Below are 57,671 nucleotides of genomic sequence, written 5' to 3'. Positions count from 1 at the left end.
ATTGAGTGACCACAAATGGCAAGATCCACTATCAGAAGTGATAGTCAAAACCCGTCAATGGCAATTTGCTGATGACGTTGTGATTTCATGTACTGAGGAAATCGAAATAGAGCAGGTTGACTGTGATAATCAATGCCCAGAACGTTGGATTATTTGGCAATTAGTACAAGAGAATGGTCTGAATGTTTGGCCAAAAAGAAAAGAATTTTTTAATATTTGCCAACAAAACTTTTGGTTGAAAATGCAAAAATAGCGTTCGCTCTAAAAACGACCTATTTTTTCACTAACTATTTTATATTTAGCATTTTCCCCTCCTACTCGGAAATGAGAAATAACACATATTCGTCTTCTATAACGCCGTTTCATATTGAAACTTACTAGTGTTTTAGTTAAGGCATTCTAATCTGATTGTTTTTTTACACCTATAAAGCGTACAGATAAATCTGAATTTAATTAACCATACAAACAATGGTTTCAGTTGTAATTAAATTTCATACAGATAGATAAGCTTACCTAATCAAAAAATGAATCTCATATCAATTTTTTATCATTTTATTAACAATATTTATTTCATTTTCTTCGATTGGCTATGTAAGCTTACTTAGTGGTTATTCTAATTAATTACCAATTAAATCATTATGTTATATATTGTCGTTATGAAAATTTAAGGTAATATCAGTTCTGTTTGAAATTCCCTTGGTTTTATTTATTCTTTTATGCCGCCGAGAGGCGGCTTTTTTTATCACTTTTGTGCTAGCCACATTCCGCTTTTCTTCATCGCAAAACCAAACAGTACACCAACCAGTAATGATTGAATAGTGACCAGCCACGCCCCTTGTGCAGCAAAAATGGTGCAGGTACCCACAAAGGTGCCGGGGATATATGACAACCACTGTTTTTTCGCTTGAATGCACATAAAAAAGGCCACAAAACCTGTGACAAAATAACCGATAAAACTCGGTAAATCTTGCAAATAGCTGCCGCTATGTAAGATAACTAACCCCCATACGACGCCGCTGCTAACAGTCAGTGCGGTAATACCTAGGCCTTTGAGGCCATCTTTCGGGTAGGCAAAGTATGCGGTACAGCCCAGAAAGCCAGCCCAGCCAATTAAGCCAAGTAAATCAGCGACCCACGCCCATAGGCCTGAGAGAATTGCGGTAGTTAATGAAAGGCAAAAAAGTAATTTCACAATAGCGACTTCAAATTAGAGTTAATCAATTCAGAGAACCTTCAGCTGCTGCTTACGGTTGCTCAGTGCTGCATTGTTATGCTTATTTAAAAATACATAATTTGTTGGCTCGATTCAGCTTTTGGCTAATTAAAATAGCTATAGCGCATTTCTTAACGAAATTTGCTTTAACATATTAATAAATCACGATTATTTTGGATTGCCAATAAAGGTGAGAGCAAACAAAGGCGAGCATTGTATCCAGCTGATCCTTATGTTGCAATTTGTATCTGCGGTTATTTATCTGAATTCACAACCTAGATCAACTGCAAACGTTTACCTGTGTTTTTTAAAGAAAAAGTACGAAAATGTATCTATTTAATGAATTGGAATTCTCGCTATGCATAGCTTATTTACCCAATATTCTATCTCCCTGAATATATTCATTTATGTAATAAATAGAAGAAGCCACTAAGCTAGCACAATCATATAACGCTAGGCATATTGCACCACGCATATTGTACAAGATAAGCAGCATCCTCTATTTTATTTAGCCGCGTAACGTGCTTTGAGACTTGGCAGAAGAAAGCACGGCGATTACACAGCGTTACCAGCCAACAGCGACGCCCGCTCCAATCACTGGGCTATTGGTATTATTCCACGCGATAGAGCTACGCAAGTTCACATTTTTTCTCACTTGGTACTGTGCCCCTGCGGCAAGTGCTTTGCCGTTTTTATAATGGCCAATACCAAGCCCTGCACTGAAGCGGCTATTTAAGGAATAGGGGATATTGCTCATGGCGGCGACAGAGGCGATGCCTGAATTGGCTTGTTTGGCGGATTTATTGATTTTATGTTTTAGCTGCGTAACTTGCTGCTCATAGCGGTTATCGAGCTGAACAATTTTTTCATCCAGCTGGTCGTTGATATTAATAATTTCCCCATAAACTTGATCACTGAGTTTATCCATTTTGTCGAAGCTTTGAAGGCGAAGGTTATCAACACTGAGGTTGGTGTAGTTTTGACTTCGGTTTGCTGCATCTTCCAATTTTAACTCAGCCATTTTATTGCTGTTTTTTAGCTGGTTTTCAATGTCTTTCTTATTATTAGCTTGGCCGGCAGTCAGGTTTTTGGTGATGTGGCTTATTTTTTTGATATTGTTGCGATTTATATCGGTAAGGGACTCAAAGTAATTCATTCGGTCATGGAAGTTTCGCTCATTACTCGATAGGCGGCCTAAATCATACTGGATTTTCTCAAGTTCCGGAGGGGATGGAGGAAGGGGGTTAGCTAGTGAGTAGCAAGACACAGTGACAAGCAGTATTGAAGCAAGCGAAATGGCGCGGTTATTTATTCTCATATTGAATTCCTTATCAATAATAAATTATTTATTCCATTTTTATTTGTCATCATTTTAATGACATCCTTATGCTAGGAGCTTTTGGCTAAAATGAAAAATCGCTTATACAAGGCGGTTTACTCGGGATATTCGTGGTGGGGTAGTTTCACGCCAGTGTTATTTAAATCAGTGATGGCAAGTGGCTACAAATAGATAATTGTGAAATGATTAATTTGCTAAATGACACTTTTTGCACATTTTAGGTGAAGTTTGTTAAATAACATGGTATTTTTCTGCCAAGCCGCATTGTACCTTGTTTTTACACGAAATTTTAAATTGCTTGGTCAGGCGTTATGGCGAAAAAACCGTCAAGTTGCGAGTAAGGTTAAATCACAATGTCATTTTTTGCCTATTTTTGGCAAATGAAAAAGTTGATAATGTTTTCCATACTTATTTATTAGGCTATTCATTAGAAAGAAAGGCTCGCAAGCCTATCCCCCCTTAACGTGTTTAACGCGCGGTGTTGAGGTGCTTGCTTATGCAACTTTGTTCGTTTAGATAATTTGGCTGAGCAATAGATTCAATTATTAAGAATAAAGACTGAATTCATAGGATTTAAATTATGGCAGTAAGAGAAATTATTGAAATTCCCGATGAAAGACTGCGCATTAAATGCAGCCCAGTGACGGATTTCGCCGCGGTACAAACGTTAATCGATGATTTAATCGATACCATGTACAGCACTGATAACGGCATTGGCCTTGCTGCTACGCAAATCGCAGAAACCAAATCCATTATGGTGATTGATATTTCGGAAAATCGTGATCAACCGATGGTATTTGTGAACCCTGAAATCGTCGAAAGCGAAGGGGAAACCAGCTACCAAGAAGGGTGCTTGTCAGTGCCTGAAATCTACGCGGATGTCGACCGTTTCTTACGTGTGAAAGTGAAAGCGTTTGATAGACACGGCAAGGCGTTTGAGGTGGATAGCGATGAGTTTTTAGCCATCGTGATGCAACATGAAATTGACCACTTACACGGCAAAGTGTTCCTCGACCACTTATCCACGTTAAAACGCAATATGCTGCTTAAAAAGCTGAAAAAACAGCAACGTTTAAAACAGCAGCAATAGTCGTTGGAAGAGGCGTGTCAGGTTTGTTGGCCTGACACACAAATTTTATTCCCTAGGGCGAATGACTAACGGGGCGTCGGGCTCATCAAATTGCCCATAGCTGTTATTGAGCACCCGTTTTTGGTCTAATTGCTTAATTTCTTTGCTTAAAAAATTTAAATGCTGTTGTAAATATTCTTTAGTCACACGTTCATTTTCAATAATTTTATGCAATAACTGAATAAATTCCTCAGTGATTGGCTGCTGTTCTTCGAACGCTTGCGTTAACGCGGTGAGGTTTTCCACCGCAAGGACATACTCCGTTTCGCGGGAGACCAGAGTCTCCCATTCCCCAGATTGCGCTAAGGCAACTAAATTTTCACTTAATACTAAGACATTACGGTATATTTCTTGTAAATCGATAGGATTTTTATTGTCCACCTGATTATCTTTCATCCACATTTGCACCGATTTGTTGCCATGCAGAGGCGATATCGGAGAGTAACTGGTAAACTTCTTGGACATAAGCCACGTTGTTTTCGAGGTTGGCACGGAGTAGCTGCATTGTCATATACTCATACAAACTTGCTAAATTTTCTGCAAGTTCGCCGCCAGCGTCATAATTTAACGACTGCTTTAACCCAGTGTCAATGATGTCGATAGCTTTTGAGATTTCTTTACCTTTTTCAGCCACCTTCCCTTGCTGCATAAAAATCTCCCCGCGTTTCAGGGCACTTAGCGCCCCTTTAAACAGGATTTGGATCAGCTGGTACGGGGTCGCGTTGGTGATTTCACTCTCCAAATCGACCTGCTGGTAGGCGTGTTTTGCGTGACGTTGATACATATTTTTTAACCTAAAAGTCGGCCTAATGAATTACTGGTGCTGTTGAGCGACGTCATCATTTTGTCCAAGTTTTGGAATTGACGGCGGTACATGTCCATGGTGTTTTCGATTTGCTTATTGGTCTGCTCAATTCGTTTATCTAAATTTCTTCTTTTCTTCTGCATTCCATCAGTAGCGTTATGTAGCGTGCCTTCTTTGCTGTCTAAGGTGTCTTTTAAAAAGTTAAAATTTTGCGTACCAAAACCGGTTTCTTTGCCGTCACCAGCAAAAAACACTTTGACGCTAGAAGGGTTTTCTTTAAGCGCTTTATCCAGCACTTTATTATCGATTTCTAATTCGCCATCCAGCTTTTGCTTAATACCCATCTTATTCAGTAAATTCACTTCACCACTATTTTGAGCGCTGCGTACTTGAACACGTAAAGTATTTTGAATTCCTCGTAAGGTTGAGTCACCCACTAATGGACCATTAGTTTTATCAGGCGCAGTACCACTCTGGGTTGGCGTGTATTTTGTCAATTCTTTGGCTAAGGTTTGGAATTCATTATAGGCATCCACCCACGCTTTAATTTTTTCTTTTGCAGGCTCAATATCTTCAGAAATGGTTAAATGGTCAGGTTTGCCATCTTCACTTTCTTTTTTTAGTGTTAAGGTTAAACCGGGAAATAGGTCTTTCGCTTCATTAGTTTGTGACTCTAGTTCAAAGCCATCAATAAGTAATTGGGCATTTTGTGGGGTAACTTTAGTATCCATTTCAGTATTTTGAATGGAGACAACTTCTTTACCATCAACAACGTTAACGACAGACTCGACATTCATTAACTTTGCAAGTTTATCATCCCCTTCAACATTAATATTAATACGGTTATCTATACCTTCTTTTTTGGATGTTACGACCAGATGATATTTATTACTGACGTCTTTAATTACTGATGCAGTGACACCTTTATCAGCTTTATTTATCGCATCTGCAATCTCAATCAAAGACGTATGGTTGTTATCTAATTTAATAACAATTTTATCTTTTTCTTCTTTTTGTGACGGCTGAGTGATGGTGATAGTTCTTTCTTTAGCATCACTACCAAGCATGGCTTTATTATCATCTTGCCCTTTTGTAGCAATAGTTTGCGCTTTGGCAAGTTGCTTAATTGTTACATCATGCACACCTGTAACGGCTTTACCATCAGTCTTCACATCAAAGGACTTATATTCACCAGTAACCTTGGTTGTGCTGATATCGCCGTATTTTTTTAAGTCTTCTGCGGCTTTTTTCAGTTTTTCTAAGGATGACTTCATTTTTCCGAAGGCGCTAATTTGTGCATCATAAACCGCTTTTTGTGCGGTTAAAGGCTCTAAGCGACGGCGTTCCATCCCTTCTAATTGGTCCATTTGTACGTTTAAATCTAAGTTTGACCCGATACCGAGTGTGGATATTCCTGCCATGTTTTCTCCTACGCTATTCTCGTCATCCTTCAAGTTGCAGGGGTGTTGACTTTGCTCAGCTAGCCGAATCACATACTTGTGTATGCTCATCGGCCTATCTTCACTTGTCGCTTACCTGCAACCCGAATGATTTAGAGTCTATGCCTGTGTCATTAACTCTGAAATAGAGTCTATTTAGAGTCTTATCGGCAAAACGGAGCAAAATTTTAGACTATTCTGAAAAAGAGTGATGGCGAGAGCTAGCAAGGGAAAGGTAGGTAATTATCTCTATTGGAATTAAATAATAAGAAAATGGATAAAAATAAACTAATTTCAAACAAAATAACAAAGTAAAAAGCGAGTGCCAGTGCAGCTTTTGCCACTATTGATGAAATTTTTATTCAAAAAGCCTAAAGGGGTTTTGGTTACAGCCGATAAACATATTGCTGACGAAAATCACTCAGTTAAGCACATAGGCTTAACTTATTAATTTGAATAACAAGGACATTACCATGGCACAAGTTATTAACACTAACATTCTATCTCTGACAACTCAGAATAACTTAAACCGTTCACAAGGCGTATTAGGTACGGCGATTGAGCGTTTATCTTCAGGTTCACGTATCAACAGCGCAAAAGACGATGCGGCAGGCCAAGCGATTGCTAACCGTTTTACGGCGAACGTTAAAGGTTTAACTCAAGCATCGCGTAATGCCAACGATGGTATCTCTATCGCGCAAACGACTGAAGGTGCATTAAATGAAATTAATGATAACTTACAACGTATTCGTGAATTAACAGTTCAGGCTAAAACTGGAACTAATTCAGGCTCTGATCTTAGCTCAATTAAAGAGGAAGTTACTCAGCGTTTAAATGAAATTAACCGTATTTCAGAGCAGACTAAGTTTAACGGTGTTGCTGTGTTAGAAGAGAACAAAAAGTTGGATATTCAAGTAGGTTCAAATGACGGTGAAACAATTTCTATTGAGTTAAAAAAAGTTGATTCAGTAACACTTAAATTAGGATCAGCTGCTGCTGATGATGCTGATGATGCTGCAAAAGACATAGCTTTAGTTGATAAGCTTTTTAAAGTTACTGCTGCAACAACTGATGACGCTGAAAAAGTAGAAGTTTTGGAGGGAGCTCTTGGTGTTTTAGATGAAGCAATTGCTTCCGTAGATGCTAACCGTTCACAATTAGGTGCGATCCAAAACCGTTTCCAGTCTACCATCAACAACCTGAACAACTCTGTTAACAACTTGAGTGCTGCACGTAGCCGTATCGAAGATGCTGACTTCGCAACTGAAGTTTCTAACATGAGCCGTGGTCAGATTCTGCAACAAGCAGGTACTGCTGTGTTGGCGCAAGCTAACCAAGTTCCACAAGGTGTTCTGAGCCTGTTACGTTAATTCGTGATTGGTGGATGATATTAAAGGCCAGCTTGCTGGCCTTTTTTATGCCCGTCATACTTCGCGCCGCAGCGTTGTTGGCTACACTAGATCCAGTATGCTCCTAGGGATAATCTAGTTTGCCGCCTAGCTGCAACACGAATTATTTAGGGCTCGCTTTAGCATTTTTTAGGTCAAAAACCAAACCAAACCAAACCAAACCAAACCAAACCAAACCAAACCAAACCAAACCAAACCCTAAAGATAATCTCTTTTAAATCAAAAATGGCTTCTCAAAAAAACAACCACTCCCACTTGTATTACCCGTAAAATCCCCTGAAAATTAAGTTAAAACAACCATTAACCTTGTGATTATTCAAATTTGACCTATTTAGGATAAGGGAAATAAAGCCACATTTATTGCCTTACTCTACGGATTGAAATCAAAACCAACACAGATAATGAATACCTTTTATAAAGCTTGAAGGGTGATTCAGGTTGTGAGCGATTTGTATACTGCCGAAGGTGTGATTAATAAAAATAGCCTATGGGAGCGTTATTACCCTCTAATACGCCATGAAGCCCTGAAACTGCAAGTTAGACTACCCGCCAGTGTTGATATCGACGACCTAATTCAAGCGGGGGGCATTGGTTTACTGCATGCATTGGAACGTTTCGATGTTACCCAAGGGGCATCGTTCGCCACCTATGCGGTGCAGCGTATTCGTGGCTCAATGCTTGATGAACTGCGCAGCCGTGATTGGGTGCCGCGCAGCGTGCGCCGCCAAGCAAGGGAAATGACCAAGGCCATAGGCGTGTTGGAACAATCACTTGGGCGCAGCGCGACGGAGCCAGAAATTGCTAAAGCACTGGATATCGAACTGTCTGAGTATCGCCAAGCGTTGCTGGATACCAATAACAGCCAGCTATTTTCCTACGATGAGTGGCATGAAGTTCACGGGGAAAGCTGTGAGCCGCAGATGGATGAGAGCGGCGGCGGTAACCCGCTGAGTTTGCTGATGGAGTCGAGCCTGAAGGCGCAAATTATGGCGGCGATAGACCAACTGCCAGAGCGCGAGAAAATGGTGCTGACGCTGTATTACCAAGAGGAGCTGAATCTGAAGGAGATTGGCGCAGTGCTGGAGGTGGGGGAGTCGAGGGTGAGTCAGTTGCATAGTCAGGCTATTAAGCGCTTGCGCGGCCGTCTCAAATAGATGCTCGTCATACTTCGCACCACAGCGTTGTTGGCTTCACGAGTTCACCCTAGTCACATACTTGTGTATGCTCCTAGGGCTAAACTCACTCGCCGCCTAGCTGTAGCACGAATTATTTAGAGCATCGCTACTGAGTTAAAAAGTATTTTCTTGAAATTATTCTTTAGGTCACCGCAGTGGCGTTAAAATAAATTTAAGTAAGGTTGACACTTGGCCAACCTATAAATTATTTCCTTGCCGTTAAATTGCATTAATCGCGATATTAATACCCATCCAAATCATTGTTACGATTTGGGCAAAGAAGAAAATAAACCGCCATGTGGCGACCTTATCTGTTTGTGTTAGGCAAATATGGATAAGGCTTTGTGCAATTCGGCTGATAAATACAATAATGGCTAACGTATTAAGCAGAGTGCTTTCAGTGTGAGTGAAGTTCATGGCGACGACAATCGCCGTGTAAACGGGTAAATTTTCAATACAATTACGATGGGCGGCAATAGCACGCTGGTACCAATCGCTCCCTTGTGGCTTATTGGCTTGCCACTCTCCAACCGTTGCTCGCCCGGTTAAAATGCGCGACCAGCGGTATACACCAACGGTGCCAAATAAAATTAACAGTGTCCAGCCTGCAAAGGCTAATAAAATCCAAGTTGGTGTATTCATTTCATGTTCCAATTAATCAGTGAGGGAAAAATTATTTCGTTTTAAAAGACAGCGGAATTTTTAAATATTGTGTGCCATTGGATTCTGGCTCAGGAAATTCCCCAGCTTGTATATTGACCTGAATAGACGGCAACAATAACTTAGGCGCCGCAAGGCCTGCATCACGCTGTTCGCGCATAGCGACAAACTGCGCTTCGGTAACACCGTCGTGCACATGAATATTTGAGGCGCGAGCCTCTGCGACTGTCGTTTCCCATGCATAGCTATCACGCCCCGGTGCTTTGTAGTCATGGCACATATACAGGGTGGTTTCTTTAGGAAGCGCAAATAATTTTTGAATCGATTGATACAAGGTTTTTGCATCACCGCCCGGAAAATCGGCCCTTGCAGTGCCGTAATCTGGCATAAACAGGGTATCACCAACAAAAACAGCATTTTCAATATGATATGAAACACACGCAGGCGTATGTCCTGGGGTATGGATCACTTTTATTGGGATATGCCCAAGCATGATTTCTTCGCCTTCGGTTAAAAGCTTATCAAATTCAATGCCTTGAGTTGAAATATGCGTTTGGTTGAATTTTTCAGCAAAAATCTTTTGCACATCTTTAATATGCTCACCAATGGCTATTTTTGCGCCCGTGAGTTTTTGTAGATGTACCGCTGCACTTAGGTGATCCGCATGTGCATGAGTCTCTAATATCCAAACAATTGCTAATTTCTGCTCCGATGCACTTTTTAATACCGCATCAGCAGAGGTGGTGCTCACGGTTCCACTGGCATGGTCATAATCCAGTACAGGGTCGATGACCGCGGCTTGCTTTGTTGCAGGATCGGAAACCAAATAAGTCACCGTGTGGCTTTCTTCATCAAAAAACGCTTGGATATCGACTGTTGTGTCCATGGTGTTCTCCTCTATATCGAAAACTCATTATATTAGTAAATGCTAAATTAGCAATATCTAATTTAATAATGACTAATTTAGTTAAATCTAAATTAATATTTGCTAATATTCAGGTTGTGCTTTACAGTGCACTGTTCTGAGAGGAAATGTGTTAACATCTCACGGTGCACAAAGGGGGCGGTATGGTGAATCAAGACGACTTTTTACGGGATGGAACAAAAAAAGCGGCACAATTATTGAAGGCAATAGGGAATGAGCATCGGTTGCTTATTTTATGTTTATTGCTGAAATATGATGAAATTGCGGTGGGAGAACTGCATAAATTAGTGTCGTTGAGCCAATCTGCGTTATCCCAGCATTTAGCAAAAATGCGTGAAGAAGGCCTTGTGACCTTTAGGCGTGATGCTCAGGTCATCTATTACCGCATTGATAATCCAGATGTTGCTAACGTTATTGGCACATTGCGGGATATTTATGCCCCTAAAGCTATCGACGTGAAAAATACGTAATAAAGCGAGCAAAAGGGAGGCGGTTATCCCCTTACCTTGGCTTCCCCCTGTACAATATCCCCGTTTCCGCTGTTTCTTCGGTGTAGAGATTTACCAAGTGAGTAGGTTTTTAATTAATATGATGATGTGCGTTAAAAAAACATCGTCATCGCTATTATTGTTATAAATAGGAAAAAAGTTATGCCAATTATTGATGTCGCAATGAAACGTTATGCAGCAAAGTCATTCGATTCAACTAAAACGATCCCAGAAGATGTTTTTGCAAAAATAAAACAGCTACTGAGATTCAGCCCTTCAAGCGTCAACATTCAATCATGGCATTTTATTGTTGCGAGAAGTGAAGAAGCTAAGCAACGAATGGCGAAATCAACGGAAACGGATTACGCATTTAACACGCCTAAAATCCTTGATGCATCATGTGTGGTGTTATTCTGCGCAAAAACAAATGTTGATACAGCGTATACCAATAAAATTCTTGAGCAAGAAGCCTTAGATGGCCGTTATGCGTTGGAAGAACACAAAGCGATGATGGCAGGCGCAAGGGATTTCTTTGTTAACTATCATGAGGATGCAGTAAAAGATTTACCTCAGTGGTTGAAAAACCAAACGTTTATCAACTTAGGTAACTTTTTATTAGGTGTTGCTGCATTAGGCCTTGATGCTGTCCCAATGGAAGGGATGGATTTCGCTATCCTTGATAATGAGTTTTCACTGGCAGAACAAGGGTTAGAGCCTATCGCAATGGTTGCTCTAGGATACCGCACAGAGGATGATTTTAATGCGGGATTAACGAAGTCCCGTTTACCTGAAGATGCGATCATCACTGAAATTTAAGTGAATACAGGTTTTCTTCAAATGAAAAGGTAAGTCGCTAATATGGCTTGCCTTTACCTCGCCTTGAGACGTTATCAACCTATATTATCAGGGCGAGTCCTTCACACCCTCAATATCAATCCCCATCGGTGGACTTGGCCAAATAATTCTCCGCGGTGGTGTGCCATGCACGGGGGGATTGAGTGAAGCCCAACTTCAGGTATTCGGTGAGGTTGCTGTCGGTGGAGAAAAATAGAATTTGGCAGTCGGGGGGAAGTTCTTCGGCGGCAATACGCATTAATTGTCGGTCGATGCCGTGTTTTTGATAATGTGCGTCAATGGCAAGTTCGCAAATATAGCAGCAAGAACTAAAATCCGTGACGGCGCGGACAAACCCTACTACCTGCTCGTCATCCCATGCACTAATCAATAAATCCGCGTTATTCAGCATTGCATCTAATTGAGTTAGGTTATCGGTTGAAACCGTGTCTTTAAACGGTGACTGAAGAATTAACCGAATAAAATCCTCAACTGAAATGGCGAAATTCACTTTAAAGTTCAGGCGGCTGGCAATAGCATCCATAGTGTTTCCCTTGCAATTAAATAGCTCTCCTATAGGTTTAGCCTGAAATGGTGAAAATTTCCTGTTTTTGTGGAATTTTATCAATTTGCATCGTCATTATTCGCAAATATATTTAATATTTATCATGGTTCTACTATTCCAATTACCATGTAAATGTCTTAAGTTAAATTCAAGGTAAGTCATTATGCTTAGCCCATGTAAAGAGTCAGGCAAAGCACCATAAGAATTCTATTCAACAGACAAGTGAACGAGATATGACTATGGAACTAAAGGATTATTACAGCATCATGGGTGTGCAACGCACCGATGATTTGAAGACCATTAAGACCGCGTATCGCCGTTTAGCGCGCAAATACCACCCCGATGTTAGCAAAGAACCCGATGCGGAAGCGCGTTTTAAAGAAGTTGCCGAAGCGTGGGCGGTACTGAGTGATAAAGACAAACGCGCAGAATACGATGAGATGTGGGAGCATCGAAACGACCCTTATTTTAACCAAGGGGCTCAAGGGCAGCAAAGCCATTCATACTCCCAACAAGGTTTTGATTCAGGGAATTTCGATGATATTTTCTCATCGATGTTTTCTCAACGTGCACGTAGTGGTAGCACAAGGCAGCCTCGCAGCCACCGCGGGCAAGACCTCGAAGTTGAATTAGCTATTTTCCTCGAAGAGAGCCAAGAATCACACAAACGCACCATAAGCTACAATTTGCCAGTTTATAATGCCTACGGTTTTATCGACAATGAAATCCCCAAAACATTAAATGTGACAATCCCTGCGGGGGTTATCGATGGGCAACGCATTCGCTTAAAAGGGCAAGGTACCGCAGGGGAGAATGGCGGTGAAAACGGTGATTTATGGATTACCATCCGCATTGCACCACACCCATTATTCGATATTAAAGGGCATGATTTGGAAATTGTGGTGCCTTTAGCCCCTTGGGAAGCGGCGCTGGGCACTAAAATCACCGTTCCAACCCTAAAAGACCCTATCGTTATTACGGTTCCTGCAAATAGCCAAGTGGGTCAAAAATTACGGATCAAAGGAAAAGGGCTGGCGCACAAGGGGCATGCCGGGGATTTATACGTGATTATAAAAGTGGTGATGCCAGATAGCAGTGATGCGCAATCTAACGCACTGTGGCAGAAGTTGGCGGAGGCACAACAGAGTTTTGACCCACGTAAGAATTGGGGAGGAAAATAATGGAACAGTTAACAACACTCACCGTTATTGATTTCTGTATTCATACAGGTATCGCCGAAGATGAATTACAGGAAATTGTCGGGCTGGGAATAATCCAACCGATTGAAACAACTCGCGAATGGTTATTTGATGACCAAGCCGTGGTTATTGTGAGAAGGGCGGTGCGCCTTTACCATGAGTTAGAGATTGATTGGCCGGGTATTGCAATGGCGATGAGTTTAATGGATCAAAATGACAGTCTGCGGCGTGAAAATGAGATGCTGCGGTTACAACTCAAACGCTTTATTGATGAGTAATATCAACCATTAACCAAGTTACAGCGTTTGGGGTTAGTGAATATTAAGCATAAAAAAGCCCTTATCATGGGGATAAGGGCGTAATGACGACAACGAGATTTTTTATTGTTAATTAAAGAGTCGCCGCTTCGGCAATGAGTTTACCGAGCGCTTGCCAGTCTTCTTTATCAATTAAGTCATTTGGTACCATCCACGAACCACCGCAGACCAATACTGATGGTAACGCCATGTATTCTTTAATGTTTTTCACACCGATACCGCCGGTTGGCATAAATTTCACTGGGTAAACGGCGCCAAGGGCTTTTAGCATCGCAACGCCGCCAGAGGCTTCGGCTGGGAAGAATTTTAATGTGGTCAGGTTAAATTCAAGAGCCTGTTCGACGAGGCTTGGGCTATTTACACCAGGAATAATAATCACCTTTTTTTGTTGGCAATAGGCAACGATTTTTGGGTTAAAGCCCGGGCTAACGATAAAGTCCACGCCGGCATCAATGGCTTGGTCAACTTGTTCAGTGGTTAACACGGTACCCGCCGCAATCAGTAATTCAGGGTAGGCGGCACGCATATTTTTAATGGCTTGTACGGCGGCAGGGGTACGGAATGTCACTTCCGCACACGGTAGGCCATTTTCCACCAAGGCTTTAGCAAGTGGTGCGCCGTGCTCTGCGTTATTAATGGTGATCACGGGAACAACGTTCAGTTTTTTAATTCTTTCAATCAGTTGATTCATGGCTAAAGCCCCTTAACATTTTCCTAAATCGGTGGTTGGCATGGCCTCGGCTGGAATAATCGCTCCCCGGTGTTGGATAACGGTTCCTGCCAGTAAGTGGCCAGTTTTTGCTGCGTCGCACGGTGTGCCGCCCAAAATACGGCAGGCAAGATAACCTGCACTGAATGAATCCCCTGCGGCGGTGGTATCAATGACGTGACTGACTTTATTGGCCGGTACTTCATAACGTTCATTATCGATGATCACGTAGCAGGCCTCTGCGCCACGTTTGATCACTATCTCATTTACACCATACAGTTGCGTGCGTGCAATAGCTTCGATTTCGTGGCAATCCCCATACAGGAGTTGCTCGTCATCAAACGTCAGAAATGCAATATCGGTTAATTTTAAGATGTGCTGGTAAGCCTGTTGTGCGGCTTCTTTTGATGGCCAAAGTGCAGGGCGATAGTTATTATCAAACACAATTTTCGCACCGTGCTGTTTGGCTTGTTGCAGTATTTCCATTAAAAGTTGGCGAGCTGCGTCAGGCAGAATCGCTAAGCTGATGCCACTTAAGTAAATAAATTGTTGTGAATTAAGAAGTTGCTGTGTGTGTGCTTTGCTGTTGTCATCCAACCAAAATTTGGCAGCAGCGTTATCGCGCCAATAAAAGAAACGGCGTTCGCCATCGGCGGAGGTTTCAATTAAGTACATACCCGGCAAATGTTTTTGTGAAATCGATACGGCTTCGGTGTTGATACCTTCTTGTTGCCAGCTATCAAGCATTTGTTGGCTGAATGGGTCTTCCCCTAAACCAGTGATATAACGCGTTGTAACACCGTGTTTTTGGGTTAAACGAGACAGATACAGCGCAGTGTTTAGCGTGTCCCCACCGAAGGCTTGCTTATATAGCCCCCCTGATTTTTGCAATTCAACCATGCACTCGCCAATGACGGCAACTTGCGGATGTGTACTCATATTTATCACCTGCACGATTACGACTGTGTTATCGATTACTGACTTGATGAGGCTATTAAAACGCATTTAGTGCAGAACTTCAATAAAAATGAAACGCTGTTTTAAAAATAATGAATCGCTGTTCTTGTTTTTGTGAGGCTCGACAATTATGCTATGCCGTATCACGTGGTTTTAATTGGCTTTATGATATTATCGCGGCCAATCTAATAGGATGAAGAAAACAACATGGATAAGACGACTCAAACTGATGCCGTATCCGCGGTGGTGAAAGTATTTAGTATTCTCAGTGCGTTAGGGGAGCAAAAAGAGATTGGTGTTTCCGAGCTATCTCAGCGCCTATTAATGTCAAAGGCCACCACCTTTCGTTTTTTGCAAACCATGAAACAATTGGGCTACGTGGAACAAGAAGGCGAGGCTGATAAGTACTCACTTACACTGAAGCTGTTTGAGCTCGGTGCAAAGTCCCTTGAATACGTGGATTTAATTGAAATCGCAGATAAGGAAATGCGCCATATTGGGCAAATGACCCATGAAGCGGTGCATTTAGGGGCATTAGATGACGATGCCATTATTTATATCCATAAAATTGACTCCAGTTATAACCTGCGTATGTATTCGCGGGTAGGGCGCCGTAACCCACTGTATTGCACTGCAATTGGTAAAATTTTATTGGCTTGGCAAGATGAAGAAACTATCCGCTTGGCCCTGAAAGATGAGTCTTTTACCAAAAAAACCGATACAACCATTTTAAGCGTTGATGATTTGCTGGTGGAGTTAGCCGCGGTGCGTGAGCACCATTATGCACAAGATAGAGAAGAGCAAGAGTTAGGCCTGCGTTGTATTGCGGTTCCTGTTTATGACCGTTTGGGTCATGTGGTGGCAGGGTTATCTATTTCGTTCCCAACCATTCGTTTTGATGAACAGCAACTTGATCATTATGTACAGTTATTAAAGGCATCAGGCCGCCGTATTTCAGAAAAAATGGGATATCATCACTATCCTGAATAATATTTGCAGGAGCAGGGGGATATTGGAATGTTATTCACGAGTTTCCACCTGCATTTGAAAAGCAGATTAATATTTCAAGAAATCGCCATTTGGCATATCCAGACTGTATCAATCAATTGATTTAATAATTTATGTTAATTATCTATTTGAATAATAAGGTTATCATAAATTAAATTTTAATTATTTCTATTCGGTACTACTGTTGTGCGTATAATGTAAACTTATCGACACAGTAGGATATCTTTATGTTTAAAAAGGCTATTTTTATTATCTTTCTTAGTTTCACTTCTTGCGGCTTTGCCAGCGACTTTACCTTTAAAGAGAAATCACCCGTTGATCGCCAGTTTGATAAAGACTACCAAGGGGTTAAAAAATTACAGGCAGAACAGAAGTTTGTCTTTGATCCCAAAAAGAAACTTTCGCCAGAAGAACAAAGTTATCAAGCTTTACTTGAGCAGCGTGACGCTGACGAAAATGCCTTGTTTAAGCATTTCAATGTCTGCGATGTCAACCCAACGGGAGCAGGGTGCCCAAATTCGACACCGTGGATGACCGATCGCCAACAAATGAAAAAAATGTTGGAACAAGCTCAGCGATATAATTAATGTTTTAATCATTGATAGTTTAATGATTGGGGTGAGTAAAGCCTCCCTTGGATGATTGAAAAGTTGATTATGTTTTCACTCAGTGACGCCCTTTTTGTTTTTTACATTTCATTTAATTCCCCAAGCGACGATGCATTAAGCATGTCGCTTTTTTATGCCTAAATAATTCGCAACGTAATAAACAATAGTGATATTGATGATAATGCAAATGATATTCATTATGATCTTGATCATTATTATCATTGGTGTATATTCCAAGTCCTGCTTGTATTCATAGGGGAAATAGGCTCGTAACCATTCAATAAATAAGGTTTTTATGTTGGCCTTGCTGAAGGCGTAACAGGTAAACCCACCATTACATTCACGAATTCCAGTATGGCAGCAGGGGTATTTATCAATCTGCCAGACGGGGTTTTATCGTCTTAATAAAATAATCATTAATTAATGAAGGCATTACTTAAATGATATTTCAAAATAAAAAAATAATTAGCTTACTTGTTATTTGTTCATCAAGTGCGGCATTTGCGGATGAAACTCAAACTACACCTCAAAAAGATAAGCTGCTGGTTACTGCCAGTAAAATAAAATCGAATGGCAAACAAATTGATACTAAAGATGTTTCAACTGTTCGGGGAACAACCAACTCAGACATATTTGCGAATGAAAGTTCATTACAGGTTAATAATGCTCGAAATGAAGCTGGGGCATTAGATATTGGTATTCGTGGTTTGCAAGGCAATGGGCGAGTACCGATTATTATTGATGGCAGTTTGCAATCAACCAATACGTGGCGCGGCTACCAAGGCAGTACGGATAGAACCTACATTGATATGGATTTGGTGGATACCATCAATATTGAAAAGGGGGCCTCAATGAGTAAATTCTCTGGTGGCGCTATCGGGGGAACGGTTAAATTAAAAACGCTATCCGCGAACAGTATTATTCCTCAAGGTGACCAATTTGGTTTTTTATTTAAAGGGAATATTTACAATAATAACCGCCGCCCATCAGTGGCATCAGACAATAAAAATGAATCGCAGTATCGTTTGTCGGATGGGGTTAAAAATTCACACTTTAATAATGGTTCAGTGACGGCAGGTATGGCGTATCGAAATGAAAAATTTGATGTGTTGATTGCCCATAGCGATAGAAAACAAGGGAACTTTTTTGCAGGGAAAAATGGCTATCATAAATACGCCTCTACCGATGCACCGATAAAACCAGGGCAAGAAGTGGTGAATACCAGCTATGAAAGCCAATCAACATTGTTAAAAACCAATATCTACCTTAACCCTTATTCAAGTATTGAATTAAATTATCGACGTCATGAACAAAAAGCAGGGGAAGTTTTAGCTGCTTATTGGTACCAATCTGATGGAAAAATGCCACAGTGGTCACTGGGAACGGCAGATATTGATACCGCATCATTGAATTATTCCTATAAACCAGACTCACTGTGGGTGGACATGAATTTGGGTTTATGGTGGACGAAAGGTAAATTTAAGCAACGTAATGGTACGACAGATGATGTCACTGCACATTATGGCAACCAATATCAGCACCGTTATACAGATGAACGGATGGGTTTTAACTTAGAAAACACCTCTGAATTGGCAAATTACCCTATCAATGTGACTTACGGCGTGGAATTTATGGAGCAAAAAACGAAGCCGTTAACCAAAACGTATCAACCAATATGGACACCAGAAGGGACAATTCAGGGGGACGAGTTGGACCCTGTAACGCGCAATGCCAAAGGTAAAAACACGTCTGCATTTACCAATATGGAGTATAAAGGCGAGTGGGTCAGTACATTAGCGGGTTGGCGTATTCACTCTTTTGATGTTGATGACCATGTATTAGGGAAAAGTATCAGTTATGGCCCGAAAAATGATTTTATGGGTGAAGTGCGTTTCCATGTGACTGATGAGTTAGATGTATACACTAAGTATTCAGACAGTTATCGCGAGCCAAGCCTATTTGAAACCACCGTTTCTGGGCAAACCTATTCTTATACGCCAGATGTGCCACTCAAACCTGAGCATGCTAAATCATTTGAGGTCGGAATAGATTTTGAAAAAAATAACCTTATTTTTGATGAGGATACCGCTCGATTGCGGGTAGGGTACTTTAATAATGATATCAAAGGGTATCTTTCCCAAGGTGTTAACCCAACGGGGGTCTATTCCCCTTATGTTGTGATGAAAAACTACGATAGCTTCAAGCTTTCAGGTTATGAAATTGAAGCGAAGTATGACTCTCATTATGCCTTTGGTTCTTTAGATGCCACCTTCTATAACAACTCAGAACTTTGTTCTCGTGATGAAATGGAATTAGGTAACTTACCATCAGCGTGTAATGCGGTCGGTTTTGCTTGGGGGCTATCTCCATCGCGCCTTCCGCCGAAAAAAGTCGTCTCGGGGATTGTCGGCGTGAAAATGTTTGATCAAAAATTACAAACAGGTTTGCGTGTACGTTATAACGCAGGTAAGGAGTACCCGCAAAAATGGTTAGCGGGAACGGCCGCTGCGCCTGTCACTAAATTACATGCCACCACGACTTTTGATTTACTCGGTAAATATTCAATTCAAAAAAACCTTCATGTGAATTTCAATATTGATAACTTAACCAACCGCTATGCGTTTGACCCAGGCACGGTTATTTATATGCCAATTCCAGGAAGGACGTTTAGACTTGGGCTAGAAGCAACTTTCTAAGTTGTTCAATTCTATTGCCTTAGATTGTGTAATCTAAGGCAATTTTATGTACGCCATTTATTTTGCAGAAAACTCTTTATATGCACTGAGGGTTTCAGCGGCATACATAGCGGATGGGCCGCCTCCCATGAAGATAGCGACACCGAGTGCTTCAGCCAACTCTTGTTCTGTTACGCCGAGCTCAACCAAGGTTTTGGTGTGAAAACCAATACAGCCATCACAGCGACTTGCAACCGCTATGCCAATAGCGATTAGCTCTTTGGTTTTTTTATCTAGGGCACCATTTTGAACGCCTGTACTGACAAGCCCCGAAAAGTGTTTCATAACATCAGGAATATGTTTACCTAATTCTGGAAGGTGTTTACTGATATGTTGGGTAACTTCATTGTATTTAGACATTGTTTTCTCTCATTTTTTATTTATCTGAAATCAATATATGAATTAATATAATTTATTTTTGTATAATGTCAATTACATAAAATGATAACTCATTGTTAGTTTAATGGTTTTTAAAATTGATTTAGTTTGGGTTTTTGTTTTGACAATGGGGAGGCGCAGGAAAAGGGGGCTAAAAATGGGCAAAAAAAACCTCCAAAAAAGATAAGGAGGGAAAATAAATATAAAGCGAGCCTATTTATATACCACTAATTTAATCTAAACCATACCCGACCAGATGAATTCTTTTGTAAATACACATCAGAGGTTGGTAATTTATATAAAAATTCTTTCTAATTCATTCGGATAGAATGTTATTTAACAGAGTTAATCAACCACTGTAAATAATTATCTTCGACGTGATTGGGGTCGAGCCTTATTAATTCAGGCGTTTCATAAGGATGTATTTTTTTTATTGCCTCGAAAATGCTGAGTTGGTTGGATTGCGTTGTCTTAATAAGTAGTAAAATTTCTTTGTCTTTTGTGATGTTGCCTTGCCAAAGGTATAAGGACATTATTTCTGGTAATAACGAAACGCAGGCAGCTAGCCGATTATCTAAAAGATGTTGTGAAATTTTAATCGCATTTTCTTGACTGTTGGTTGTGCATAATACGATGCAAGGTTGTTGAGCGTTGTCACTGTGCAGATTATTGGCGTTCATTTTATTTCCTCGGTAGTCACATTAAGAATGGTTGCTTAAAAAATAGTAGATTAAAGAAAAATACAAGGAATGAGTATAAATTCGAAAGGTGAGCTTTTTAAATACACAAAGATGGCTATCAATATTTCAATTAGCATCTATTTTTAGTTATTGCTCGATGCTCTAATAAATAAATTAATTTGGTAGAGCCCTAGATTGTAACTGATTAAATATTGCCCTCTTTGTTCTTTTTTTAGCCTTAAAGTATAGTTAAAATATTATTTTTATATATTCAAAAAATTAAAAAATTTATTCATTATGTGTTAACTCGATTCAGCCTACAAAAAATAAGGTTAAATTATAAAAAAAATTGAAATTTTAGTATATTAAAAGAATGAAGGTCGTTAATCGGAGTTTTTGTATTTCTAACGTAAAATACATTTTAAATGAGTGAACTGCTAATTTAGCGGGTAAATTTATTCTTGCGTTATTAAAAGCAAGTAGGGCTTTCTTTGAATTAAATAACGGACTGAATTTTATTAGCGAATTGGGTAACACGAATTATTACAAAAAAAACTACTTTTTTTATAAAACAAAGTAACTCACTGATAACGATCAATGTTTTTAGGTCTTACGTTGTTAACATAATGATGTAAATCAGAACAATTATCTAAATATACTCAGTACCTCCATCTTTAGGCATGTATGGATAACTTTATGAATAAACTTACACCTTTAAAACCTGTACCTACATTAATCGCGGTCGCAATTGCACTCATCATTTGGTTTTTAATTCCTGTCCCTGAGGGCGTTAATCCAAATGCTTGGCATCTTTTAGCATTATTTGTCGGCACAATCGCCGCTATTATTGGTAAAGCATTACCAATTGGTGGTGTATCCATTGTGGCTATTTCATTAGTTGCCGCAACAGGGGTAACCAACCCTGAATCTACAAAAGGCGCTATTGCAGATGCATTAAGTGGTTTCTCAAATGATTTAATTTGGTTGATTGGTATTTCAATCATGGTCTCTATGAGCTTGAATAAAACAGGTTTAGGGGCAAGGATTGGTTATTATGTTATTTCATTATTTGGTAAAAAAACGATTGGAATAGCGTATTCACTCGCCATCGCTGAAACAATTCTTGCACCTGTCACGCCAAGTAATACCGCGCGAGGCGGCGGGATCATTCACCCAATTATGCGCTCAATTTCTGACAGTTTTGGGTCAAAAGCAGAAGACGGAACGGCGGGTAAAATAGGGCGTTATCTTTCTTTAGTAAACTATAATATTAATCCGATTACATCGGCGATGTTTATTACAGCAACAGCACCAAACCCATTAATTGTCAGTTTAATTATCAGTGAAACCAGCCAAAGCAATGAATTGACTTGGGGAATGTGGGCGATTGCAGCATTTGTTCCTGCGATTGTCTCGCTTATTTTAATGCCTCTGGTTATCTACTTTATGTATAAACCTGAAATTACCTCGACGCCAGATGCCCCAAATTTTGCTAAAGAACGTTTGCAGCAATTAGGACCTGTATCGTTGCCTGAAAAGATAACGTTAGGGGTTTTTGGTTTGCTGTTATTAATGTGGGCGGGGGTGCCAGCGATGATCTTTGGGCCAGCTTACAGTATTAATGCCACAACCGCGGCCTTTATTGGACTGAGTATTTTATTAGCAACAGGCGTGATTAATTGGGATGACGTACTGAAAAATAAAGGGGCTTGGGACACCGTCGTTTGGTTCTCCGCTTTAGTTATGATGGCCAGCTTCTTAGGTAAATTAGGCCTAATTAAATGGATGTCATTAACCGTCGGAAGCACAATTGATAGTATGGGAATTAGCTGGGTATGGGGAATGCTCATTCTGGTTTTAATCTATGTTTATTCTCACTATTTCTTTGCAAGTACCACAGCGCATATTACCGCGATGTATGCCGCATTTTTCTCCGCTGGTTTAGCATTGGGCGCGCCTCCAATGTTACTAGCGCTGACACTGGCGTTCTCTTCATCGTTAATGATGTCGTTAACCCACTATGGAACAGGTACCGCGCCGATTATCTTCGGGTCGGGGTATGCAACGCTCGGTGAATGGTGGAAAACAGGCTTTGTGATGAGCGTTGTTAACCTCGCGATTTGGTTCTTCATTGGTAGTATTTGGTGGAAGTTCTTAGGCTACTGGTAATAATATCTTGTTAGAGTAACGAAAAATAAAAAGTCGGGTAATAATCACCCGACTTTTTTATGTCCGTTAAAGGCTAGACAACAGAGATAGTTGCGATAATTGCGCTGCCGATAATCGAAATTAGCATCATTTTTTTCCAGCTAATTATGGACTTGGAGTTGAGTGCATGTTGCCATAACAAACTGATTTCATCAGCATGAGCATATTTTCGTGTTTTAATAGCAAGTTTAACGTTTTTGATCATATCGTTGTCTTGCGAGACAGTATTTTTCATGATCATGGCAATTTACCTTTATTGTAATAAATAATAGCAATGAGTTGAGTTATATAAGAAACCGTTCCGATGAAATGATTATCGCAGATAAAAAGTGAATAAAAATTGTCGAGTTTTTTTGCCTATTTCCTCATTTAGACACAGACGTGTTTGTGTTTAGGATTTTTACTAACTAAAAGAATCGATAAAAATAAAAATAACGTCATTAAGAGGAAGTCAGGACAATTTAAAGGTCATATTTACATTTTTTGGCGTGATATCTTTAATTTGGAAGAGAAGAAAGAAAGGCCATAAATGTGATTGGTTTGATGGTAAAAGCCAGTATGATATATAGGCTTACCATCAAATTTTGCAGAGGAAAAAATGTATTCACAGAGGAAAGCTGAATTTTTTTTGGTATTGACTACGATGATTGCTGCTTGGGGATGGGTTTTTTCTCGAGAAGCAGTGCAAGGCATGCCAGTTTTTGCTTTTCTTGGAACACGTTTTTTACTTGCTGCAATTATCTTGCTCCCTTTTTGCAAAGGCAAAAAAAATAAAATTCCACTAAAACAACTACCTAAAATACTGATGACAGGTGGTTGGATGGCTCTCAATCTTGTTTTATGGATCCACGCAGTCGCGATTACTGATTCTATCGGGGAAGGGGCTTTTATTATGAGCCTCGCGATGCTATTCGTTCCTCTGGTTGCATGGGTGATATTAAAAAACAGGCCAACCCGATATTTCTGGGAAGCACTACCCGTGGCAATCATTGGGTTGGCTTGTTTGACGTTATTTAAGGCGCAGTTGGAATTTAAAGCGAGTCAGTTGTGGTTTTTAGGTGCGGCGATTGTTCAAGCAATTTATTTCTGTTATACCAGCTTATACACTCGAATGGTGCCCCTTTTACCCTTAACAACCATACAGTTAGCCACTACCGGAATTGTAGCAATAGTGCTTTCATTCTTTTTAGAAGAGTGGCCGACAAGTTTAACTACGCCAACAATGATGTGGCTGGCAGCCAGTGTCGTTATTGCCACCAGTTTACGATTCGTTTTACAGTTGATTGGCCAAAAAAATACCAACGCAGCGAATGCTGCTATTATTATGATCTTAGAGCCTGTAATGACGGTTTTTGTTGCGGCTATTTGGTATCACGAACGTATGCCTCTAATTCAAATAGTAGGCTGTGCATTAATTTTATTTTCTTTATTTTATTACCGCTGGCGCTGTTCAAACTCATTATCTAAATAAGACTGATAGATAAAAAAGCATTAATCATTGCGGATTTTTGAAAAGAAAACGACTATGCTTAGTAGCAAGATTTACTGATGGGGATATTAATCTTAATAAGAGGCTCTTATTTTGTGCATTAAGATTAATAGTGTTGAAAATAGAAAATAATTACCCACAATAGTGAAATACTGGGTGAGGGCATGCGTTGTCACTTGCTTAGGCATTAAACACTAATTGGGGAAATAGGCAAAAAATGAAAAAATTAGCATTAATATTGGGTATGGCGGGTGTGATGACAGTATTATCAGCATGCTCCGATGAAAAATCAGAAATTGCAGAATACAAAGAAAATTTTGTGAATACGTGTGTGGTGGCCTCAGGTAATCCTCAAGGTGAAACTGCAAAAGCAATTAGCGCTATTTGTGGTTGTGCATACGATAAAACGATTGAAAAATATGGTTTAAGTGAATTTAAACGTATGGATAGTGAGCTGGAGAAATCAGGAAATGCAGAACCTGAGTTCCAAAAAACAATGATTGAATTTGTTCAACAGTGTTCACAAAACGCACGTTAATGCGCTCTAACCCGCAGTGAGTGATTACACACTGCGGGTATTCGTTTTATTTAAATAAATTTTTAAACTGGTGAGGTGCACTGCGTAAGTATTGCGGCGCAACATCAATTTGTTCGTTCAATTCACTCGCTGCACGCCAAGGCCAGCGGGGTTCAAATAAAATCCCACGACCAATCGCCACAAAATCCGCCTGATGTGTTGCAATAATCGCTTCTGCTTGTAACGGCTCCGTTATTAATCCAACTGCAATAACAGGCATCATGCTATGTTCATGAATGGCTTGTGCGAGAGGGACTTGGTAATTTGGGCTAAGTGGTATTTGCTGTTCTGGTGAAAGACCACCAGAAGAAACGTGAATATAATCGCAGCCAAGCTCTTCTAATTGTTCACATAATTCGATAGATTCAGGAACGTCCCAGCCATTTTCTAACCAGTCAGTTGCTGAAATGCGCACACCAACGGCGATATTAGGGCTAACCGCTTCACGAACTTCATGGAAGACATTAATCAGTAAGCGGCTACGATTTTCGAAACTCCCACCGTAGTTGTCTTGACGTTGGTTGGAAGCGGGCGATAAAAATTCATGCAATAAATAACCATGGGCTGCGTGGATTTCAATAACATCAAACCCTGCTTTTTCGGCACGTTTTGCTGCATCAATAAATTGTTGCTTTATTTCGTTTATATCATCAACACTCAATTCTTTTGGGACGTGATTATTACCAAATGGAATTGGAGAAGGGGCAACAGTTTGCCAGCCATGGGTATCTGTTATACCAAGACTTTTTCCTCCTTGCCAAGGAAGATCACATGAGGCTTTTCGCCCAGCATGAGCAATTTGCACACCTAAGCGGGCACTCGAATATTGTCGAATATCCGTGAGCATGTGTTTCATTGCTATGGCTTGTTCGTCATTCCATAAGCCAAGGTCTTTATAAGTAATTCGACCCTCAGGCACGATAGCGCTTGCCTCAACAATCACTAACGCTGCACCCGATAAGGCGAGATTCATATAGTGGGCGCTGTGCCAAGCGGTAGGTAAGCCATCATTGGCAGAATACTGACACATTGGGGGAACAATAATTCTGTTGTTTAGTGAAACCTGACCCATTGTTGCACAAGAAAAAAGGCGACTCATTAGTGAATTCCTTATTCATGATCGTTGTAATCCCATTATTATACTCAAATCAATCATCGTTTTTTGTGAGATGGTGTGGTGCTGACTCTAAAATAGTGTTTTTTTAAATCAGGGATAAAGAAAAAAAAGCAAGTGCTTTAATTCATTTTTGAGTAAACCTGCAAAAAGTATATTTTTCTTCCACATACAGATAAAAAAAGTCAAATTTATTCAAAAAATAATATAAGAAATAAAATAAAGTCATAACAAATTATTTTAGATACAGAGAAATCCACAGGTTATAAATAAACTCGTTAATAACCAATCCATTATGGCACTAATGGTCGCTATGGTTTTAATGGTGCTAATAGTGGGTTTAGCTATTTTTTTATTTTAGACAGTTATTTCACGAAGTGTAAATGAGTTGTTATCAGCGCAAAAATATATATTTAGACTTGCAGATAGGGGGAAGGGTTTATATAAGCAATATACTGAAATGCATAATTTTATTTTTCGTTTCAACTAGTTTTTTAAATTAAAAAGCATTGAATTAATGAAGTGAAAGCTTATTCACCTGAAAAATATAATTCTAAGAAGGAAAGGAATGTGTTAACAATTATTGGTATTTTAATCATTGTTTCAATAGTCACCTTATTAATGATGGGAAAAGTCAGTCCCATTATAGCAATGTCATGTATTCCCTTTATTGGCGCGCTATTAGCGGGTTATTCAATCGCAGAAATATCTGTTTTTTTTGAAAGTGGCATTAATAAAGTGTCTAAAGTGGCTGCGATGTTCCTATTTGCCATTTTATTCTTTAGTTTGATGAAAGATTTGCATATTTTTGACCCTCTAATTCGGTTTATGGTCAAGATGACGCGCGGGAATATTATTGTTGTCTGTATTATGACTACGCTTATCGCGGGTGTAGTTCATTTAGATGGCTCAGGCGCTGCAACATTCCTAATTATAATTCCAGCGCTCTTACCCTTGTATCGCCAGCTTGGGATGAGCCCATACCTAATGTTGTTATTAATGTGCGCCAGCATGGGGGTTATGAATATGGTGCCGTGGGGTGGCCCATTAGGACGAGCTTCAGCCGTCACTGGAATTGATGCGTCTATCTTATGGCAGCATTTGATCCCTGTTCAATTAATCGGTATGGGGGGCGCTGTTGTATTTGCGGTCATTATGGGAATGCGTGAAAAGCGCCGTATTGCAGCAGCAAAGCTAAACGGTACAACGCCGTATGAAATGGATTCATTATTGCCTGTAAGTGATGATAGTGCAGATATGATAGACACTATTCATAAACCTAAAAAGCCGTTAATTAACGGTGGCTTGATTATTGCTTCAGTCATTTGTTTAGCATTCGGTTTACTCTCAGCACCGTATGTCTTTATGATAGCGCTTTCTCTTGCATTAATGGTTAACTTTCCAAACCCGAAAGACCAAATGAAAGTGCTTTCACTGCACGCACCACAAGCCCTTGGAATGGTTGCGATTATTTTAGCCGCAGGGGCGTTCTTAGGGATATTATCTGAAGGTGGAATGTTGAAATCGATAGCGATGGATTTGACCGCTATCTTGCCAACAGAATGGGTATCGAAAATTCATATTTTTGTTGGAATTATCGGTGTACCTATGGATATTTTCACCAGTACAGATGCCTACTATTTTGCTCTACTGCCGATAATTCAACAAATTGCAGCAACCGCTGGGGTCGACCCATCCGCGGTAGTCTATTCAATGGCCATCGGTAACAATGCAGGGACATTCGTCAGTCCATTCTCACCAGCAGCATGGTTAGCTATGGGATTAGCGGGTATCGATATGGGACGCCATCTGCGTTATTCGTTTGGCTGGATTTGGCTGTTTAGTTTCTTTTTACTTGCTGTTGGCGCCGTACTCGGCCTCTACTGATTATTCTTCATCTTTTGGCCTGTCGCGTAGTGGGCTTCAAAAGTAAACCCAAATTATTCTTCATCTTTTGGCCTGTCGCGTTGTTGGCCTCGAAAGTCAACCCGAGTCACATACTTATGTATGCTCCTCGGGATTGACTTTCTTTGCCGCCTAGCGACAGACGCAAAATCTATTGAATAATCCGAGTGTATTAACTAAAACGTAATCTTAATGCTATCGCGTTGTTGGCTTTCTTTGTCACCTAGCGATAGACACAAAATCGATTAAATAATCGTAATTTGAATTATCAGATAGTTACTATGTTGGAAAATTAGCGGGTGTGGCATCATTTATTGGTTAATTATATCAATAAGGTTTTGTTATGCGTCGGCCGCTTTCTTCATATCATCCTATTCTCTACTGGCTGCGTGTGACCCAAAAACGTCTAGCTCGACGATTACATTGGGCGTTTTCGTCTAAGTACTATTCGAAAGCGAAACCCAGTGAACGCCTTGAATACCGCTACAATAAACACACCTCTAAGCTTATCCGTAAACTGGGTGACTCTGATTTACGTCTGCAACATAACAAAGTGATTAACTTACGGATTGCCGCGCAAGCGATGAATGGCATCACCATTTACCCAGGGGAATACTTCTCTTTTTGCCGCTTGGTTGGAAAACCGACGGTTCGTCGTGGTTTTGTCGAAGGAATGGAGCTATCTTTTGGTGAAGCTCGCTCGGGAATTGGCGGAGGAATTTGCCAACTGAGCAACTTAATTCACTGGATGATCTTACATTCGCCACTGCAAGTGGTTGAAAGGGCAAACCACAGCTTTGACCCTTTTCCCGATGAGGGGCGCGTATTACCATTTGGTTCTGGCGCGGCTATTTTTTATAACTACATCGATTTGGTATTTTACAACCCAACCCAGAGTGCCTTTCAATTGGTGTTTAATATTGCGGAGCACCAACTAGAAGGGGAACTACTGTGCAGTGAACCCCGTGAAGTGAAATACCATATTTACGAAAAAGATCATAAATTTACCCGTGAAAACAACGTGGTTTATCGCCATAATGAAATTTGGCAGAAAGTCACAACTAAAGGCCAAGAACCTGTGACATTACAAGATAATTGCTTGTATCGTAATAAAGTCGTGGTGAAATATGCCCTTGAAGAGAGCCAAATAACGGCGTAATAATGCCAACTTAGGTTGATATTAGGAATATATTGATAGCCTTTATCTTGACTGTTGGACTAAAATCCCCCTGAATTTAATTCTAATTAGCTAATATTAATGATTAGCATCCAAAAAAATGAGGCCGTCACTCGGAATAGATATGTAATACCAACACTTGATTTCTCAACATTTAAAGACGCAAATCTGGCAAAGATTTGTGGTTATTTCTATTTCTTTAGAGAAAGCATGATGAATATGCAATCAAGAAAGTATGGTAGAACGTATCATTACCCGTTCTCACCCGGTACGACGAGCGACGATCGTATCAATAGTGATTGGTGGTCTCATATCCAAAATATTGACACGCTGATCCACACAGAAAAACTCGATGGCGAAAACAACTGTTTGAACCGCCATGGCGTTTTTGCGCGTTCTCATGGCGCACCAACACAATCCGCATGGAGCCAGCAAATTCGCCAGCGTTGGCAGCTGATTAAAGATGATTTGGGGAATATCGAGCTATTTGGTGAAAACCTCTATGCGGTGCATTCCATTGAATATCAACATATTGAAGATTATTTTTATGTGTTTGCGGTGCGCCAAGGCGAGTACTGGCTAAGTTGGGAAGAAGTGCAGTTTTATGCGGCACTGTTTGATTTTCCTACGGTGCCACAACTTGTGCTGTCCGTGAATAAACAGATGAGTGAGCAAGAGTATGCACGCTCATTAATTGCAGCGGCATCATTAGATAGTCAATTTATCGCTCATGACACTCATACAAGCCAAGCTTGTAGCATGGAAGGTATTGTTAGCCGTGATAGCCAAGGTTTTCATGTGGATGATTTTATGTCTCATGTATTTAAATATGTGCGTAAAAATCATGTGAAAACAGACATTCACTGGAAGCGAAACTGGCAAAGAGCCAAGTTGGCATTTGAGCGACAAGGAGAGCTGCCATGAGTTGGCAATTGACTAAAAGCCGCGATTGGGCACAACTTGAAGCTCAGTTTGATTTTGTACGCGATATGCAAAATGTCCCGCAAGATGCACTGCACCATGCTGAGGGTAATGTGGCGACCCACACCCAAATGGTGCTTGCTACACTGGAAAGTCTGCCAGAGTATCAGCAGCTTCCAGAACGTGAGCAAAATATTGTCTGGGCAGCAGCCTTATTGCACGATGTGGAAAAGCGCAGCACAACGCGGGAGGATGAAGAGGGGCGTATTCATTCACCGGGACATGCTAAAAAAGGCGAGCTATCCGCGCGAAATATTTTATTTCGCCAAGTCGATACCCCATTTGCAGTGCGTGAGAAAATTGCGGCTCTTGTACGCTTTCACGGTTTGCCTTTATGGTTGATGGAAAAGCCTGATCCAGAACGTACGCTCTTTGCTGCTTCGTTACGCGTAGAAATGTCCTTGTTATGTATGTTAGCAAAAGCGGATGCGATAGGTCGCACTTGCGAAGATAAGGCGGAATTATTAGCCCGAATTGAATTGTTTGAGCTATTTTGCCGCGAACAAGCGTGTTGGGACAAGCCAAAAGCATTTGCTTCATTGGCAGGGCGATTTCATTATTTTCATCACCAAAGGGGAACGCCAGACTACCAACCTTTTGAAGAAGAAGGCAGTGAAGTCATCATGTTGTGCGGCTTACCGGGGATGGGTAAAGACCATTTTGTGAAACAGTTTTACCCGCAAACCCAGATGGTGTGCCTCGATGAAATTCGCCGTGAGCACAAAATTAGCCCAGCGGACAGAAATGCACAAGGTTGGGTGGCGCAGCAAGGCAAAGAGCAAGCAAAGCAATTTTTGCGAACAAAAACGGACTTTATTTGGAATGCGACCTCCCTTAGTGCGTCTTTGCGTGAAAGCATGGTGAGCTTGTTTGCTCGCTATCAAGCAAAAGTGCACATTGTGTATTTAGAAGTACCAGCTAAGCAGTGGCGGCAACAAAATCAACAGCGGAAATTTGCGGTGCCAGAACAAGTGATGGAGCGAATGGCGGGTAAGTTAGAGTTACCTACCCCCGATGAGGCATACCGTGTGTCTTATTATATCAATGGGGAGTTTGTCGATTTACTTGATTGATAACATTGAATAACCTGCCCTAATTAATAGGGCAGGTCAACGCAATTACAGCACAAATACATCCCCTTCAAAGAGCTTACGTGCAGTGCGGATTATCGAGGCCTGTAACCCTTCAGGGGAATCTCCTGGTTGGTTCAGAGTAACGTCAAATTTGCCACTTAAATGCTCAATCGCAATGTTTTTCATATCTACAGATTGAACATAACGCTGCGCAATGTTATTTGGTAAAATGGTGCTGGTGGCGATAGCAATTGCCCCCGTCACCGCAAGTGCGCCGTGGCATTTTTGTGGCATAAAATAACGCACGTTAATGGTGCCACCTTGGGTAGCAGGCGAAACTAGAATCGGTTTCGGGATCACTTTTTTCGTGACATCGCCTAACCCCATCATGGCACCTGCTTTAATGCGAATCGACTCGAGTTGTTGCATAAACGCGTTATCGGATTCTAATTCTGCGGCACTTTCATAACCTGTTTTATTCAACTGTGGTGCATCGATTAAGACGATGGGAACCGCCATATCAATACAGCTTACCTCAATACCATCAATGGTATCGATGGCATTACCTGTTGGTAATAATTTACCCGTTTTGGCACCACTGGCATTTAAAAAGGTGAGGGCGATAGGAGCAGCACTGCCCGGGACACTAGCAATTTGGGTATTTCCTTCATACTGAACTTGGCCATTAGGGGTCTGTACGGTGGAATTGACAAAGGTTTCTGTGTTGACATTACGAACACGGACTGTAGTCACATTATCAGTGATAGGTACTAACCCTTTTTCGAGGGCAAAAGGGCCAACAGCACATAACATATTGCCACAATTTGGGGCAGTATCGACAATGCGCTCAGTAATCGCTACTTGGGCAAATAGATAATCGACATCCGCATCAGGATGTTCAGAACGGCTGATAATGGCAACCTTACTGGTTTGCGGGCTACCCCCGCCAATGCCATCAATCTGTAAAGGGTGACCCGAGCCCATAATATCTAAAATCAATTCATCACGTTGTTTGATATCGGTTGGTAATGAGTCAGCCAGTAGAAAAACGCCTTTTGATGTGCCGCCGCGCATTAGAGTGCATGGAATTTTTTTCATAAGCTTATATCCTCGTCATATTTCGGTCTGTAGCGGTGTTGGCTGCAATCGATAACCCAAGTCACATGTTATTCAAGCCGCAGCGTTGCTGACTACGCTTATTCGTATACTGGTGTGTGTTCCTTGGGATATTTAGAAAGCCTTCACTCTGTTTTACGCACCATCGTTAACGCGAAATAGTCATTGTCAGATTTAAAAAAAGGGCACAATTTGCATTGTACCCCATTGATGGTTTAGTGAATAACGATTACAGAGCGCATTAAATCAGGCCCATGCTAATCAAGATTTCCCACCAACCTAAACCGATAGTCATGTGGACGAATAAGCTAACGAATGCCACTAACCCACCGATGATCCACCAAGAACGAATATCGTTGTAGCCTGCACCGAAGACGATTGGCGCTGCGGCACCACCGTAGTGCGTTACGCTTCCGCCGTATGCGTTAGAGAACAGTAACCCTAACGCCAGTAACATAGGAGGCGCACCTGCGACCATACCAACAGTGGCAAATACAGGTACCATCGCGGCAACATAAGCACCACCTGAGGCGAACAGGTAACGAATTGCGACACTGATAAACATGATAACAAAGAAAGCTAACATGGCTTGGTCACCGAAAGACAGGTACTGACTCATTGTGTCTGCTAACCATTTAAAGAAGCCCGCTTTAGTCAGCACGCCAGACATACTGATGATACCACCGTACCAAATCAGGGTGTTCCAGCCACCTTTGTTTTTCAGAACATCATCCCACGTGACAACACCTAAAATTAAGGTTAATGCCATGACCGCAATAGCGACACTGGATGCGCTCACACCAATAAAGTCAGAGAAAATCCAGCCGCACAGCGCGATAACGAAGATGATTGCTAACAGTTTTTCACGCATGGTCATCGGGCCTAGGTCTGCTAAGCCTTTTGCTGCGATCTCTTTGTTATTCACCTTTTTGAGTTCAGGCGGATACAGTTTATAAATCATTAACGGTGTCAGAATCAGCATGATCAAGCCCGGAACGGATGCTGCAAGTGCCCATCCTCCCCAGCTTAAATGAATGCCCATAATGTCACTCATCATGGCTAATGCTAAAGCGTTTGGTGCCATCGCTGTTAAGAACATATAGCTGGTAGTTTTGGTCACCATATACACGTTCACTAATAGATAGTGGCCTGCTTTACGAGGGCTTTTTTCAGGATCAGATCCTAACGCCACCGCCACACTGTTAATGATTGGGAATACAATCCCACCCGCACGAGCTGTATTCGATGGCGTTGCTGGGGCAATAATTAAGTCAAGAATTGCAGTCACATAGCCAAGGCCTAATGTCGTACCGCCCAATTTACCAATCAAAATATAAGAAAGGCGTTTACCCAGACCCGTAATAACAAATGCAGCACTCAGCGTAAACGCCGCAAATACTAACCATGTTGTCCCTGATGCATAACCACTTAACACTTCACTGGCTTTCACATCTTTTGTTCCGGTCACGCCAATAATCACGGCGCTGGCGGCGATAGTGGCTAATAAAATAACCGGTTCTGAATAAGGTTTTAATACCAATCCAACAATAGCGGCGAGGTAGAGACCAAATAATAACCACGCGATATGCGGTAACCCTGCGGGGGTCGGTATTAAGGCGATAATGATTGGAATTGCTATCAGAAGTAGCAGTTTCCAGATTTTGTCTTTTGGCATAGGCTTAATCCTTAACGAAATTAAAACTTTAATATTATGAATTTGGTTTTTCGTCATATTGGAGGCGTAGCAGTACATCAATAGGAATAATGGATTTAATATTCATTGCCATTATTTAGCTATTTCCAATATGTTATAAATTCTTTAAATCAATAACGGTTGCTTAATTAAATATATTTTTATTTATCTTTATTAATTAAATTATTGAATGGGTTCCTGTGTTGGTGAATATATAAGTTGTTTTAATTTTTAATACTAAATACCGAAGCCTTGTCTAGGCAGACGGGCAAAAAACCACGTTAAAATGAGTAAATCTGCACTGCCACCTGGGCTTAAATTCTTTTGAATACAGTGTTGGTCAAATTGTTTTACTTTGACTAAATCATCAGGGTGATTAATACCGTCTTGCAATAATTCGGTTGCTTGCTGTTTTACCCAAATTAAACCGTCTAAGCCGCCACGATTTGCAATATTGGTATCATCATTAATTTTCATTAATAGTATTAACGTATTTATTAAAGCTATTTCAGCATCTTGTTGTGCTGCCAATTGCTGTAAATAAAACGGTAATGCATGGTTGATGACTAATGAGTAGCCGCCTTCGGCTTCTCCTCGTGCACCCGTAAAACCAAATTGTTGATATAAACGTTGGCCAGCTGTTGGCGTCTGCGTAGGTTGCATTAATTCAGCACAAATTCCTTGGCACATTCCAGCAACTAATTGGCTAATTGCAGATGGTGTTACGGTTTGCTGCAATGCCACTAAGCGGCCAATCGCGGTTAACACTAACCCTAATGAAAAAATGCTGCCTTTATGGGTATTTACCCCTTGGGTTGCTCGAAACATGGCAGTTTCACATTCGATTCCGATAGTTCTAATTTTGCTTAAAACTTGGTTAACCGGTAACGTTTTATACTGTGCGCCAGCGTGTATAAAAGACGGGAAAAATTTGGCGATGGCATTGGCACTTAAATGAAAATCCGTTAGCGCCATATCTTTATGCGCCCCCGTATTGTGCTTATCCACCAAACCCGGTTTTGGGGTCAAATTCACTTCGGCGAGCATGGCTTGCCAAGCTAACTGGCTGTAATAGTGAGTGAGTTGGTCACTTAGGGTTTGTGAATAACTAACAAGTTCCATGGGCTAACTCCTCAATGCGAAGAAGAATATCAGCCAACGGATGTGTGCGATGACGAGCACAAACTTTGGCTTCTTTTTCACAAATTAAACAACGCCTTACAGGTAAATTTAACTGACTCCGTGAATATTGCTTTCCTTGCGCATCAAAAACATCAAAATCCCATAAACGCCCCACAGGGGAGAATTCTTCAGCTTCAATTAACGCTTTTTTTACGTCAATGGCATCTGCATCTACGGCAACTAAACATTCAGGCCCTGTGCGTAATGCCCATGATTGTTGAGATAAAAGTACCCACTGCCTGCATAAAGCAACTTGTTTAAGCGCATTTAGACCCTGATTAAACACGTGTCTAACAAGGGAGTTGTCTTTGACGGCTCCCGGAAAAACGACAGTAAATGAAATCAAGGTTACCTGATGGAGACCAATCCATTGTTGCTGACGAGCCTGACGGGCATCACGGCTTGCTAGCAGCTCAGGTAAGAAAATTTCAAATTGCTCTTGAGTATCAGGCAGTGGGCAAAACATAGTTACTCCTTCACTTGATGAACAACATCAATCACAGAGCCATCACGGTAACGCACGACAGCAACCACTTTGTCTGTAAATTCAATCGGGTTAGGGGTTCCTGTGAGTAACTGGGCACGTTCCCTTAACCAGCCAATTGAAACTGTTTTGATGCCTTGGCTTTCTAATTGCTGTTTCAGTTCAGGGCGTGCAGGGTTAACGGCAATACCATGGTCGGTCACTAAAATATCGACGCTTGACCCCGGTGTAACGCAAGTCAGGACTTCATCAACTAATGTTGGGATACGACCTCGCACTAACGGCGCAACAATAATCGATAATTTAGCTGCGACAGCGGTATCACTGTGACCACCGGATGCGCCACGGATAACACCGTCAGAACCTGTTAACACGTTGACATTAAAGCGAGTATCAATTTCTAGTGCACTGAGTACGACGACATCTAACATGTCAACAGACGCGCCTTTGGAATCAAAACATGCGTACTGATTTGCACTGATTTCAATGTGGTTTGGATTACGCGCGAGTGACTCTGCCGCGGCTTTATCAAAGCTTTGTACATCTAATAATTTGCGAATTAAGCCTTTTTCATGCAAATCAACGATGGTTGATGTAATACCACCAAGGGCAAAGCCTGCGGTAATATTGTGGCGGCGCATTTTATCTTCTAGGAAGCGTGTAACCGCAAGGGATGCTCCACCTGTCCCCGTTTGTAATGAAAAGCCCTCTTTAAAAAAGCCAGATTTCTCAATGACATCAGCAGCAGTGCGAGCAATCAGCAGCTCTCTTGGGTTAGATGTCATTCGGGTGGCGTCAGCACCAATTTTATCGGCATCACCGACACGTTTAACTTTAACAATATAGTCGACTTCATCTTGCTTGATACTGGATGGATTGTGCGGATAATCCAGCAGTTCTTCTGTCAGCATCACGACTTTCTTCGCTGTTTCGGCATCAATTTTGGCATAACCTAATGAGCCGCAGCTGGCGGTGCCTGTATAGCCGTTGGCATTACCGTATTCGTCGCAAGATGGCACACCGATAAAGGCAACATCAATTCGCAGTTCACCACTGTGTACGAGGTTTGCGCGACCACCGTGTGAATGAATTTGCACTGGCTCTTCAAGCTCGCCACGGGAAATCGCTTCGGCTAGTGGGCCACGGATCCCCGAGGTATAAATCTTACGAATAACACCGTGACGAATATGTTCGACCAGTGGTGAATGGCATGCGCTGAGTGAGCTAGATGCTAATGTGAGATTACGAATGCCCATTTCAGCAATCACTTGCATGACCATATTGACAGTCAAATCGCCACCGCGAAACGCATGGTGAAACGAAATTGTCATGCCATCTTGCAAACCTGAGCGGCGAATAGCCACTTGTAAGTCATCGCACAGCTTGCGGTTTCTTGGTTTTTGAACCTGTTGTTGGACTTTACCAATATCTTTAAATTCACGTAATGCTTCATCGCTATTAGGTTGTAGGTAAGCACTTACGCGTGTTTGACGTTGAGTATTCGTTGTCATGTTCTTTGCCTCACTCTTCCCGAATTCCAGATAATGCCGCGCGAGATAACACTAAGCGGGCTCTGTCAATGACTGGGCCATCAACCATTTTTCCGTTCAATGACACCACGCCTTTACCTTCAAGGGCAGCGGCATCAGCGGCATCAACAACACGTTGAGCATGGTCGACTTCTTTTTGAGTTGGGGCATACAGATTATGGAGTAACTCAATTTGTCTTGGGTTAATTAATGATTTGCCATCAAAGCCGAGTTGTTTAATGTGAGCGGCTTCGCGCAGGAAACCCTCTTCATTATTTGCATCAGAATAAACGGTATCAAAAGCTTGGATACCCGCTGAGCGTGCGGCTTGTAAAATGGCGCACCGAGCATAGAGGAGTTCAACGCCGTCGGGAGACCGCTCGGTGCGCAAATTGCGGACATAGTCCTCGGCACCTAACGCGATGCCTATAAGTCGTGGTGATGAATGGGCGATATTCACTGCTTGTGTGATCCCCATTGGTGATTCAATCGCGGCCAGTAAGCCAGTGCTACCTTCTTCTCGACCGCAGCTTTTTTCAATGCGTAATATTTCGCTTTCGATATCTGTCACGTCTTGTGCTGTATCTGTTTTAGGTAAACGCACAATTTTTGCGCCACCGCGAACGACCGCTTCAAGGTCAGCAACACCAAATGCGGAATCTAACGCATTCACACGGACAATAGTTTCAATGTCAGCATATAAAGGGTGCTGTAATGCATGGTAAACCAAGCGACGTGCCGTATCTTTTTCGCGTAATGTGACAGAGTCTTCTAAGTCGAACATCAACGCATCTGCTTTATAAATGAAAGAGTTACTTAACATCGCTGCATTTGAGCCAGGGACGAAAAGCATACTTCTGCGTGTACGGGATTTTTGTTCGGGTGTCATTATTTATTCTCCCATGGCAAATAATCGATATCGCAAGCGCGTGCGAGTAACGCTTCCAAACGCGCTCTGAGTACACATTCCAAAGCACCTTTATCATCAACGATAATTTGAGCACCTTGGATATCATGCTGAGTTATCATTTCTTGCACGATACTGGCGATAGCATCGCCAAATTGCTTTTCAACACTGCTGGTTATTTGCACGGAAACTTCTTGGGTGTCTTCTAGTGGCTCTATTCGAACCATGACATCACTTGATTCAAGTGTGCCAGCGACGGCTGCGTGTTTAATCTTCATATTTCACCTATGGCTAATTCAGAACTTTCGATGCGGTTTGTTGTTGATGTTGCTTGATTGGCGAGCATCTCTTGTAAATATTGATATGTCGCGTCAGGCACTATCTCCTTAATAGCCGCAAGATCTTTTTTAGCGAGCAGTCTTCTAACTTGTGAGGCGGAAACCGCCGTTCCATTGATGACTGTTCGCGGAAATTCAACGAGTTCTATAGGTGGAAAATTCATCGCATCTGTTTCAAGCCAATAGCGCATGTCTTGGTTATATTGGTTGGTGACTTGGCAAAATGGCTCTGATCCGACGAACCTATGGGTTATCCCCAGTGCAGGGGCAATATATTGGCGAAAAATCTTAATATCGATTTCGGTATAACAGTTATTTGCGACAGTTTTATCTTTAATAAAGTAGCAAGGGAAAGTTGCCCGAGAAATAATGTATTCAGAACCACGGTGAATGGTTAAATTCTCAATACCTTTTGTACCTGCTTCAATTAAGTTCAGTCTGACCTTATAAGGGAAGCGTGAGGTATCCTCTTTAACAACAAATAAGTGGAGCCAATCACAGGCCTTAGCTGCCTGTTCGATTAGGTAACGATGCCCAAGTGTAAATGGATTGGCATTCATCACGATGGCACCAATTTTTTTACCTTCAACACGCTGGGCTTTTAAACTTTGAATATAACGTTTTAGATAGCAGCAACTGTTTTCCATTAGTACCATTACATCAGGTACAGTCGCAATGGTATGAAAACCACATTGCTGGAATAGGCTTTCATTTTGAAATTTGGTGTAAATAAATAAATGGGTTGTATTATTTTCGTAAGCAAGGTTAACAAGTTCTGTTGCGAGTTTTAATGCCAAACCTTCGCCACGAACATCGTCGCTAATTGCTACACATTTAATGACGTTTTTTGCTAATCCGCCACACGCGATTAATTTTTCATTACGGGTGATTGTAATGAAAACATCGATGCTGGCATCAAGCTCTAAATCGTTTTCCTTTAAAAACTGAGTGATTTCAGCAAGTTTCCTGTTCTCATGACGTTTTACCTGATTAAACGTTATGTTTTCGAACATAATAGTATCCTGCATCTCTTTTAGAGATGTTTTTAAAATGTTGCTAATGTTAAAGTTAATTAAATAAGTATTTTTTGTTTTTTTTATTTCTTGAAAATATAAATTCTTATTTAATTTCCCTTTTCAATATTAATATTAAAGGTCCTGTATTTAATATATTTGACCTATTTCATGTTTCTAAAATGAGTTTGTATTTGTTTAATGGTTTTAATGTTTTTAATTATCCGATATGTGCTTTATTGCTTGGTTTTAATGTGTTTAATTAATAATATGTGTATTATGTCTCTAGCTTATATTTCTAATATCTATTATTCTGTGATTTTTGCTGTAACAAATTTTTTACTTTTCAGTTGGTAACGAGAACCTATATGAAAAAAGAACACCCATTCTCTGCATTGGCAAAAGTAAACTCTATTTCCTTTTCAGTACGAGTTTTCTTTCTTCTATTGGTTGTCTCGTTATTTTTGACCTTAGGCTTGGGCAAATATTTTACTGACACTGCTGAAAATCGAATGATGGCAAATATTCGGTCATTGGCGATGAGCCAAGCAAAACTGATTGCTTCAATGGATGGTGTGATTGAATCTGTTAAGCATCGGGATATTCAGCAACTGAAAATCATTGCAGATAAACTGAATCAAGATTCTGACTATGACTATGTGGTGATTGGTGATGAAAATTCCATGCGGCTTTATCACCCAAATAGTGAAAAAGTCGGTTATAAAATGCAATGGAATAAGCCTGGCGCCCTGGCAAGCGGTGAAAGTTATTTTATTGGTGGGGAAGGGTCTATTGGTAATGCTATGCGAGCCAAAACACCGATATTTGATGAAGACGGGAAAATTATCGGTGTCGTTTCCATTGGTTACTTGACCAATAAGATAGACACCTCCCGTAGTGAATTATTTGTTCAAACAGGGGCAACATTCCTTGGCGTCTTGGTTATTTTATTATTTTTGTCTTGGGCATTCACTCGGTTAATTCAACGGCAAATGCTAGGCCTAGAGCCCGAAGAAATTACGCAGTTAGTCCAAGTGCAAAAAGGAATATTTGATGCCGTGTTTGAAGGGATTATTGCAGTTAATCACCATGGGCAAATTATTAATATTAATTCTAATGCACGAAAAATGTTGTCCCTGAGTAAACCGATAGGGCAACTTATTGGCAAATCGATTGCAGAACATATTTCTCCTGCTGATTTCTTTACAGTTGATATCGCCACAACGCAACATGATGTGTTATGTGAATTTAATGGGTTAAATGTGATAGCCAATAGAATAGCAATCCGAGATGAGAACCACCTTATTGGGGCTGTCATCAGTTTCCGTAGCCAAAATGATATTGAGTCATTAAATTCTCAATTGACACAAGTACGACAATACGTAGAAAATCTGCGTACTTTACGGCACGAACATCTAAATTGGATGTCTACGTTAAGCGGCTTATTGCAAATGAAAGAATATGACCAAGCCCTTGCGCTGATTAAAGGCGAATCTGAATCTCAGCAACAACTAATCGATTCATTGCGTGAACAGTTTTTTGATAAGCAAGTTGCTGGGTTATTGTTTGGTAAGTACCATCGTGCAAAAGAGTTGGGCTTACAGTTAGTTTTTACGCCGGGTAGCCAGTTACATGCTTTGCCTGAATCGCTAAATAGCACGGAGTTTTGTGCCGTTTTAGGCAATTTATTGGATAACGCTTTTGAAGCGAGTTTAAAAAATCCACAGGGTAACCTGCAAATTGAACTGTATCTCTCTGATGAAGGTCAAGACATTGTCATTGAAGTTGTCGATCAAGGGTGCGGTTTTCCACCTGAGTTGCAAGGCAAATGGTTTGAACGGGGCGTGACAACAAAAACGGATACAACAGATGGGCACGGAATCGGGCTCTATTTAGTTGCTTCATACGTTAATCGATGTAATGGTGCGGTGATTATTGAAGAAAATCAACCGCATGGTACAGTGTTCTCAATTTTTATTCCGAAAGTGAAGATATAAAATGATTAAGATAAAAATCCTCATTGTGGAAGATGAGCTGCTTTTAGCCGAGATGCACGGCGAGTACATTAAAGCTTATCCAGCTTGTGACAAGGTTTGGTTGGCGGGTAACCTCGCTGAAGCCAGAAAAATGATTGAATATATGAAACCAGACTTGATCTTACTTGATAACTATTTGCCAGATGGCAAAGGCATCGATTTGGTTCACGAATTAATTCAAGAACGCAATAGCGCTGATATTGTGTTTACCACGGCGGCTAGCGATATGGAAACCGTGACTGAAGCCATTCGCCTTGGCGTTTTTGATTATCTGGTTAAGCCAATAGCCTATGAACGCTTGGGGCAAACATTGGATAGATATGTTCAGCGTAAATCTGTTTTGCAAGCCAACAGCAAAACTAACCAGAGTCAAATCGATGATATGTTTAATACCTATGCGCGCGGTGAATCCAAAGAGGAGTTACCGACAGGTATTGATGTGATCACGCTGGAAAAAGTTTTGGCGTTATTTGCCGATCTTGAAGCGGAATATACCGCAGAGAGTATTGCTGAGACGATTAAACTTAGCCGCACAACGGCAAGACGTTATTTAGAATTTTGCTTAGCTAAAAATAAAATTGAAGCTGAGATTGAGTACGGAAAAGTCGGGCGTCCTCAACGAATTTATCGTGGTAAGCGGTAAGGTTGGTTTTTATAGGCTATCTGCACCGATATATAGGTGCAGATGTTTTATGGTGAATGACCAAAAATAGTTAGCCCTCTATTAAGTGTAATTATTTCTCGCCGCAAAGCGTTCAGTTAGTTGCGTTCTCACATCCCATAGTTTGGGAAAAAATTTCATAAAAATTCGCTGCGCCATGGCGTCGGTTAATGTGCCTTTTGTTCCGATGGTTTTATGTCCTAAAATGCGAATTGTCATTTTATAGTGGCGCATGCGCCATACCATGATCTGCTCATCCCACTTCATGAGTGCCTCACATAAGTTAAAAAGCTCATTTTGAATTGGCTGGGAGTAAACCGCCATCAAATCAGTTTCTGTATGTTGAATGTAGTGATTAAATTGTGCATTTAAATTTTTGCCATTAATCGCTACATCACGCCAACCTGGTGACTCCATGCCTGAACCTGTGCCAAATGCAGGGCGAATAGTTAAAAAGCTCCAAGGTGTAAGATGACTGAGTATATTGATTTGTTCAGCAATCAAATGAATACACTCGGTGGCGCGTTGGATAAGGGCGATTGCTAGATGAATCTTGTGTTCTTTTAGTGCGCACGTGGCTTCTATTATTTCCTCATTATTGAGTTTCAACCACAGTTCAGATGATTGATGCGTAATTTGGAAGAGCAGCTCATCTCGGTGTAACCACTCTTCTTTTGTGCGTTGCAATGATAATAGTGTTTCTGTTCTGATGTATTTTTCATAATCATTTTTTCCTTCACCAGATAGAACGGATTGTGAAAAATCGTTAGGGGGCAGACTATTTTTCTCATTCATGAAATACCTCTCTTTTTAAGTGTAATAGCTTAATATAAAGAGAAATATAGGCATGAATAGCGCTAATAATTATGCAGGGACTAATAAAATATATTAAGTAATCATAGCCATTTACGCAGGTGTTTTGCTAAATTGTTTTAATCATTAATGGTAGGCTTTTTCCAGATTGTCTTGATGTTAGGTAATAAAAAGGGAGCAGTATAAATGTAATACTATTCATTTTTTAGCCAGTAAAAATAATGTTTATCAACTCTTTGAAAGCTAAATGTCACAGCGTTATTTATTATTTTTTGCGTTATTTTCCAGAATCAATACTTTTTTCTCGGCTCTCTCATTGCCTTTTTCCGCAGCGAGCTTATACCAACGTAATGCCTTTGCCTCATTTTGCTCAACCCCCATTCCATATTGATAACAAGCACCGCTTGCATATTGCGCATCCGCACTATTTTGTTGGGCCGCTTTAATAAACCAGTGGCAAGCTTTAGCTTGGTCTGCCTTGATACCATCGCCACGGGCATAAATTAATGCTAAGTTAAATTGGGCTGAAACTTCACCTTGTTTGGCTGCGAGGGTAAGCCATTTAATGGCTAACTGTGTATTTTTTTTCGTTCCTTGACCTGTAAGGTACAACATACCGAGGCTATTTTGTGCTGGAGAAAAATCAAGCTCAGCGGCTCGCGTGAAATAATCAAACGCCAGAGGATAATCAGTCTTGTCATACATACCCGTAGCAGCTTGGTAACCGAGTAAATATAAAGCCTGTGGATGGTTCTCTTTTGCGAGAGTTTGGTAAATAGCCTGCGCTTTTTTTGGGGCTTTTGTAACTGCTTTGCCTTCTTCATACCAGTAGGCAAGCGTTAACATCGCGGCAGGGAAGTGTTGCTCAGCGGCTTTCTTTAACCATTGCTCTGCCTCTTGCGGATTTTTCTCTAAAACATTGTCAATACCATACAGCGTATATTCCGCCATATTCATTTGCCCAATAGGGTCACCATTTTCAGCAGCCAATTTCATCCAATATAACATCAATTTTTCATCTTTAGGGACACCTGAGCCCTGTTGGTACATCAGTGCTAAGTTTATTTGGGCTTTACTGAATTTTTGTTGTGCGGAAAGCTGATACCATTTTAAGGCATTGCCGAATTGTTTTTGTGCTTGGTAATACATGGCTAAATTGAACTGCGCTTCAGCTTGACCTTGAGTGGCAAGTTCAATGAGTGATTTTTCATCCAACGAGGCGATTGTCTGTTCAGCAAATGCTAAAGGCATCCATAAATAGCTTATTAACAATAAGGATAAAAACTTTTTTTTCACGTTGAATTCCTTGACATCAATGATACTTAAAGTCACTTAAGGTAAATTGTTTTGTAATTTGTTTCTCAATGCACATGAAGGTGATTGTACATTATTATCAGTAAATCAAATGGTTAATTATTGCTATTAGTGAATAAATAAAAAAGATGTAAAAAAAAATAAAAAAAGATGAACTTTTTTTGAGATTCACGAGTCTTAGTAGTATCTATATTACTGTTTGCTTGCGTAAACATTCATATATTTACCCTCATCATTCATTTCTTTACACGAAGTAATGTAATAATGCATCTATGTAGTGATAGTTTGAATTTAGCAAAAAGATCCTTGAGTAGAATGCATTATGCCCAGTTTATTCACTGGGCTTTTTTTTGTCCAAAATTTCTGCTTCAGCATTTCCTCGTACCATAATTATCATTTTTTAACCGTCCTAGCTTATTTTTTGTCCCTGAAAGGTGCTAAATGGGCAGAAAGGTGTTTGCGTAACATATGCTAATTATATAATTTAAATGTAGAATAATATTCTTAACAACAGAGATACAATTGATTAATTAGTGGTCGATAATAATATGGCAATTTTGTAAAAAATTGAAGTTAATCACGATAAATTCTTATTCATATAGTAATTAATACTAGCTAATTCTTTAATTTTGGTGCATAAATAACGTATATGGCTCAGTTGATTATTGTGTTCTTAGCGGTTTATCTGCTTGTCTTAGCTGAATAAATAATCAAATGTGCTTTAACTCATTGAATTTTATGTTTGCGATCTAAAAAACAATTCTATAAATGTATTTTTGTTTGTTTTGAGGTCAGGGAATGATGCTCGTCCAGTCTGTAGTGAATCTTTCCAACGTTAATTCTTGAGATCATAACAATGCGAGAGCGCAAAGAGCGTTCCGTGGTTTTTTTGCATATGTACAGGTTGTACTAGAGGTAACTTGTGTCCACAACAAATAATAAAGAGGAAGTCAGTCTTAACGCGTTTAAGCAACCTCGCTCGTTCTATCTCATCTTTTCTATCGAACTTTGGGAACGCTTTGGTTACTACGGCTTACAAGGTATTTTACCTATATACCTCAGCCAAGTTCTCGGCATGTCAGAAGCCGAATCCATCACTTTATTCTCTGCATTTGCAGCATTAGTTTATGGCTTCGTCGCAATAGGTGGTTGGTTAGGGGATAAAATCTTAGGGACAAAACGCGTTATCGTCTTAGGGACACTGACCTTAATAGCCGGTTATGCATTTGTCGCTTTCTCTGGGCATGATGTGTCGATGGTCTATGTTGGTTTAGCGACGATTGCGGTGGGTAATGGTTTATTTAAGGCTAATCCATCTTCTTTATTATCAACTTGTTATGAAAAAGATGACCCACGTTTGGACGGCGCATTTACCATGTATTACATGGCCGTCAATATTGGTTCATTCTTCTCTATGATTGCAACCCCTTGGTTAGCAAAACACTATGGTTGGGATGTTGCGTTCTCTCTGAGTGTGGTTGGCCTTATTATTACACTGATTAACTTCTATATGTGTAAAAAATGGGTTTCTCAGCACGGTTCGAAACCTGACTTTGCCCCTGTGGTACTCTCTCGTTTAGTAGCAACCGTGATTGGTGTTGTTGCATTAATCGCTATTTCAACCTGGTTATTGCATAACTTGGGCGTTGCACGTACGGCTTTAGCAATTATTTCTTTAGGTATTTTAGTTATCTTTATTAAAGAAACGCTTGCATTAAAAGGCACTGCACGTCGCCGTATGTTTGTTGCATTAATTCTGATGTTAGAAGCGATTGTTTTCTTCGTTTTATATAGCCAGATGCCAACCTCATTAAACTTCTTTGCATTACACAACGTTGAACATGAAGTTTTCGGCTTCTCTATCGAACCTGCACAGTATCAAGCATTAAACCCATTATGGATCATGATTGGTAGCCCAATTTTAGCGGCAATTTACAACAAAATGGGTGATAACTTACCGATGCCGCATAAATTTGCGATTGGGATGATCCTGTGTTCTGCGGCATTCTTAGTACTGCCATTAGGTGCTAAATTTGCTAATGAAGCGGGTATTGTTTCTGTTGAATGGTTGGTTATTTGTTACGGATTCCAAAGCATTGGTGAGCTGATGATTTCTGGCCTTGGCTTGGCGATGGTTGCTCAACTAGTACCTCAGCGTTTAATGGGCTTTATCATGGGAGCATGGTTCTTAACCAACTCTGCGGCTGCCTTTATTGCAGGGTATGTTGCCTCGATGGCCGCAGCGCCAGAAGGTGAATTAACCAGTAAAGTTGAATCATTAGCTGTATACAGTGATGTGTTCTTGAAGATAGGCTTAGTGACTGGCGCGATTGCGATTATTATGGTGTTAACCGCACCAATGTTAAATCGTATGACGCTGGATCGTGCTGAGTAATTATTTAAAAAGGGCCGGAAGGCCCTTTTTAATGTATATGGAAAATTAATTAAAGTAGCGGTTATTGATTATCTTTAACGAACGAGAACGCCCACTAACGAGAAGGGTGTTCGAAATACGGCTATAGGCATCTGTTGAAACTCCTCCCATTAAAACGGTCGGTGTAATTGCTGTTGCAGCAAAAATGACATCGTCAGTATTCACCATTTGCTCTAAAGATAAAACCTCACCAATTTCAATACCCATTTGTTTGCAACGTATGGCTTCTTGTGCGGCAAGCAGTTTGTTTTCTTCGCTATCACCTTTTGCCTTGTCACGAGGGACTAACCTCGCTTGCATATCGCCACCCAATGCTCGTGCGATTGCTGCACTGATAATACCTTCTGGCGCGCCACCAGTACCATACATCATATCAATTGGATGTTCTGGCAGTATTGTTAATAATGATGCCAATACATCACCATCAGGAATAGTAATCACATTAGCACCAAAATTGCGAATGGTGTTGATGATGTGTTCGTGACGCGGTTTGTCTAAAACGGCGATAGCAAGGTGCGAAATCGGCTTATTCAATGCAGAAGAAAGAAGCTCAAGGTTTTTTTCGATAGGGTGGCTGAGATGAACAGCACCTTTTGCTGCGGCACCAACAACCAATTTCTCCATATACATATCAGGCGCTTGAAGTAATGAACCCGTCGGTGCTGCCGCAAGCACAGCGATAGCATTTTGCTCATTACACGCCACCATACGGGTACCATCTATCGGGTCAACGGCAATATCCAGCCCTTGACTACCTGATTGTGTACCGACTTGCTCGCCAATATAAAGCATAGGGGCTTCGTCGATTTCCCCTTCACCAATCACAATTTTTCCATGAAAATCAATTTCATTAAGACGATTTCTCATGGCTTCGACAGCTGCTTTATCAGCAGCATTTTTATCTTGTTTACCAACCCAGTCGAAGGCCGCAATGGCAGCAACTTCGGTGACGGAAGCAATAGCAGAGGCTAACTCATCACTGATTTTCATTATTTATTAATATCCCAGATGCTTAAAAGAAAAAATACTTAGCACTATGATACGTTTTTTGTGATCTATCTGGCAAATAATTGGTGATAAAACAAGCGAGGAAAATGAAAGAGAGCAGGTCAAAGTTGACCTGCTTTAATTAGGCGTTAGAGCATTTCTACAATAGCAATACCACCAATGATAGAAATCAGCGCAGCGAGGGTACTCAGTAACACGGTTCCTGCGGATGTTTCGGTATAAGCTTGGTTACTAATGGCTAAAGCAGGTACTGCGGTTGCAGTTGGTAATACACCAATAATAAAGGCTGCTTTTAATAAATCATCCTGTAAACCTAATGCAAGCCCTGTCCCTAAAATTAATGCCGCTTGGACAAAGTTCTTAATAAAAACGTTAAAGATAATTTCTTTGCTAATAGTTAGCTTAATACCCGAAAGTAACAAACCAAGGAAAAAGAGAGCAACACCTCCCGCGGTTTTCCCTAACTCATTGACGGAGTTTTGTAATATCTCAGGTAACTTCACACCAAAAATTGCCAGTAATGCACCGAGAATTGGCAAAAATACTAAGGGTTGAGCAACTGCCTTGCCAATGGACTTGATAATACTATGGCCTTGTTGGGAACCGCTGATCATCAATAAGGTAAATGGAATAATGATAACCGTATAAATAAGGTTACCTAATACCATTGCAATTAACCCAGATGAACCGACGGTAGCTAACAATACAGGTGGCCCACAGTAAGCCATATCTGGGAATGAAACAGATAGTGCTTGCATCGCCGCATCTTTTTTATTGTGACGGAAAATAAACTTACCAAAAACAAACCCAATGACGTAGGTTGCAATTAACCCAACAGCTAAGGCTAATAGGTAGTCTATATTGAGCAATACAGATGGTGGAGCTTGCGCTGCCGCAAGAAATAATGCAAATGGTAAGGCGATTTTGACAACAAAGTCTGCAAATGCCTGCGAATATTCTCTTTTAATAAAACCATATTTCCCAGATAGCCAACCAACAGCTAAACCAAGAACGATTGGACCAAGTGCTGCGAGGATGATATGGAGTAGCATGAAGAATTCTCCTTATACTATTCTTCTTATTTTGACGATTTTTACAAAATTATTAATGACGCATAGTCGACTTCTTGAATAAGCTGGTCCTCAGGTACTCGAGGCGTTTTAATTATTAACTGACACAATTATATTTATAAAATTTTAATATTTTCACTATCATCATTAAATGATAGTAATGTTATGAATTTCTTTAGATATTAATTGACGGGCATGCCTATATAAATATCATAAATAATTAAAAAAACACGTTTTAATTTTACTTTTTTGAAACTTATTAAAATGATCATCTTAAATAGACTATCGGGAAATTTAAATATATTTAATTTGATTCTTATTTTGAATGTCGCTAAATGATGATTAAGCGTTTTCTTAGTTACATTAGCATTTAAACCACGTATTAATAGTCGGTAATCATTTTTTGAGCTAAGTGAGATTGTGGTCGAGTAAAACGGATTTAATGAAGTATTTTGTAACAGTTTATTACATTTGGTTGGCAAGGAGATCAATGATATCTACACTAGCAATAATCACAAAGCTCCATTTTGCCATATCTATGACTGCGAATTTTATTATGAGGAAACCTATTTGTGGATACTTGGATACTAGTAGGGTTCATATTAGTCATTCTTGTTATACTCGCCCCGATTCTAGCGATGGTCGCACTGAGTCGAACAGGGCGCATGCAATATCAAATTACTGAGTTAAATCAGAAGGTTTACTCATTAGAGACACAGATTGCTCAATTTAAACAATCGCAGAGTATCTCATCAGAAACCCCAATTGAAGCACAATCACATCAAGAGATTACACAACACACCACAGAGCTAGTGGATGATGGTATTGAACAACCAATACCACGAAATTTGGTGCCTTCAACGCAAAGTGAACAAGATACCGCCGCTGAGAGCGTAATTGCTTACCAACAGGTAGAACCCGCGGATAATATTGAACCAGTAAAAGAAACACCGGTTACTGTACTCCCTCCATTAACGAATTCGAATGCGACTGAGCTTAATCTCAACCGATTTGATAGTTACTCGTCATCTAAGGTAAATCCGAATCGATTTAATAGCGCGAAAGAAAATACAGCAAAAAATACCCAAGATTGGGCCACAGAAAATCAAAATACACCTCATGATGATAAGTCTATATTCTCTCATTTCTTTACTTGGTTATTAAAAGGTAACCCCGTCGCTAAAATTGGCGTACTACTCTTATTTCTAGGGGTTGCTTATCTATTAAATTACAGCGTGCAAAATGAAATTATCTCACCACAAATGCGGTTGATATTTAGCGCGGTAGGGTGTTTGGCATTATTAGGTGTAGGCTGGTGGTTACGTAATAAAAAAGCACTGTTTGGTTTAATTTTACAAGGTGGGGGAATTGGTTGTTTATATATCACTATTTTCGCTGCCTTTAAATTATATACTATGTTGCCATACAGTATGGCATTTGCATTTATGCTACTCATTTGCGCCGCCAGTATCGCGCTTGCATTATTACAACGCACTATCAGTTTAGCTGTTTTAGCATCATTAGGTGGTTATTTAGCCCCCATTCTGTTATCGACAGGTGGTGGTAGCCATGTTGTGCTTTTCTCATATTACTTGATGTTATCAACAGGTATTTTAATCATCAGTGTATGGCAAGCTTGGAGACCTTTAAATTTAGTCGGAATGGTTATGACCTACGGGGTCGCGATTTTATGGGGGCTTGGTAATTATCAATCTGATTATTATCTCTCTTGCCAGTTATTTATTATCGCTAATCTGATCATTTTTAATGCATTAACACAGCTGTTTTCATTGCGTTTCGAACATACTAAACAACTTATTGTTGATAATACGTTATTATTTGCTCCCCCTTTTATTAGTATTGTGCTGCAATTCTATATTTCTGAACATATGGGGTTACTGCCTGCATTTATCTCGTTATTAATTGGCTTGTTGTACCTTGTGGCAGGGCTACAAATTCATAAACGTTATAAAGAAATTGGCAAAAACATGGCACTTGGCAATATTATCATTGGTGCTGGGTTCATCACGCTTGCCATACCACTTGCGCTGACATTCGAATGGACTTCTATTGTTTGGTCACTGGAAGGACTACTGCTTCTCTGGTTTGGTTTACAACAAAACCAAAGAAAATTAGCGGCGGCAGGGTCGTTACTCATTTTAGTAAGTGTCATTACTTTATTAAGTGACTATCCATTCTTATATTGGAGCCGTAGTAGCACTTATATGGTCCCAGTATTACTTGTCGCTTGCTTTGGTGCGGGTGGTTTATTCCATATACGTCGCAATGAAGATAGTAATTATTCGTTATTTAGTTATGGCTTTTTAGTCATGGGAATAGTGGCATGGTATTGCTGGTTGCCAATGTTCACGAATATCCTTTCGTGGAGCCGTGAGTCCGAAGCCTTTATTATGCTGGTCTTAGTCGTGATATCAGTCTGGCTTTGGCGGTTATTTGCAATTCGTATTAATTGGGTACCTTTACTTATTTGCCAATCTTTCCTATGGATTGCGGGCTATTATTACCTCGGTATCGATTTCTTAAATGATGAAAACCCGATGGGACGGGGTGAAGGCTCATTAATTTGGCCTGTCGTATTAGGTAGCTCAATATTGTTTGTGATCCACGCTTATAAGCTTCGCAATCCGTGGATGCAAAGAGTATTGCATGGTGCGAATTTATGGTTGATTCTTGCCTTTATTGCAACCCAAGTGAATTGGTTTGTCTCTATTCTTCCTTGGGGAATGCAACATGAAATGGCTTATTTTATTTATGTAATGGCAATTACGCTCACGATTTTAGTTCTGTATTGGCTACAGCAAAATAGAATGCCACCAATGAAGCGTAACGGGCTGATTTATTGGTATAGCTTATTACCCGTTATTGTTGGGCTAGTTATTTTATCTAGTTATGCAAACTTGGAAGATGGCAAGTTAACATTCTGGAGTTATATTCCGCTAATTAATCCGTTAGATGAAGCCGGGTTGTTTAGTATTGCTGCAATTATTCTGGTGCGTAAAGGCTTCAAGCAAAAATTACGTAAAGTAACAGAGGCTGATTTCTGGATTATTCGTGCGTTATTAGTGGCTATTATTGCGCTTGCTGGACTTTGGCTGAACGGCATACTTATTCGAGCAACGGCTGATTTTGCGGGGCTTAGTTGGCACTATGAAACGTTGTTTGATTCGCGTTTAGTACAAACGGTACTGTCTATTAGTTGGGCCCTTGTTGCACTAGTGTGTTCAGTAATCGCGGCAATTAAGAAAAATCGAGTCTGGTGGTTCTTCGGTGCAGGTATTTTTGCTTGCGTCATTGCGAAGTTATTCTTAGTTGATATTGATGGACAAGGTGGAATAACCCGAGCTGTTTCCTTTATTGGTGTAGCACTGGTTATCCTAATTGTGGGTTATTTCTCTCCTTTGCCACCAAAAGAAATTAAAGAAACAAAAGGGAACGTTGAACAGGAGACGCAATCATGAATCTAAGTAAATATAGAGGGCTATTTGCTGTCTTCTCATTATCTTTATTATTTTCGAGCCAAATTCATGGTGAGGAAATGAAAGAGAATACGCCTTATAGTTTTTACCAAGGCGCAGAAATAAATATATCGGATACCACTGAACCATTTTATTGGCTTGAATTGCCTGCCAATGCTTATTTTAATTCTGCATACCCGAATACATTACAAGATGTTCGCGTATTTAATGGAACAGGAGATGAAGTCCCTTCAGTACTTTTCTACGATGCTGAAAAGTCTATTTCTAAGGCTAACGTGTCATTTACACCTCAACATCTAGTCGCCCGCATTGACAATGTAAATACCGATGAGGATAGGCGTCGAGATAGGCAATATCTTCTTGTAGAATCAATTCCGGGTAAGGTTAATCGCCTTGAGTTACCGAATACGCAGGCAAAAGATAAAGCATCTTATCAAGCTTACTTGCTGACTCGAAATGAAAACCAAGAGAAAAACGCGGCGATTAAAAATCTCACCCTTGATTGGGCTAAACAGAATAATGACTGGCAAGCAAAGGTATTTATTTTCTCTAGTTATGATAAAGAAGAATGGGTAAATATTGCGACAAATCAGCCGATTATGAATTTAACACTGAATGATCAAACTGTTGCAAGTAACCAAATTGAGTTATTAAATGGTAATGCGCAAGCATTGAGTGCACCTTATCTGTTGATCGTGGCCGCAAGTGCCTCAGAGGTTACCATTCCAAGTTTATCTAAAGTTACAGCAAGTGCGGATGTTTTAAAGGCAACTCGTCGCCAAGAATCATTCCACTTTGAAATGACCAATGATGGTGTTTCGCGGGAACATGTTATATACCAATTGCCATCGATGCAGCCTTTAGATGAGTTACAAATACAATTGCAACAATCTAATCGAGTCATTCCATTAAAAGTAGAGTACTCATCTGATCGTGGTGAAAATTGGCTACCTTTGACAAATATTGTTGCTTATAACCAATATGCTGATGGCGAGACGGTTAGTAATGCGAATATTACTCTACATGGTGAAATGATCCGCACATTAAGAATTTCTGCATTGAAAGGGGGCTGGGATGATCAACCTCCGCGTATTGTGGGGAAACGTGATACGCTTAATTTGGTATTTAACGTGCAAGGCGCAACGCCATACCTATTAGTGTGGGGAAATAAGCAGGCGGAGCAAGAAAGTCTCACCTATAACCAGCTATTGGGTAAAACGTATACTGTTGCAGAACTAATGTCGAGTTATCCAGAAGCATATCCAAATACTGAAATAGTTAATTTAGGCGGGGAAAAGCGATTAACAGCCACTACTCCTGCCGATGAAAGCTCAAATTGGATGACAATTGCATTATGGGCTTTGTTATTTCTCGGCATAGTTGTTTTACTCTATTTTTGTTGGTATTTACTTAAAGAAGTGAATTCTGGAAATAAAGATGAGAAAGGCGAACTATAAACCCTTTTCACTATTTGAATGAAAGAGAGCAAATTGCTCTCTTTTTATTTTTTGAACATCTAAATCGTTCATTTAGACAAATATCTACATCATTTTACCGAACCATGAAAACAATTACGCAATCGGTGTTTTTTCTGACAGCCTTTCGCGTTAAAACATCTTCTAGTTATAGGAGAACATGATGAAGAATATACGGCTTACTCGTTTGTTTATTGGCATGGCATTATTTACAGGAGCAACCTTATTTGCTCAGGCTGCGGATAACACCGTACTTACGGAAGTAACTCCACACGTTGTTGCGTATGAATATATGCAGTTACACCAATATAATCAGGATGAAGGGGACATTGAACCTGAGCGTGAAACTAAAGAGCTTGATACTATTCAACTGCAAGAGACAACGAATGATCGGCGTTTTACAGGTCGACAATTCAATCTTAATGATAAAGAAAAATAAATTGAAATTAAGGTATAAATAGCGATAAATAGGTAAGGAACACCATCAATATATAACGCAAAGGAAAATCAAATGCATCAGGGTCAATGTTTGTGTGGGGCAGTTAAGGTATCAACGAATAAAGCGGTTGATAAAATTAGTGTTTGTCATTGTGGTATGTGTCAAAAATGGAATGGCGGCCCGGGCTTCAGCGTGGATTGCGGACATGATTTGCATATTGAAGGCCAAGATTCAATAACCACGTTTGCCTCTTCTGTGTGGGGAGAGCGCGCTTTTTGTAAACATTGTGGTACGCATCTTTTTTATCACTTAATTAACCCGTCAACTTATTACGCATCGGCGACATTGTTTGAAGATAGTAAACAAGCACAATTAGCCATGCAAATTTATATAGATAGCAAACCGAAATACTATAATTTTGTTGAGCAAACTGCGATGTTGACTGAACAAGATATACTGAAAATGATGGGTGCACCTTCAGAGTAATGATCTGAATTAATTTTAAGGTGGGAAGACTTTTCCTGCCTTAAGACGACTGTAAATTTCCTTTCGATTTGTCATGCTAGCGACAAAAAATTGATTTACAATTAAGATAATATGCAATGAATAACATGAGTAAAAACGCGTGATAGCGTCATTGTGATCATGTTTTGTATTTATTTGGGGAATAACAAGATTAATTAATAAAACATCATTCACAAATAGTTAAAATACATATAAATGATTTAATTTATTGTAATTAATGGTTTTATTTTGCTTTTCCGCCTAGCTTTATTCACTAATGTTCATTGGGTTTTATTAAGGTATCATCATTATTGTGTACATATTTGTGCACATATTTTATAGTGGTGTTCTTTAAATAAAAGAGATAATCCCAATGCCAATCACTGATTCATACCTCCGTTCTGTTAATGGTAAACCACAGGAAAAAATCATAACGAAGTCTGATCGCGATGGTTTGTCTGTTCGTATAACACCAAAGGGCAAGGTTGTTTTTCAGTTTAGATATCGGTGGAGTGGGAAAGCAGAACGCATAGATATAGGAAGTTATCCAGCAATAAGTTTAAAAGATGCTCGTGATTTATCTTTATTCTATCGCGGGGAGCTTGAGCAACATAGAAACCCGAAAGTCGTTAAGCGAGTTAAAAAGCAAGATGCAATTCAGGCTCAAACAGTCGAATCATTAATTAGGTGCTGGTGGGAAAAATCACTTAAAACCAAACAAGTCAACGCCGATCAGATTTTGCGTTCTTTTGAGCTCTATTTATTTCCTCAGATTGGACAACTTCCTCATGACGAGACCAATATACATGTCTGGTTATCCGTTATTGAAGATTTATCTAAGAAAATCCCTGCAATTGCAGAGAGAATATTACGTTATTCAAAAACAGCACATAAATGGGGTATTAGGCGAGGGCTCATCCAGTTAGACCCACTAACAAATGTTAATAGTCAAGATGTTGGAGTTAAGGCTAAGCAAGGGGATAGAATACTATCTAATGAGGAGCTAGTGTTATTGTTTGAGCTTATTGAATCACCTCAGTTTAATAAGCGCAATAAATTACTAATAAAGTTATCTTTGCTTTTAGGCTCAAGGGTGGGGGAGTTACTTGGTGCAGAAATGGTTGATTTTGATTTCAACAAAGATATATGGACAATCCCCCCTGATAAGCATAAAACGGGCAATCAGTCAGGCAAACCAATCATAAGGCCATTAATACCACAAGCAAAGTCTCTAATTATGCAGGCATTTGAAATTAGCCATTCTGATCGCTATCTTTTTTCTGTGGCTTCTGGTAATCGGGTTAAAGCCTCTGGTCATAGTGTAATGATACAACTACTTAATAAAGCAATGTCGCCTCATTTTGATAATTACACCACTTGGTCTATTCATGATTTGCGCAAAACAATGAGGACGGGAATATCAGAGCTAACTCCGCCTCATGTAGCTGAAATTATGCTAGGACATAAATTACCAGGAGTATGGCAGGTGTACGATAAGCACACCTACCTAGAAGAACAACGCGAAGCATACGAAAAATGGTGGGATAAGCTCACTAAAATCGTTTACCGTTCTCCCAATCAATAATGTCCGCAAGCCTAAATTGAAGTTCTTTTAATCGGTGACTTGGCTTTGGAAAGCCTTGTTTAGCTTGTTTTCCGTCACTCACCCATACCCTCAATGTATGGGGTTTGATCCCTAGCCTTTCCGCGACCTCCTTTGTGCCAATGAATGTCTTATTTTTTTTCTCATAGCTTAGTTTTGCTGATTTTCTTTCATGGTAGCTCATTGAGTAATGAATCGTTACAGGCTTAATGCTACTCTCACCATACATCATAATTACCTCCACATCTGCCGCATACAGATTTAAAAATTAAATATCGTCGTTAACTGGTTTAATTAAATGCTGGTGGATAATAGACACATATTTAGCCTGATGGATTGCATCAGCTAACGCATTGTGTTGTTCACCTTCGAATTCGAGTGTTCGCTTAGGATCAATACCAGCACTGCGACCAAGTTCTACAATGGTGCGAACATCACGGTTATTATAAAATTTCCAGAATGGATCTAAACCGACTGCATCATATGCGTTACGCAAAATAACATTGTCAAAATCAACGCCATTACCCCACACCTGAACATCATCAGTCAGAACTCTCTCGGCAAAAAGATTTAGGTCGGCTAGTGATTCTTCTAACTCATAATTAAGACCAACAATTTCCGCTCTAGCCTCAGTGCTTTGTCTCATCCACCAAAGGACGGTATCGGCATCGATATGAAGGCCCGCACGTTCACAACTTCTTAAATCGACAACTTGGTAAAATGTAGGGCCAATCTCACCTGTTGACGGTTCAAAAGCTACTACACCAATGGAAACAATGGCTGCATTGTTATGCGTGCTCATTCCTTCTAGATCTACCATTAAGTGTTTATATCTCATTACTTCACCTTTTAATGTGTAAGAAAGTATTAACAACTGAGAATCATCCTATAAAGATGATCAATTTAAGAGTAAATTGATTGTATGTTTTTTGGTCATCGTGATATTGAAATGCCTTCCCATAAAAAAAATAGTAATAATCAATCAATAAGTGTTATGGATATAATTGTCTGTACATTAAAAATTTCAGCAGCAATTATTGCATTTACCTGCTTTACCATATTGTTATTATTGCTTTTTACTTGCGAATTTTAACTGGCATGGATTCCTCTTTATGACGCCTGTTTAATCGATAGGATTGAAATAATTCATAACAAACATTTAATAATGGTCTAAAGTTAATTGAACATTCCAAGTATTGCTGTGTAACTTTTGCCGATGCGCCCTGTGTCGGCATTTTTTTATCTGGCTTCCTTGATAAATTTCATGCCTTAACTATTCTTAAAAAGCCAACAAAAAAATAAACTCTGAACATTCCCTTACCGTCATTAGTGTGGTACCACTTTGGCGGTGTTTTTTTTGCTTCATTGCATCCTTGCAAATGTATCCTTTGGTTAATAATCGTTGTTGTAATAAATCTCATCAGCGTCGGATTCATCTAAAACTAACAGGCTACCGCCG

At 40.2% G+C, this 57,671-nt stretch carries 54 protein-coding genes (1 of these 54 running past the window's edge); 26 read left to right on the top strand and 28 right to left on the bottom strand.

Going from position 1 to position 57,671, the window contains the following annotated elements; translation table 11 throughout:
• Positions 1-253 carry the 3' portion of a hypothetical protein gene (locus AC4IFT_RS12660; protein ID WP_490751498.1) on the top strand. Its footprint begins 50 nt before the window's first position, so 253 of the gene's 303 nt are visible here — the last part of the coding sequence; its start codon lies off the left edge, out of view; the stop codon is at positions 251-253.
• 489 nt (positions 254-742) lie between these two features.
• Here the strand turns inward: AC4IFT_RS12660 and AC4IFT_RS12655 are convergent, their stop codons facing one another.
• Together AC4IFT_RS12655 and AC4IFT_RS12650 are read right to left on the bottom strand one after the other, a co-directional pair.
• The gene (locus AC4IFT_RS12655; RefSeq protein WP_490735004.1) at positions 743-1,192 is read right to left on the bottom strand and encodes a DUF1097 domain-containing protein; all 450 of its coding nucleotides are present in this window, start codon (positions 1,190-1,192) and stop codon (positions 743-745) included.
• 586 nt (positions 1,193-1,778) lie between these two features.
• Positions 1,779-2,531: a YadA C-terminal domain-containing protein gene (locus tag AC4IFT_RS12650; RefSeq protein WP_490751497.1), complete on the bottom strand. Its 753-nt coding sequence runs from the start codon at positions 2,529-2,531 to the stop codon at positions 1,779-1,781.
• A 601-nt stretch (positions 2,532-3,132) separates the two neighbouring features.
• On the opposite strand from AC4IFT_RS12650, the gene def reads away from it, so the two are divergent.
• Positions 3,133-3,642, top strand: a complete 510-nt coding sequence (gene def / locus AC4IFT_RS12645) for a peptide deformylase (RefSeq protein WP_219249019.1) — start codon at positions 3,133-3,135, stop codon at positions 3,640-3,642.
• 45 nt (positions 3,643-3,687) lie between these two features.
• Here def and fliT read toward each other — a convergent pair whose 3' ends face one another.
• From fliT to fliD, 3 genes are read right to left on the bottom strand one after another with little or no spacing between them, the layout of a single operon-like run.
• Positions 3,688-4,077: a flagellar protein FliT gene (gene fliT, locus AC4IFT_RS12640; RefSeq protein ID WP_219249018.1), complete on the bottom strand. Its 390-nt coding sequence runs from the start codon at positions 4,075-4,077 to the stop codon at positions 3,688-3,690.
• Positions 4,067-4,465 carry a flagellar export chaperone FliS gene (gene fliS / locus AC4IFT_RS12635; protein WP_219249017.1) on the bottom strand — a complete coding sequence of 133 codons (399 nt, stop codon included), beginning with the start codon at positions 4,463-4,465 and terminating at the stop codon, positions 4,067-4,069. Before fliS ends, fliT begins: the two co-directional genes overlap by 11 nt.
• A gap of 5 nt (positions 4,466-4,470) precedes the next feature.
• Positions 4,471-5,907 carry a flagellar filament capping protein FliD gene (fliD, locus tag AC4IFT_RS12630; RefSeq protein ID WP_490751496.1) on the bottom strand — a complete coding sequence of 479 codons (1,437 nt, stop codon included), beginning with the start codon at positions 5,905-5,907 and terminating at the stop codon, positions 4,471-4,473.
• Between the two features lie 491 nt (positions 5,908-6,398).
• On the opposite strand from fliD, the gene AC4IFT_RS12625 reads away from it, so the two are divergent.
• Positions 6,399-7,295, top strand: coding sequence for a flagellin N-terminal helical domain-containing protein (locus tag AC4IFT_RS12625; RefSeq protein WP_490751495.1), 897 nt, complete (start codon positions 6,399-6,401; stop codon positions 7,293-7,295).
• Between the two features lie 479 nt (positions 7,296-7,774).
• Positions 7,775-8,488 carry an RNA polymerase sigma factor FliA gene (locus AC4IFT_RS12620; RefSeq protein ID WP_490751494.1) on the top strand — a complete coding sequence of 238 codons (714 nt, stop codon included), beginning with the start codon at positions 7,775-7,777 and terminating at the stop codon, positions 8,486-8,488.
• Positions 8,489-8,728: 240 nt separating this feature from the next.
• Here the strand turns inward: AC4IFT_RS12620 and AC4IFT_RS12615 are convergent, their stop codons facing one another.
• Positions 8,729-9,151, bottom strand: a complete 423-nt coding sequence (locus tag AC4IFT_RS12615; protein WP_490751493.1) for an MAPEG family protein — start codon at positions 9,149-9,151, stop codon at positions 8,729-8,731.
• 31 nt (positions 9,152-9,182) lie between these two features.
• Positions 9,183-10,055, bottom strand: coding sequence for an MBL fold metallo-hydrolase (locus AC4IFT_RS12610; protein ID WP_490751492.1), 873 nt, complete (start codon positions 10,053-10,055; stop codon positions 9,183-9,185).
• Positions 10,056-10,237: 182 nt separating this feature from the next.
• Between AC4IFT_RS12610 and AC4IFT_RS12605 the strand changes: the two genes are divergently transcribed.
• Both AC4IFT_RS12605 and nfsB read left to right on the top strand, forming a co-directional pair.
• Positions 10,238-10,564, top strand: a complete 327-nt coding sequence (locus AC4IFT_RS12605; RefSeq protein WP_353242412.1) for an ArsR/SmtB family transcription factor — start codon at positions 10,238-10,240, stop codon at positions 10,562-10,564.
• A gap of 180 nt (positions 10,565-10,744) precedes the next feature.
• A complete protein-coding gene (gene nfsB / locus AC4IFT_RS12600) occupies positions 10,745-11,398 on the top strand; it encodes an oxygen-insensitive NAD(P)H nitroreductase (protein ID WP_490751491.1) in 654 nt (217 codons plus the stop codon).
• Between the two features lie 115 nt (positions 11,399-11,513).
• Here nfsB and AC4IFT_RS12595 read toward each other — a convergent pair whose 3' ends face one another.
• A complete protein-coding gene (locus AC4IFT_RS12595; RefSeq protein WP_490751490.1) occupies positions 11,514-11,960 on the bottom strand; it encodes a GNAT family N-acetyltransferase in 447 nt (148 codons plus the stop codon).
• 260 nt (positions 11,961-12,220) lie between these two features.
• Between AC4IFT_RS12595 and cbpA the strand changes: the two genes are divergently transcribed.
• Both cbpA and AC4IFT_RS12585 read left to right on the top strand, forming a co-directional pair.
• Complete coding sequence (gene cbpA / locus AC4IFT_RS12590; RefSeq protein WP_490735024.1) at positions 12,221-13,162, top strand: curved DNA-binding protein; 942 nt, start codon at positions 12,221-12,223, stop codon at positions 13,160-13,162.
• Complete coding sequence (locus AC4IFT_RS12585; protein WP_490751489.1) at positions 13,162-13,458, top strand: chaperone modulator CbpM; 297 nt, start codon at positions 13,162-13,164, stop codon at positions 13,456-13,458. The genes cbpA and AC4IFT_RS12585 overlap by 1 nt, the downstream gene beginning before the upstream one ends.
• 112 nt (positions 13,459-13,570) lie before the next feature.
• Here AC4IFT_RS12585 and AC4IFT_RS12580 read toward each other — a convergent pair whose 3' ends face one another.
• Together AC4IFT_RS12580 and kdgK are read right to left on the bottom strand one after the other, a co-directional pair.
• Entirely contained in the window at positions 13,571-14,188 is a 618-nt protein-coding gene (locus AC4IFT_RS12580; protein ID WP_490751488.1) for a bifunctional 4-hydroxy-2-oxoglutarate aldolase/2-dehydro-3-deoxy-phosphogluconate aldolase, read from the bottom strand.
• 12 nt (positions 14,189-14,200) lie between these two features.
• Positions 14,201-15,145 (bottom strand): 2-dehydro-3-deoxygluconokinase, encoded by a 945-nt coding sequence (gene kdgK / locus AC4IFT_RS12575; protein WP_490751487.1) that lies wholly within the window; start codon positions 15,143-15,145, stop codon positions 14,201-14,203.
• 225 nt (positions 15,146-15,370) lie between these two features.
• On the opposite strand from kdgK, the gene kdgR reads away from it, so the two are divergent.
• The 3 genes from kdgR (at position 15,371) to AC4IFT_RS12560 (ending at position 19,475) form a co-directional block, all read left to right on the top strand.
• Positions 15,371-16,153 carry a DNA-binding transcriptional regulator KdgR gene (gene kdgR / locus AC4IFT_RS12570; protein WP_490735030.1) on the top strand — a complete coding sequence of 261 codons (783 nt, stop codon included), beginning with the start codon at positions 15,371-15,373 and terminating at the stop codon, positions 16,151-16,153.
• Between the two features lie 245 nt (positions 16,154-16,398).
• The gene (locus AC4IFT_RS12565; protein ID WP_490735032.1) at positions 16,399-16,758 is read left to right on the top strand and encodes a hypothetical protein; all 360 of its coding nucleotides are present in this window, start codon (positions 16,399-16,401) and stop codon (positions 16,756-16,758) included.
• Between the two features lie 461 nt (positions 16,759-17,219).
• Complete coding sequence (locus AC4IFT_RS12560; RefSeq protein ID WP_490735034.1) at positions 17,220-19,475, top strand: TonB-dependent receptor domain-containing protein; 2,256 nt, start codon at positions 17,220-17,222, stop codon at positions 19,473-19,475.
• 57 nt (positions 19,476-19,532) lie between these two features.
• Here AC4IFT_RS12560 and AC4IFT_RS12555 read toward each other — a convergent pair whose 3' ends face one another.
• Together AC4IFT_RS12555 and cutA are read right to left on the bottom strand one after the other, a co-directional pair.
• Entirely contained in the window at positions 19,533-19,874 is a 342-nt protein-coding gene (locus AC4IFT_RS12555) for a carboxymuconolactone decarboxylase family protein (RefSeq protein ID WP_490735036.1), read from the bottom strand.
• 350 nt (positions 19,875-20,224) lie between these two features.
• The gene (cutA, locus tag AC4IFT_RS12550; protein ID WP_490735038.1) at positions 20,225-20,572 is read right to left on the bottom strand and encodes a divalent-cation tolerance protein CutA; all 348 of its coding nucleotides are present in this window, start codon (positions 20,570-20,572) and stop codon (positions 20,225-20,227) included.
• 696 nt (positions 20,573-21,268) lie between these two features.
• Between cutA and AC4IFT_RS12545 the strand changes: the two genes are divergently transcribed.
• Entirely contained in the window at positions 21,269-22,741 is a 1,473-nt protein-coding gene (locus tag AC4IFT_RS12545) for an anion permease (RefSeq protein WP_490735040.1), read from the top strand.
• Between the two features lie 73 nt (positions 22,742-22,814).
• On the opposite strand, the gene AC4IFT_RS12540 is transcribed toward AC4IFT_RS12545, so the two are convergent.
• Positions 22,815-23,021: a 3-oxoacyl-ACP synthase gene (locus AC4IFT_RS12540; RefSeq protein WP_490751486.1), complete on the bottom strand. Its 207-nt coding sequence runs from the start codon at positions 23,019-23,021 to the stop codon at positions 22,815-22,817.
• Positions 23,022-23,378: 357 nt separating this feature from the next.
• On the opposite strand from AC4IFT_RS12540, the gene AC4IFT_RS12535 reads away from it, so the two are divergent.
• Both AC4IFT_RS12535 and AC4IFT_RS12530 read left to right on the top strand, forming a co-directional pair.
• A complete protein-coding gene (locus tag AC4IFT_RS12535) occupies positions 23,379-24,251 on the top strand; it encodes a DMT family transporter (RefSeq protein WP_490735044.1) in 873 nt (290 codons plus the stop codon).
• 235 nt (positions 24,252-24,486) lie between these two features.
• A complete protein-coding gene (locus AC4IFT_RS12530) occupies positions 24,487-24,807 on the top strand; it encodes a hypothetical protein (RefSeq protein ID WP_490735046.1) in 321 nt (106 codons plus the stop codon).
• A gap of 46 nt (positions 24,808-24,853) precedes the next feature.
• Here AC4IFT_RS12530 and AC4IFT_RS12525 read toward each other — a convergent pair whose 3' ends face one another.
• Complete coding sequence (locus tag AC4IFT_RS12525) at positions 24,854-25,945, bottom strand: NADH:flavin oxidoreductase/NADH oxidase (protein ID WP_490735048.1); 1,092 nt, start codon at positions 25,943-25,945, stop codon at positions 24,854-24,856.
• Positions 25,946-26,530: 585 nt separating this feature from the next.
• Between AC4IFT_RS12525 and AC4IFT_RS12520 the strand changes: the two genes are divergently transcribed.
• From AC4IFT_RS12520 to AC4IFT_RS12505, 4 genes are all read left to right on the top strand, one after another.
• Positions 26,531-27,847 (top strand): CitMHS family transporter, encoded by a 1,317-nt coding sequence (locus tag AC4IFT_RS12520; protein ID WP_490735050.1) that lies wholly within the window; start codon positions 26,531-26,533, stop codon positions 27,845-27,847.
• Positions 27,848-28,208: 361 nt separating this feature from the next.
• The gene (locus AC4IFT_RS12515) at positions 28,209-29,024 is read left to right on the top strand and encodes a VanW family protein (protein ID WP_490751485.1); all 816 of its coding nucleotides are present in this window, start codon (positions 28,209-28,211) and stop codon (positions 29,022-29,024) included.
• Between the two features lie 231 nt (positions 29,025-29,255).
• A complete protein-coding gene (locus AC4IFT_RS12510) occupies positions 29,256-29,966 on the top strand; it encodes an RNA ligase family protein (RefSeq protein WP_490735092.1) in 711 nt (236 codons plus the stop codon).
• On the top strand, positions 29,963-31,096 hold the full coding sequence (locus tag AC4IFT_RS12505) for an AAA family ATPase (protein WP_490751484.1): 1,134 nt from the start codon (positions 29,963-29,965) through the stop codon (positions 31,094-31,096). Before AC4IFT_RS12510 ends, AC4IFT_RS12505 begins: the two co-directional genes overlap by 4 nt.
• A 45-nt stretch (positions 31,097-31,141) precedes the next feature.
• Here the strand turns inward: AC4IFT_RS12505 and AC4IFT_RS12500 are convergent, their stop codons facing one another.
• From AC4IFT_RS12500 to citC, 8 genes are all read right to left on the bottom strand, one after another.
• Positions 31,142-32,194, bottom strand: a complete 1,053-nt coding sequence (locus tag AC4IFT_RS12500; RefSeq protein ID WP_490751483.1) for a 4-oxalomesaconate tautomerase — start codon at positions 32,192-32,194, stop codon at positions 31,142-31,144.
• Positions 32,195-32,453: 259 nt separating this feature from the next.
• The gene (locus AC4IFT_RS12495) at positions 32,454-33,887 is read right to left on the bottom strand and encodes an anion permease (protein WP_219248974.1); all 1,434 of its coding nucleotides are present in this window, start codon (positions 33,885-33,887) and stop codon (positions 32,454-32,456) included.
• Between the two features lie 255 nt (positions 33,888-34,142).
• Entirely contained in the window at positions 34,143-35,027 is an 885-nt protein-coding gene (gene citG / locus AC4IFT_RS12490; RefSeq protein WP_490735058.1) for a triphosphoribosyl-dephospho-CoA synthase CitG, read from the bottom strand.
• Complete coding sequence (citX, locus tag AC4IFT_RS12485) at positions 35,014-35,553, bottom strand: citrate lyase holo-[acyl-carrier protein] synthase (protein ID WP_219248970.1); 540 nt, start codon at positions 35,551-35,553, stop codon at positions 35,014-35,016. The genes citG and citX overlap by 14 nt, the downstream gene beginning before the upstream one ends.
• A 2-nt stretch (positions 35,554-35,555) precedes the next feature.
• Positions 35,556-37,082 carry a citrate lyase subunit alpha gene (citF, locus tag AC4IFT_RS12480; RefSeq protein ID WP_490751482.1) on the bottom strand — a complete coding sequence of 509 codons (1,527 nt, stop codon included), beginning with the start codon at positions 37,080-37,082 and terminating at the stop codon, positions 35,556-35,558.
• A 10-nt stretch (positions 37,083-37,092) separates the two neighbouring features.
• Positions 37,093-37,989 carry a citrate (pro-3S)-lyase subunit beta gene (gene citE, locus AC4IFT_RS12475; protein WP_219248966.1) on the bottom strand — a complete coding sequence of 299 codons (897 nt, stop codon included), beginning with the start codon at positions 37,987-37,989 and terminating at the stop codon, positions 37,093-37,095.
• Positions 37,989-38,285 (bottom strand): citrate lyase acyl carrier protein, encoded by a 297-nt coding sequence (citD, locus tag AC4IFT_RS12470; RefSeq protein WP_369311602.1) that lies wholly within the window; start codon positions 38,283-38,285, stop codon positions 37,989-37,991. The genes citE and citD overlap by 1 nt, the downstream gene beginning before the upstream one ends.
• A complete protein-coding gene (gene citC, locus AC4IFT_RS12465; RefSeq protein ID WP_490735065.1) occupies positions 38,282-39,358 on the bottom strand; it encodes a [citrate (pro-3S)-lyase] ligase in 1,077 nt (358 codons plus the stop codon). Before citC ends, citD begins: the two co-directional genes overlap by 4 nt.
• A 368-nt stretch (positions 39,359-39,726) precedes the next feature.
• Here citC and dpiB point away from each other — a divergent pair, with 368 nt between their 5' ends.
• Positions 39,727-41,355: a sensor histidine kinase DpiB gene (dpiB, locus tag AC4IFT_RS12460; RefSeq protein WP_490735067.1), complete on the top strand. Its 1,629-nt coding sequence runs from the start codon at positions 39,727-39,729 to the stop codon at positions 41,353-41,355.
• Between the two features lies 1 nt (position 41,356).
• On the top strand, positions 41,357-42,037 hold the full coding sequence (gene dpiA / locus AC4IFT_RS12455; RefSeq protein WP_490735069.1) for a two-component response regulator DpiA: 681 nt from the start codon (positions 41,357-41,359) through the stop codon (positions 42,035-42,037).
• A gap of 81 nt (positions 42,038-42,118) precedes the next feature.
• On the opposite strand, the gene AC4IFT_RS12450 is transcribed toward dpiA, so the two are convergent.
• Entirely contained in the window at positions 42,119-42,850 is a 732-nt protein-coding gene (locus AC4IFT_RS12450; RefSeq protein ID WP_490751481.1) for a tryptophan 2,3-dioxygenase family protein, read from the bottom strand.
• A 276-nt stretch (positions 42,851-43,126) separates the two neighbouring features.
• Positions 43,127-44,164: an SEL1-like repeat protein gene (locus tag AC4IFT_RS12445; RefSeq protein ID WP_490751480.1), complete on the bottom strand. Its 1,038-nt coding sequence runs from the start codon at positions 44,162-44,164 to the stop codon at positions 43,127-43,129.
• Positions 44,165-45,104: 940 nt separating this feature from the next.
• Between AC4IFT_RS12445 and dtpA the strand changes: the two genes are divergently transcribed.
• Positions 45,105-46,577: a dipeptide/tripeptide permease DtpA gene (gene dtpA, locus AC4IFT_RS12440; RefSeq protein ID WP_490735075.1), complete on the top strand. Its 1,473-nt coding sequence runs from the start codon at positions 45,105-45,107 to the stop codon at positions 46,575-46,577.
• 45 nt (positions 46,578-46,622) lie between these two features.
• Here the strand turns inward: dtpA and glpX are convergent, their stop codons facing one another.
• Together glpX and AC4IFT_RS12430 are read right to left on the bottom strand one after the other, a co-directional pair.
• A complete protein-coding gene (gene glpX / locus AC4IFT_RS12435) occupies positions 46,623-47,600 on the bottom strand; it encodes a class II fructose-bisphosphatase (protein ID WP_490751525.1) in 978 nt (325 codons plus the stop codon).
• A 152-nt stretch (positions 47,601-47,752) separates the two neighbouring features.
• Positions 47,753-48,676 carry an AEC family transporter gene (locus tag AC4IFT_RS12430; protein ID WP_490735077.1) on the bottom strand — a complete coding sequence of 308 codons (924 nt, stop codon included), beginning with the start codon at positions 48,674-48,676 and terminating at the stop codon, positions 47,753-47,755.
• Between the two features lie 590 nt (positions 48,677-49,266).
• Between AC4IFT_RS12430 and AC4IFT_RS12425 the strand changes: the two genes are divergently transcribed.
• The 5 genes from AC4IFT_RS12425 to AC4IFT_RS12405 all read left to right on the top strand — a co-directional run bounded on the left by AC4IFT_RS12425 (position 49,267) and on the right by AC4IFT_RS12405 (position 56,194).
• On the top strand, positions 49,267-52,173 hold the full coding sequence (locus tag AC4IFT_RS12425; RefSeq protein ID WP_490735078.1) for a DUF2339 domain-containing protein: 2,907 nt from the start codon (positions 49,267-49,269) through the stop codon (positions 52,171-52,173).
• Positions 52,170-53,648: a DUF3999 family protein gene (locus tag AC4IFT_RS12420; protein ID WP_490751479.1), complete on the top strand. Its 1,479-nt coding sequence runs from the start codon at positions 52,170-52,172 to the stop codon at positions 53,646-53,648. Before AC4IFT_RS12425 ends, AC4IFT_RS12420 begins: the two co-directional genes overlap by 4 nt.
• A gap of 178 nt (positions 53,649-53,826) precedes the next feature.
• Positions 53,827-54,105 carry a hypothetical protein gene (locus tag AC4IFT_RS12415; protein ID WP_490735080.1) on the top strand — a complete coding sequence of 93 codons (279 nt, stop codon included), beginning with the start codon at positions 53,827-53,829 and terminating at the stop codon, positions 54,103-54,105.
• Positions 54,106-54,177: 72 nt separating this feature from the next.
• The gene (locus AC4IFT_RS12410; protein WP_490735082.1) at positions 54,178-54,591 is read left to right on the top strand and encodes a GFA family protein; all 414 of its coding nucleotides are present in this window, start codon (positions 54,178-54,180) and stop codon (positions 54,589-54,591) included.
• Between the two features lie 391 nt (positions 54,592-54,982).
• Positions 54,983-56,194, top strand: coding sequence for a tyrosine-type recombinase/integrase (locus AC4IFT_RS12405; protein ID WP_490751478.1), 1,212 nt, complete (start codon positions 54,983-54,985; stop codon positions 56,192-56,194).
• On the opposite strand, the gene AC4IFT_RS12400 is transcribed toward AC4IFT_RS12405, so the two are convergent.
• Together AC4IFT_RS12400 and AC4IFT_RS12395 are read right to left on the bottom strand one after the other, a co-directional pair.
• Positions 56,163-56,444 carry a helix-turn-helix transcriptional regulator gene (locus AC4IFT_RS12400; RefSeq protein ID WP_490751477.1) on the bottom strand — a complete coding sequence of 94 codons (282 nt, stop codon included), beginning with the start codon at positions 56,442-56,444 and terminating at the stop codon, positions 56,163-56,165. The two genes, AC4IFT_RS12405 and AC4IFT_RS12400, sit on opposite strands and share 32 nt — an antisense overlap.
• Before the next feature lie 36 nt (positions 56,445-56,480).
• Complete coding sequence (locus AC4IFT_RS12395) at positions 56,481-57,032, bottom strand: 3'-5' exonuclease (RefSeq protein WP_490751524.1); 552 nt, start codon at positions 57,030-57,032, stop codon at positions 56,481-56,483.
• Positions 57,033-57,671: the final 639 nt, after the last annotated feature.

The organism is Providencia sp. UF-183 (genome assembly GCF_058246155.1).
The sequence above is the reverse complement of the archived record's forward strand: the minus strand, read 5'-3'. Positions and strand labels throughout refer to the sequence as shown.

What these genes read in the sequence shown, in the direction of transcription:
- AC4IFT_RS12650 (WP_490751497.1), bottom strand. Translation starts at nt 2,531, where the DNA reads ATGAGAATAAATAACCGCGCCATTTCGCTTGCTTCAATACTGCTTGTC.
- def (WP_219249019.1), top strand. Translation starts at nt 3,133, where the DNA reads ATGGCAGTAAGAGAAATTATTGAAATTCCCGATGAAAGACTGCGCATT.
- fliT (WP_219249018.1), bottom strand. Translation starts at nt 4,077, where the DNA reads ATGAAAGATAATCAGGTGGACAATAAAAATCCTATCGATTTACAAGAA.
- fliS (WP_219249017.1), bottom strand. Translation starts at nt 4,465, where the DNA reads ATGTATCAACGTCACGCAAAACACGCCTACCAGCAGGTCGATTTGGAG.
- fliD (WP_490751496.1), bottom strand. Translation starts at nt 5,907, where the DNA reads ATGGCAGGAATATCCACACTCGGTATCGGGTCAAACTTAGATTTAAAC.
- AC4IFT_RS12625 (WP_490751495.1), top strand. Translation starts at nt 6,399, where the DNA reads ATGGCACAAGTTATTAACACTAACATTCTATCTCTGACAACTCAGAAT.
- AC4IFT_RS12615 (WP_490751493.1), bottom strand. Translation starts at nt 9,151, where the DNA reads ATGAATACACCAACTTGGATTTTATTAGCCTTTGCAGGCTGGACACTG.
- AC4IFT_RS12610 (WP_490751492.1), bottom strand. Translation starts at nt 10,055, where the DNA reads ATGGACACAACAGTCGATATCCAAGCGTTTTTTGATGAAGAAAGCCAC.
- AC4IFT_RS12605 (WP_353242412.1), top strand. Translation starts at nt 10,238, where the DNA reads ATGGTGAATCAAGACGACTTTTTACGGGATGGAACAAAAAAAGCGGCA.
- nfsB (WP_490751491.1), top strand. Translation starts at nt 10,745, where the DNA reads ATGCCAATTATTGATGTCGCAATGAAACGTTATGCAGCAAAGTCATTC.
- AC4IFT_RS12595 (WP_490751490.1), bottom strand. Translation starts at nt 11,960, where the DNA reads ATGGATGCTATTGCCAGCCGCCTGAACTTTAAAGTGAATTTCGCCATT.
- cbpA (WP_490735024.1), top strand. Translation starts at nt 12,221, where the DNA reads ATGGAACTAAAGGATTATTACAGCATCATGGGTGTGCAACGCACCGAT.
- AC4IFT_RS12585 (WP_490751489.1), top strand. Translation starts at nt 13,162, where the DNA reads ATGGAACAGTTAACAACACTCACCGTTATTGATTTCTGTATTCATACA.
- AC4IFT_RS12580 (WP_490751488.1), bottom strand. Translation starts at nt 14,188, where the DNA reads ATGAATCAACTGATTGAAAGAATTAAAAAACTGAACGTTGTTCCCGTG.
- kdgK (WP_490751487.1), bottom strand. Translation starts at nt 15,145, where the DNA reads ATGAGTACACATCCGCAAGTTGCCGTCATTGGCGAGTGCATGGTTGAA.
- kdgR (WP_490735030.1), top strand. Translation starts at nt 15,371, where the DNA reads ATGGATAAGACGACTCAAACTGATGCCGTATCCGCGGTGGTGAAAGTA.
- AC4IFT_RS12565 (WP_490735032.1), top strand. Translation starts at nt 16,399, where the DNA reads ATGTTTAAAAAGGCTATTTTTATTATCTTTCTTAGTTTCACTTCTTGC.
- AC4IFT_RS12560 (WP_490735034.1), top strand. Translation starts at nt 17,220, where the DNA reads ATGATATTTCAAAATAAAAAAATAATTAGCTTACTTGTTATTTGTTCA.
- AC4IFT_RS12555 (WP_490735036.1), bottom strand. Translation starts at nt 19,874, where the DNA reads ATGTCTAAATACAATGAAGTTACCCAACATATCAGTAAACACCTTCCA.
- cutA (WP_490735038.1), bottom strand. Translation starts at nt 20,572, where the DNA reads ATGAACGCCAATAATCTGCACAGTGACAACGCTCAACAACCTTGCATC.
- AC4IFT_RS12545 (WP_490735040.1), top strand. Translation starts at nt 21,269, where the DNA reads ATGAATAAACTTACACCTTTAAAACCTGTACCTACATTAATCGCGGTC.
- AC4IFT_RS12540 (WP_490751486.1), bottom strand. Translation starts at nt 23,021, where the DNA reads ATGATCATGAAAAATACTGTCTCGCAAGACAACGATATGATCAAAAAC.
- AC4IFT_RS12535 (WP_490735044.1), top strand. Translation starts at nt 23,379, where the DNA reads ATGTATTCACAGAGGAAAGCTGAATTTTTTTTGGTATTGACTACGATG.
- AC4IFT_RS12530 (WP_490735046.1), top strand. Translation starts at nt 24,487, where the DNA reads ATGAAAAAATTAGCATTAATATTGGGTATGGCGGGTGTGATGACAGTA.
- AC4IFT_RS12525 (WP_490735048.1), bottom strand. Translation starts at nt 25,945, where the DNA reads ATGAGTCGCCTTTTTTCTTGTGCAACAATGGGTCAGGTTTCACTAAAC.
- AC4IFT_RS12515 (WP_490751485.1), top strand. Translation starts at nt 28,209, where the DNA reads ATGCGTCGGCCGCTTTCTTCATATCATCCTATTCTCTACTGGCTGCGT.
- AC4IFT_RS12510 (WP_490735092.1), top strand. Translation starts at nt 29,256, where the DNA reads ATGAATATGCAATCAAGAAAGTATGGTAGAACGTATCATTACCCGTTC.
- AC4IFT_RS12505 (WP_490751484.1), top strand. Translation starts at nt 29,963, where the DNA reads ATGAGTTGGCAATTGACTAAAAGCCGCGATTGGGCACAACTTGAAGCT.
- AC4IFT_RS12500 (WP_490751483.1), bottom strand. Translation starts at nt 32,194, where the DNA reads ATGAAAAAAATTCCATGCACTCTAATGCGCGGCGGCACATCAAAAGGC.
- AC4IFT_RS12495 (WP_219248974.1), bottom strand. Translation starts at nt 33,887, where the DNA reads ATGCCAAAAGACAAAATCTGGAAACTGCTACTTCTGATAGCAATTCCA.
- citG (WP_490735058.1), bottom strand. Translation starts at nt 35,027, where the DNA reads ATGGAACTTGTTAGTTATTCACAAACCCTAAGTGACCAACTCACTCAC.
- citX (WP_219248970.1), bottom strand. Translation starts at nt 35,553, where the DNA reads ATGTTTTGCCCACTGCCTGATACTCAAGAGCAATTTGAAATTTTCTTA.
- citF (WP_490751482.1), bottom strand. Translation starts at nt 37,082, where the DNA reads ATGACAACGAATACTCAACGTCAAACACGCGTAAGTGCTTACCTACAA.
- citE (WP_219248966.1), bottom strand. Translation starts at nt 37,989, where the DNA reads ATGACACCCGAACAAAAATCCCGTACACGCAGAAGTATGCTTTTCGTC.
- citD (WP_369311602.1), bottom strand. Translation starts at nt 38,285, where the DNA reads ATGAAGATTAAACACGCAGCCGTCGCTGGCACACTTGAATCAAGTGAT.
- citC (WP_490735065.1), bottom strand. Translation starts at nt 39,358, where the DNA reads ATGTTCGAAAACATAACGTTTAATCAGGTAAAACGTCATGAGAACAGG.
- dpiB (WP_490735067.1), top strand. Translation starts at nt 39,727, where the DNA reads ATGAAAAAAGAACACCCATTCTCTGCATTGGCAAAAGTAAACTCTATT.
- dpiA (WP_490735069.1), top strand. Translation starts at nt 41,357, where the DNA reads ATGATTAAGATAAAAATCCTCATTGTGGAAGATGAGCTGCTTTTAGCC.
- AC4IFT_RS12450 (WP_490751481.1), bottom strand. Translation starts at nt 42,850, where the DNA reads ATGAATGAGAAAAATAGTCTGCCCCCTAACGATTTTTCACAATCCGTT.
- AC4IFT_RS12430 (WP_490735077.1), bottom strand. Translation starts at nt 48,676, where the DNA reads ATGCTACTCCATATCATCCTCGCAGCACTTGGTCCAATCGTTCTTGGT.
- AC4IFT_RS12420 (WP_490751479.1), top strand. Translation starts at nt 52,170, where the DNA reads ATGAATCTAAGTAAATATAGAGGGCTATTTGCTGTCTTCTCATTATCT.
- AC4IFT_RS12415 (WP_490735080.1), top strand. Translation starts at nt 53,827, where the DNA reads ATGATGAAGAATATACGGCTTACTCGTTTGTTTATTGGCATGGCATTA.
- AC4IFT_RS12410 (WP_490735082.1), top strand. Translation starts at nt 54,178, where the DNA reads ATGCATCAGGGTCAATGTTTGTGTGGGGCAGTTAAGGTATCAACGAAT.
- AC4IFT_RS12405 (WP_490751478.1), top strand. Translation starts at nt 54,983, where the DNA reads ATGCCAATCACTGATTCATACCTCCGTTCTGTTAATGGTAAACCACAG.
- AC4IFT_RS12400 (WP_490751477.1), bottom strand. Translation starts at nt 56,444, where the DNA reads ATGATGTATGGTGAGAGTAGCATTAAGCCTGTAACGATTCATTACTCA.
- AC4IFT_RS12395 (WP_490751524.1), bottom strand. Translation starts at nt 57,032, where the DNA reads ATGGTAGATCTAGAAGGAATGAGCACGCATAACAATGCAGCCATTGTT.